At 71.8% G+C, this 53,108-nt stretch carries 58 protein-coding genes and 1 riboswitch (2 of these 59 cut by a window edge); of the genes, 33 read left to right on the forward strand and 25 right to left on the reverse strand.

All coding sequences use genetic code 11. The features are described from left to right. Positions 1-2,699, forward strand: the 3' portion of a protein-coding gene (gene addB / locus ACXJ1Y_RS16665) for a double-strand break repair protein AddB (RefSeq protein WP_463847288.1). It extends 451 nt beyond the left edge of the window; only the last 2,699 of its 3,150 coding nucleotides appear in the window; its start codon lies off the left edge, out of view; it ends in the stop codon at positions 2,697-2,699. A gap of 5 nt (positions 2,700-2,704) precedes the next feature. On the opposite strand, the gene ACXJ1Y_RS16670 is transcribed toward addB, so the two are convergent. Together ACXJ1Y_RS16670 and ACXJ1Y_RS16675 are read right to left on the reverse strand one after the other, a co-directional pair. After that, positions 2,705-3,016 carry a cupin domain-containing protein gene (locus ACXJ1Y_RS16670; protein WP_463847289.1) on the reverse strand — a complete coding sequence of 104 codons (312 nt, stop codon included), beginning with the start codon at positions 3,014-3,016 and terminating at the stop codon, positions 2,705-2,707. Then, positions 3,016-3,453 carry a gamma-butyrobetaine hydroxylase family protein gene (locus tag ACXJ1Y_RS16675; protein WP_463847290.1) on the reverse strand — a complete coding sequence of 146 codons (438 nt, stop codon included), beginning with the start codon at positions 3,451-3,453 and terminating at the stop codon, positions 3,016-3,018. Before ACXJ1Y_RS16675 ends, ACXJ1Y_RS16670 begins: the two co-directional genes overlap by 1 nt. Before the next feature lie 82 nt (positions 3,454-3,535). Here ACXJ1Y_RS16675 and moaA point away from each other — a divergent pair, with 82 nt between their 5' ends. Then, positions 3,536-4,582, forward strand: a complete 1,047-nt coding sequence (moaA, locus tag ACXJ1Y_RS16680) for a GTP 3',8-cyclase MoaA (protein ID WP_463847291.1) — start codon at positions 3,536-3,538, stop codon at positions 4,580-4,582. Between the two features lie 51 nt (positions 4,583-4,633). Here moaA and ssb read toward each other — a convergent pair whose 3' ends face one another. Further along, the gene (ssb, locus tag ACXJ1Y_RS16685) at positions 4,634-5,197 is read right to left on the reverse strand and encodes a single-stranded DNA-binding protein (protein ID WP_463847292.1); all 564 of its coding nucleotides are present in this window, start codon (positions 5,195-5,197) and stop codon (positions 4,634-4,636) included. A gap of 253 nt (positions 5,198-5,450) precedes the next feature. Here ssb and ACXJ1Y_RS16690 point away from each other — a divergent pair, with 253 nt between their 5' ends. Beyond that, positions 5,451-6,638, forward strand: a complete 1,188-nt coding sequence (locus ACXJ1Y_RS16690) for an alpha/beta hydrolase family protein (protein ID WP_463847293.1) — start codon at positions 5,451-5,453, stop codon at positions 6,636-6,638. 7 nt (positions 6,639-6,645) lie between these two features. Here ACXJ1Y_RS16690 and ACXJ1Y_RS16695 read toward each other — a convergent pair whose 3' ends face one another. Both ACXJ1Y_RS16695 and ACXJ1Y_RS16700 read right to left on the reverse strand, forming a co-directional pair. Next, a complete protein-coding gene (locus ACXJ1Y_RS16695; RefSeq protein WP_342162189.1) occupies positions 6,646-6,876 on the reverse strand; it encodes a hypothetical protein in 231 nt (76 codons plus the stop codon). A 25-nt stretch (positions 6,877-6,901) separates the two neighbouring features. Then, the gene (locus ACXJ1Y_RS16700) at positions 6,902-7,534 is read right to left on the reverse strand and encodes an MSMEG_1061 family FMN-dependent PPOX-type flavoprotein (protein ID WP_463847294.1); all 633 of its coding nucleotides are present in this window, start codon (positions 7,532-7,534) and stop codon (positions 6,902-6,904) included. 138 nt (positions 7,535-7,672) lie between these two features. Here ACXJ1Y_RS16700 and ACXJ1Y_RS16705 point away from each other — a divergent pair, with 138 nt between their 5' ends. The 4 genes from ACXJ1Y_RS16705 (at position 7,673) to ACXJ1Y_RS16720 (ending at position 10,954) form a co-directional block, all read left to right on the forward strand. After that, positions 7,673-8,278 (forward strand): NnrU family protein, encoded by a 606-nt coding sequence (locus tag ACXJ1Y_RS16705; protein WP_463847295.1) that lies wholly within the window; start codon positions 7,673-7,675, stop codon positions 8,276-8,278. Between the two features lie 183 nt (positions 8,279-8,461). Beyond that, entirely contained in the window at positions 8,462-9,172 is a 711-nt protein-coding gene (locus ACXJ1Y_RS16710; RefSeq protein ID WP_463847296.1) for a tetratricopeptide repeat protein, read from the forward strand. A 25-nt stretch (positions 9,173-9,197) separates the two neighbouring features. After that, positions 9,198-10,547: a ribosome biogenesis GTPase Der gene (gene der, locus ACXJ1Y_RS16715; RefSeq protein ID WP_463847297.1), complete on the forward strand. Its 1,350-nt coding sequence runs from the start codon at positions 9,198-9,200 to the stop codon at positions 10,545-10,547. A gap of 113 nt (positions 10,548-10,660) precedes the next feature. After that, entirely contained in the window at positions 10,661-10,954 is a 294-nt protein-coding gene (locus tag ACXJ1Y_RS16720) for a PsiF family protein (protein ID WP_342162193.1), read from the forward strand. Positions 10,955-10,961: 7 nt separating this feature from the next. Here the strand turns inward: ACXJ1Y_RS16720 and ACXJ1Y_RS16725 are convergent, their stop codons facing one another. Next, the gene (locus tag ACXJ1Y_RS16725) at positions 10,962-13,706 is read right to left on the reverse strand and encodes a hybrid sensor histidine kinase/response regulator (protein ID WP_463847298.1); all 2,745 of its coding nucleotides are present in this window, start codon (positions 13,704-13,706) and stop codon (positions 10,962-10,964) included. 513 nt (positions 13,707-14,219) lie between these two features. Here ACXJ1Y_RS16725 and ACXJ1Y_RS16730 point away from each other — a divergent pair. Genes ACXJ1Y_RS16730 through ACXJ1Y_RS16740 form a run of 3 tightly spaced genes read left to right on the forward strand, consistent with a single transcriptional unit; the run spans position 14,220 to position 16,037 of the window. Continuing rightward, the gene (locus ACXJ1Y_RS16730; protein WP_463847299.1) at positions 14,220-15,284 is read left to right on the forward strand and encodes an HD-GYP domain-containing protein; all 1,065 of its coding nucleotides are present in this window, start codon (positions 14,220-14,222) and stop codon (positions 15,282-15,284) included. Then, entirely contained in the window at positions 15,281-15,667 is a 387-nt protein-coding gene (locus ACXJ1Y_RS16735; RefSeq protein ID WP_463847300.1) for a PilZ domain-containing protein, read from the forward strand. The genes ACXJ1Y_RS16730 and ACXJ1Y_RS16735 overlap by 4 nt, the downstream gene beginning before the upstream one ends. A gap of 49 nt (positions 15,668-15,716) precedes the next feature. Continuing rightward, complete coding sequence (locus ACXJ1Y_RS16740) at positions 15,717-16,037, forward strand: winged helix-turn-helix domain-containing protein (RefSeq protein ID WP_463847301.1); 321 nt, start codon at positions 15,717-15,719, stop codon at positions 16,035-16,037. On the opposite strand, the gene ACXJ1Y_RS16745 is transcribed toward ACXJ1Y_RS16740, so the two are convergent. Together ACXJ1Y_RS16745 and ACXJ1Y_RS16750 are read right to left on the reverse strand one after the other, a co-directional pair. Beyond that, positions 16,034-17,152 carry a carboxylate-amine ligase gene (locus ACXJ1Y_RS16745; RefSeq protein ID WP_463847302.1) on the reverse strand — a complete coding sequence of 373 codons (1,119 nt, stop codon included), beginning with the start codon at positions 17,150-17,152 and terminating at the stop codon, positions 16,034-16,036. The genes ACXJ1Y_RS16740 and ACXJ1Y_RS16745 overlap by 4 nt on opposite strands. Then, a complete protein-coding gene (locus ACXJ1Y_RS16750; RefSeq protein ID WP_463847303.1) occupies positions 17,149-17,559 on the reverse strand; it encodes a dihydrofolate reductase family protein in 411 nt (136 codons plus the stop codon). Before ACXJ1Y_RS16750 ends, ACXJ1Y_RS16745 begins: the two co-directional genes overlap by 4 nt. Positions 17,560-17,774: 215 nt before the next feature. Between ACXJ1Y_RS16750 and ACXJ1Y_RS16755 the strand changes: the two genes are divergently transcribed. Beyond that, positions 17,775-19,466: a methyl-accepting chemotaxis protein gene (locus ACXJ1Y_RS16755; RefSeq protein ID WP_463847304.1), complete on the forward strand. Its 1,692-nt coding sequence runs from the start codon at positions 17,775-17,777 to the stop codon at positions 19,464-19,466. 18 nt (positions 19,467-19,484) lie between these two features. On the opposite strand, the gene ACXJ1Y_RS16760 is transcribed toward ACXJ1Y_RS16755, so the two are convergent. From ACXJ1Y_RS16760 to ACXJ1Y_RS16770, 3 genes are all read right to left on the reverse strand, one after another. After that, positions 19,485-20,228 (reverse strand): SDR family NAD(P)-dependent oxidoreductase, encoded by a 744-nt coding sequence (locus ACXJ1Y_RS16760; protein WP_463847305.1) that lies wholly within the window; start codon positions 20,226-20,228, stop codon positions 19,485-19,487. Between the two features lie 5 nt (positions 20,229-20,233). After that, positions 20,234-21,721 carry an amidophosphoribosyltransferase gene (purF, locus tag ACXJ1Y_RS16765; RefSeq protein WP_463847306.1) on the reverse strand — a complete coding sequence of 496 codons (1,488 nt, stop codon included), beginning with the start codon at positions 21,719-21,721 and terminating at the stop codon, positions 20,234-20,236. Between the two features lie 138 nt (positions 21,722-21,859). Next, on the reverse strand, positions 21,860-22,456 hold the full coding sequence (locus ACXJ1Y_RS16770) for a CvpA family protein (protein ID WP_243956128.1): 597 nt from the start codon (positions 22,454-22,456) through the stop codon (positions 21,860-21,862). Positions 22,457-22,706: 250 nt separating this feature from the next. Here ACXJ1Y_RS16770 and alr point away from each other — a divergent pair, with 250 nt between their 5' ends. Both alr and radA read left to right on the forward strand, forming a co-directional pair. After that, a complete protein-coding gene (alr, locus tag ACXJ1Y_RS16775) occupies positions 22,707-23,804 on the forward strand; it encodes an alanine racemase (RefSeq protein WP_463847307.1) in 1,098 nt (365 codons plus the stop codon). Positions 23,805-23,825: 21 nt separating this feature from the next. Further along, positions 23,826-25,256 carry a DNA repair protein RadA gene (radA, locus tag ACXJ1Y_RS16780; RefSeq protein ID WP_463847308.1) on the forward strand — a complete coding sequence of 477 codons (1,431 nt, stop codon included), beginning with the start codon at positions 23,826-23,828 and terminating at the stop codon, positions 25,254-25,256. A gap of 2 nt (positions 25,257-25,258) precedes the next feature. Here the strand turns inward: radA and ACXJ1Y_RS16785 are convergent, their stop codons facing one another. Then, positions 25,259-25,492 (reverse strand): hypothetical protein, encoded by a 234-nt coding sequence (locus tag ACXJ1Y_RS16785; protein WP_463847309.1) that lies wholly within the window; start codon positions 25,490-25,492, stop codon positions 25,259-25,261. A 122-nt stretch (positions 25,493-25,614) separates the two neighbouring features. Between ACXJ1Y_RS16785 and ACXJ1Y_RS16790 the strand changes: the two genes are divergently transcribed. Both ACXJ1Y_RS16790 and ACXJ1Y_RS16795 read left to right on the forward strand, forming a co-directional pair. Next, positions 25,615-27,504, forward strand: coding sequence for a chloride channel protein (locus ACXJ1Y_RS16790; RefSeq protein ID WP_463847310.1), 1,890 nt, complete (start codon positions 25,615-25,617; stop codon positions 27,502-27,504). Positions 27,505-27,578: 74 nt separating this feature from the next. After that, positions 27,579-28,652, forward strand: coding sequence for a tartrate dehydrogenase (locus ACXJ1Y_RS16795; RefSeq protein WP_463847311.1), 1,074 nt, complete (start codon positions 27,579-27,581; stop codon positions 28,650-28,652). Between the two features lie 165 nt (positions 28,653-28,817). Here the strand turns inward: ACXJ1Y_RS16795 and dxs are convergent, their stop codons facing one another. From dxs to ACXJ1Y_RS16815, 4 genes are all read right to left on the reverse strand, one after another. Then, entirely contained in the window at positions 28,818-30,776 is a 1,959-nt protein-coding gene (gene dxs / locus ACXJ1Y_RS16800) for a 1-deoxy-D-xylulose-5-phosphate synthase (RefSeq protein ID WP_463847312.1), read from the reverse strand. A gap of 77 nt (positions 30,777-30,853) precedes the next feature. Next, positions 30,854-31,114: an exodeoxyribonuclease VII small subunit gene (locus ACXJ1Y_RS16805; protein ID WP_463847313.1), complete on the reverse strand. Its 261-nt coding sequence runs from the start codon at positions 31,112-31,114 to the stop codon at positions 30,854-30,856. A gap of 134 nt (positions 31,115-31,248) precedes the next feature. After that, complete coding sequence (locus ACXJ1Y_RS16810) at positions 31,249-31,761, reverse strand: tyrosine phosphatase family protein (protein WP_463847314.1); 513 nt, start codon at positions 31,759-31,761, stop codon at positions 31,249-31,251. 74 nt (positions 31,762-31,835) lie between these two features. Further along, positions 31,836-32,060, reverse strand: a complete 225-nt coding sequence (locus ACXJ1Y_RS16815) for a hypothetical protein (RefSeq protein ID WP_243957119.1) — start codon at positions 32,058-32,060, stop codon at positions 31,836-31,838. Positions 32,061-32,329: 269 nt separating this feature from the next. On the opposite strand from ACXJ1Y_RS16815, the gene ACXJ1Y_RS16820 reads away from it, so the two are divergent. From ACXJ1Y_RS16820 to ACXJ1Y_RS16830, 3 genes are all read left to right on the forward strand, one after another. Beyond that, positions 32,330-32,887 (forward strand): metallophosphoesterase, encoded by a 558-nt coding sequence (locus ACXJ1Y_RS16820; protein WP_463847315.1) that lies wholly within the window; start codon positions 32,330-32,332, stop codon positions 32,885-32,887. A 409-nt stretch (positions 32,888-33,296) separates the two neighbouring features. Beyond that, positions 33,297-33,533 (forward strand): hypothetical protein, encoded by a 237-nt coding sequence (locus ACXJ1Y_RS16825; protein ID WP_463847316.1) that lies wholly within the window; start codon positions 33,297-33,299, stop codon positions 33,531-33,533. A 151-nt stretch (positions 33,534-33,684) separates the two neighbouring features. Beyond that, positions 33,685-34,383 carry a 50S ribosomal protein L25/general stress protein Ctc gene (locus ACXJ1Y_RS16830; RefSeq protein WP_463847317.1) on the forward strand — a complete coding sequence of 233 codons (699 nt, stop codon included), beginning with the start codon at positions 33,685-33,687 and terminating at the stop codon, positions 34,381-34,383. Positions 34,384-34,444: 61 nt separating this feature from the next. Here the strand turns inward: ACXJ1Y_RS16830 and pdxH are convergent, their stop codons facing one another. Next, positions 34,445-35,044, reverse strand: coding sequence for a pyridoxamine 5'-phosphate oxidase (gene pdxH / locus ACXJ1Y_RS16835; RefSeq protein ID WP_463847318.1), 600 nt, complete (start codon positions 35,042-35,044; stop codon positions 34,445-34,447). A 128-nt stretch (positions 35,045-35,172) separates the two neighbouring features. On the opposite strand from pdxH, the gene ACXJ1Y_RS16840 reads away from it, so the two are divergent. Further along, positions 35,173-35,697 (forward strand): RT0821/Lpp0805 family surface protein, encoded by a 525-nt coding sequence (locus tag ACXJ1Y_RS16840; protein ID WP_463847319.1) that lies wholly within the window; start codon positions 35,173-35,175, stop codon positions 35,695-35,697. Positions 35,698-35,739: 42 nt separating this feature from the next. On the opposite strand, the gene ACXJ1Y_RS16845 is transcribed toward ACXJ1Y_RS16840, so the two are convergent. Together ACXJ1Y_RS16845 and ACXJ1Y_RS16850 are read right to left on the reverse strand one after the other, a co-directional pair. Further along, entirely contained in the window at positions 35,740-36,045 is a 306-nt protein-coding gene (locus tag ACXJ1Y_RS16845) for a hypothetical protein (RefSeq protein ID WP_463847320.1), read from the reverse strand. After that, positions 36,042-36,953, reverse strand: coding sequence for a C40 family peptidase (locus ACXJ1Y_RS16850; RefSeq protein WP_463847321.1), 912 nt, complete (start codon positions 36,951-36,953; stop codon positions 36,042-36,044). Before ACXJ1Y_RS16850 ends, ACXJ1Y_RS16845 begins: the two co-directional genes overlap by 4 nt. A gap of 254 nt (positions 36,954-37,207) precedes the next feature. Between ACXJ1Y_RS16850 and ACXJ1Y_RS16855 the strand changes: the two genes are divergently transcribed. Beyond that, complete coding sequence (locus ACXJ1Y_RS16855) at positions 37,208-37,540, forward strand: hypothetical protein (RefSeq protein ID WP_463847322.1); 333 nt, start codon at positions 37,208-37,210, stop codon at positions 37,538-37,540. Between the two features lie 6 nt (positions 37,541-37,546). Here ACXJ1Y_RS16855 and ACXJ1Y_RS16860 read toward each other — a convergent pair whose 3' ends face one another. Next, a complete protein-coding gene (locus tag ACXJ1Y_RS16860) occupies positions 37,547-38,269 on the reverse strand; it encodes an MgtC/SapB family protein (protein ID WP_463847323.1) in 723 nt (240 codons plus the stop codon). A gap of 202 nt (positions 38,270-38,471) precedes the next feature. Here ACXJ1Y_RS16860 and ACXJ1Y_RS16865 point away from each other — a divergent pair, with 202 nt between their 5' ends. The 9 genes from ACXJ1Y_RS16865 (at position 38,472) to crcB (ending at position 46,258) form a co-directional block, all read left to right on the forward strand. Then, complete coding sequence (locus ACXJ1Y_RS16865) at positions 38,472-39,476, forward strand: AAA family ATPase (protein WP_463847324.1); 1,005 nt, start codon at positions 38,472-38,474, stop codon at positions 39,474-39,476. A gap of 71 nt (positions 39,477-39,547) precedes the next feature. Continuing rightward, the gene (locus ACXJ1Y_RS16870; RefSeq protein ID WP_463850141.1) at positions 39,548-40,402 is read left to right on the forward strand and encodes a DUF58 domain-containing protein; all 855 of its coding nucleotides are present in this window, start codon (positions 39,548-39,550) and stop codon (positions 40,400-40,402) included. An 18-nt stretch (positions 40,403-40,420) separates the two neighbouring features. Then, the gene (locus tag ACXJ1Y_RS16875) at positions 40,421-40,885 is read left to right on the forward strand and encodes a DUF4381 family protein (RefSeq protein WP_463847325.1); all 465 of its coding nucleotides are present in this window, start codon (positions 40,421-40,423) and stop codon (positions 40,883-40,885) included. Then, positions 40,885-41,892 (forward strand): VWA domain-containing protein, encoded by a 1,008-nt coding sequence (locus tag ACXJ1Y_RS16880; protein ID WP_463850142.1) that lies wholly within the window; start codon positions 40,885-40,887, stop codon positions 41,890-41,892. Before ACXJ1Y_RS16875 ends, ACXJ1Y_RS16880 begins: the two co-directional genes overlap by 1 nt. Beyond that, the gene (locus ACXJ1Y_RS16885) at positions 41,889-42,815 is read left to right on the forward strand and encodes a vWA domain-containing protein (protein WP_463847326.1); all 927 of its coding nucleotides are present in this window, start codon (positions 41,889-41,891) and stop codon (positions 42,813-42,815) included. The genes ACXJ1Y_RS16880 and ACXJ1Y_RS16885 overlap by 4 nt, the downstream gene beginning before the upstream one ends. Next, the gene (locus ACXJ1Y_RS16890; protein WP_463847327.1) at positions 42,815-43,720 is read left to right on the forward strand and encodes a tetratricopeptide repeat protein; all 906 of its coding nucleotides are present in this window, start codon (positions 42,815-42,817) and stop codon (positions 43,718-43,720) included. Before ACXJ1Y_RS16885 ends, ACXJ1Y_RS16890 begins: the two co-directional genes overlap by 1 nt. Continuing rightward, on the forward strand, positions 43,714-45,003 hold the full coding sequence (locus ACXJ1Y_RS16895) for a hypothetical protein (RefSeq protein WP_463847328.1): 1,290 nt from the start codon (positions 43,714-43,716) through the stop codon (positions 45,001-45,003). The genes ACXJ1Y_RS16890 and ACXJ1Y_RS16895 overlap by 7 nt, the downstream gene beginning before the upstream one ends. Before the next feature lie 162 nt (positions 45,004-45,165). Further along, complete coding sequence (locus ACXJ1Y_RS16900; protein ID WP_463847329.1) at positions 45,166-45,678, forward strand: hypothetical protein; 513 nt, start codon at positions 45,166-45,168, stop codon at positions 45,676-45,678. 41 nt (positions 45,679-45,719) lie between these two features. Continuing rightward, positions 45,720-45,795, forward strand: a riboswitch (Fluoride riboswitch). A 73-nt stretch (positions 45,796-45,868) separates the two neighbouring features. After that, positions 45,869-46,258, forward strand: a complete 390-nt coding sequence (gene crcB, locus ACXJ1Y_RS16905) for a fluoride efflux transporter CrcB (RefSeq protein WP_463847330.1) — start codon at positions 45,869-45,871, stop codon at positions 46,256-46,258. A 54-nt stretch (positions 46,259-46,312) separates the two neighbouring features. Here crcB and ACXJ1Y_RS16910 read toward each other — a convergent pair whose 3' ends face one another. Then, a complete protein-coding gene (locus ACXJ1Y_RS16910) occupies positions 46,313-47,143 on the reverse strand; it encodes a pyruvate, water dikinase regulatory protein (protein ID WP_463847331.1) in 831 nt (276 codons plus the stop codon). A 424-nt stretch (positions 47,144-47,567) separates the two neighbouring features. Between ACXJ1Y_RS16910 and ACXJ1Y_RS16915 the strand changes: the two genes are divergently transcribed. Genes ACXJ1Y_RS16915 through ACXJ1Y_RS16925 form a run of 3 tightly spaced genes read left to right on the forward strand, consistent with a single transcriptional unit; the run spans position 47,568 to position 49,508 of the window. Further along, the gene (locus ACXJ1Y_RS16915) at positions 47,568-48,692 is read left to right on the forward strand and encodes a uroporphyrinogen decarboxylase (RefSeq protein WP_463847332.1); all 1,125 of its coding nucleotides are present in this window, start codon (positions 47,568-47,570) and stop codon (positions 48,690-48,692) included. 4 nt (positions 48,693-48,696) lie between these two features. Further along, positions 48,697-49,128 carry a protoporphyrinogen oxidase HemJ gene (hemJ, locus tag ACXJ1Y_RS16920; RefSeq protein ID WP_463847333.1) on the forward strand — a complete coding sequence of 144 codons (432 nt, stop codon included), beginning with the start codon at positions 48,697-48,699 and terminating at the stop codon, positions 49,126-49,128. 35 nt (positions 49,129-49,163) lie between these two features. Further along, positions 49,164-49,508 carry a lysozyme inhibitor LprI family protein gene (locus ACXJ1Y_RS16925; protein ID WP_463847334.1) on the forward strand — a complete coding sequence of 115 codons (345 nt, stop codon included), beginning with the start codon at positions 49,164-49,166 and terminating at the stop codon, positions 49,506-49,508. 22 nt (positions 49,509-49,530) lie between these two features. Here the strand turns inward: ACXJ1Y_RS16925 and ACXJ1Y_RS16930 are convergent, their stop codons facing one another. From ACXJ1Y_RS16930 to ACXJ1Y_RS16945, 4 genes are read right to left on the reverse strand one after another with little or no spacing between them, the layout of a single operon-like run. Further along, the gene (locus ACXJ1Y_RS16930; RefSeq protein WP_463847335.1) at positions 49,531-49,935 is read right to left on the reverse strand and encodes a type II toxin-antitoxin system VapC family toxin; all 405 of its coding nucleotides are present in this window, start codon (positions 49,933-49,935) and stop codon (positions 49,531-49,533) included. Next, positions 49,935-50,192, reverse strand: coding sequence for a type II toxin-antitoxin system VapB family antitoxin (locus ACXJ1Y_RS16935; protein WP_463847336.1), 258 nt, complete (start codon positions 50,190-50,192; stop codon positions 49,935-49,937). Before ACXJ1Y_RS16935 ends, ACXJ1Y_RS16930 begins: the two co-directional genes overlap by 1 nt. Positions 50,193-50,252: 60 nt before the next feature. After that, positions 50,253-51,227, reverse strand: coding sequence for an ATP phosphoribosyltransferase (gene hisG, locus ACXJ1Y_RS16940; RefSeq protein ID WP_463847337.1), 975 nt, complete (start codon positions 51,225-51,227; stop codon positions 50,253-50,255). Continuing rightward, positions 51,224-52,363, reverse strand: coding sequence for an ATP phosphoribosyltransferase regulatory subunit (locus tag ACXJ1Y_RS16945; RefSeq protein WP_463847338.1), 1,140 nt, complete (start codon positions 52,361-52,363; stop codon positions 51,224-51,226). The genes hisG and ACXJ1Y_RS16945 overlap by 4 nt, the downstream gene beginning before the upstream one ends. A gap of 253 nt (positions 52,364-52,616) precedes the next feature. On the opposite strand from ACXJ1Y_RS16945, the gene ACXJ1Y_RS16950 reads away from it, so the two are divergent. Beyond that, on the forward strand, positions 52,617-53,108 hold the 5' portion of the coding sequence (locus ACXJ1Y_RS16950) for an SDR family NAD(P)-dependent oxidoreductase (RefSeq protein WP_463847339.1). 231 nt of this gene lie beyond the right edge of the window; the window shows 492 of its 723 coding nt (coding positions 1-492); it begins with the start codon at positions 52,617-52,619; its stop codon lies beyond the right edge, outside the window.

Raw genomic sequence — 53,108 nt, forward strand, 5'->3', positions numbered from 1 at the left:
AAGGGCTGATGGACGCGCTCACCGTCGAGGGCCTGCCCTGGTCGGAGATCGCCGGGGCGGTGGAGGCGGAGTATTCCCGCTATTTCGGCCTGACCCTCGACTTCGTGAAGATCGCCGCCGAGAACTGGCCGAAGCTCCTCGACGCGCGCGAACTCGCCGACCCCGTCGCCCGCGCCCGCTCCCTGATCCTCGCGGAGGGCGAACGCCTCGCCAAGGCGCCGGACGATCCGGTGATCGTCGCGGGCTCCCTCGGCTCGGTGCCCGCCACCGCCAAGCTCATCACCGCCGTGGCGAGGCTGCCGCGCGGCGCGGTGGTGCTGCCGGGGCTCGATCTCGACCTCGACGAGGCCGGCTGGGACGGGATCGAGACCGGCGAGGGCTTCAGCCGCACCATCGCCCACGGCCATCCGCAGGCGATCCTGCACCGGCTGCTCGGGCCGGGCGGCCTCGCCATGAACCGGACGGAGATCGTCGCGCTCGGCACCCCCGACGCCGCCGGGACGGCCCGCGCCCGGATGCTGTCCCAGGCGCTCCGGCCCGCCGACACCACCGATGCGTGGTCGACCCTCGACCCCGCCGAGCGCCAGGCCACCGCGCGGCTCGGCCTCGACGGGCTCGCCCTGGTGGAGGCCGCCGACGAGCGCGAGGAGGCGCTGGTCGCCGCGCTGGCGCTGCGCGAGACCCTGGAGACGCCCGGCGCGACGGCCTTCCTCGTCACCCCCGACCGGGGGCTCGCGGGCCGGGTCGCCGTCGAGCTGCTGCGCTGGGGGATCGTCGCGGAGGATTCCGCCGGGCTGGCCCTGGCCGCCGCCCCGGCCGGGCGCCTCGCCCGCCTCGCGGCGGAATTCGCCGCCGACCTCGCCCGCCAGCAGGCCGACAGCCTCCCCGCCCGGCTCATCGCCCTGCTGTCGCACCCGATGGTGCGCCTCGGCCTCGGCCGCGAGGATCTGGTGCGCGGTGCCGCCGCCCTGGAGATCGGCCTGCTGCGCGGCCCCGCCCCCGCCCCGACCCTGGCGGGCCTGCGCCGGGCGCTCGCCGCGCGGCGGACGGGGGAGGACCCGGACCGCCGCCCGCCCCGGGCCGAGCGGCGCCTGACGGAGATCGATTGGGAGCTGGCCGCCTCGATCCTCGACCAACTGGACCTCGCCTTCGCCGAGTTTCCCGGCCCGGAGGGCGCGGGGGCGTGCGACCTCGTCGCCGTGGCCGCCGGGCACCGCACCGCCTGCGAGGCCCTGCTCGCCGGCCCGGAGGGCGCAGAGGAGGCGGAGGCCGAGGCCTCGCTCGCCTGCCTCGACACCCTGTTCGACGACCTCGACATGGCCGAGCCCGGCGGGATGGAGGGCGACTTCGCCGACTATCCAAGCTTCTTCACCACCCTGACGCGGGAGCGGAAGGTCGGCTGCGCCGGGCCCTCGCCGCATCCGCGCCTGCGTATCCTCGGGCTGATCGAGGCCCGCCTGCTCCAGGCCGACCGCATCGTGGTCGGCGGCCTGGACGAGGGCGTCTGGCCGGTGCGCACCGTGACCGACGCCTTCCTCAACCGCCCGATGCGCGAGCGGATCGGCCTCGACCCGCCGGAGCGGCGGATCGGCCAGATGGCCCACGATTTCACCGAGGCCCTGGGCTGCCACGACGTGGTGATCACCCGCGCCCTCAAGCGCGACGGTTCGCCCACCGTCCCCTCGCGGCTGATCCAGCGGATGCGCGCCTTCGCGGGCGAGGAGGCCTGGGGCACGGCGCTGAACGCCGGGCGGCGCCTGTCGGGGCTCGCCGCCGCCCTCGATGCCGCGCCGGCCCAGCCGCGCCTGAAGCGCCCCGCGCCCAAGCCCGACCCGGCCCTGTTCCCGCGCAGCCTCAGCGTCACCGAGATCGAGACCCTGGTGCGCGACCCCTACGCGATCTTCGCGCGGCACGTCCTCGGCCTCGATCCGCTGGAACCGCTGGCCGCGCTTCCCGGCGCGGGCGAGCGCGGCACCCTGGTCCACCGCATCTTTTCGGAGTTCGCCACCGCGTATCCGCAGGCGCTGCCCCGCCAAGCGGATGAACGGCTCTACCAGATCGCGGCGGATGCGTTCTCCCGGATCAATGACGCCTATCCGAGCCTCTACGCGGAATGGTGGCCGCGCTACGCCCGCATGGCCCTGTCCTACCTGCCCTGGGAGACCGAGCGGCGGCCGGGCCTCACCCGCGTCCATGCCGAGATGTTCGGCCGCTGGACCATTCCGCTGGGCCGCGAGACCTTCACCCTGCGGGCCCGCGCCGACCGGATCGAGCTCCGGCCGGACGGCACCGCCTGCATCGTGGACTTCAAGACCGGCACCGTGCCGAGCGCGAAGGAGATCTTCACCGGCTTCTCGCCGCAGCTGACGCTGGAGGCGGCGATGCTGATGCACGGCGCGTTCAAGGACCTGCCGCGCACCGCGCAGACGCCGGACCTGCTCTACGTCCACGCCTCGGGCGGGCGGAAGGCCTTCGTGCCGATCCCCGTGAAGCCGCCGCGCGGCGACGAGCGCAGCGTCGAGGCGATCGTCGCCGAGCACACGCAGCGCCTGCGCGGCCTGATCGCCCGCTTCCTCACCGGGGAGGCGGCCTTCACCGCCCGCCCCTACCCGCAATACGCCAAGGGCACGGGGGCCTACGACCACCTCGCGCGGGTCAAGGAATGGTCGCTGGGCGGCGAGGGCGGCGAGGAGGAGTAGGGCCTCTAAAGGGCGCCGGGCCGCTTCAGCTCGATCTCGATGAAGGCGATCGGATGATCCGCGCCGTTCATCACATCGTGCCGGATGCCGGCCGGGCGGGTGTAGGTGTCCCCGGCCTTCAGGGCGGTCTCGCTCACCGCCTGCCCGTCATGGACCCGCAGGATGCCGTCGGCGAGCATCACCACGACATAGGGCCAGCCGTGCTCGTGCCAGCCGGTGACGGCGCCGGGCGGGAAATCCCAGCGCGTGACGCGCACGGAGGCGTCGTCCTGCTGCACGGTCGGCACGGCAGGGATCGTGCAGGCGAAGCCCGGCATCAATGGCAGCCGCAGGAGCCCGAGCCGCAGCCGCCGGACTTGGCGGGTGCCACCGTGTCGCGGTCGAGCCCCCGCTCGGCGAGTTCGCCGAGATAGGTCTCCCACCGCCGCACGTAGTTGCGGCCGAGTTCGTGCAGATAGCCCCAGCCGTAGAGGCCGGTGTCATGCATGTCGTCGAAGGTGAGCTTCACCGCGTAGTTGCCGACCGGCTCCACGCCGAGGATCGCGACGTTGCGCTTGCCGCCGAGCACCTTCCGCTCGGCGGGGGAATGGCCCTGCACCTCGGCGGACGGACTCGACACCCGCAGGTATTCGGCCGGCAGGGCGAAGCGCGTGCCGTCCTCGAAGGCGACGTTGAGGATCCGCTTGTCCGGGGACAGGCGAAGCTCGGTCGGCCAGAAATCCTGGCCTTGGTCCTGGGTCTGGACAGGGGTCACGGGTCACACCGTTGCGGCAATCGGGGGTTGCGCTCACTGGGCACGCTTGCCCGGGAGCGTTCCGGCCATCATATCCCTTGCAATGGCCGATGACATCTCCCTCCCTTCGACGGTCCTGCCGGCCGGCGCGAGGCCCGCGCCGCTGATCGACCCGTTCCAGCGGGCGATCACATACCTGCGCATCTCGGTGACGGATCGCTGCGACCTGCGCTGCGCCTATTGCATGTCCGAGAACATGCAGTTCCTGCCCAAGCGCGACCTCCTGAGCCTGGAAGAACTCGACCGGCTCTGCGGCGTGTTCATCGCGCGCGGCGTCCGCAAGCTGCGCATCACCGGGGGCGAGCCCCTGGTGCGCCGCGACATCATGCACCTGTTCCGGCGGCTCTCGCGCCATCTCGACACAGGCGCGCTCCAGGAGCTGACCCTGACCACCAACGGCACCCAACTCGCGCGCTTCGCGCCCGAACTGGCGGCCCTCGGGGTGAAGCGCGTCAACGTCTCCCTCGACACCCTGGATGCGGCCAAGTTCAAGGACATCACCCGCCGGGGCGACCTGCCGGTGGTGCTCGGCGGCATCGAGGCCGCGCGCAAGGCCGGGATGCAGGTGAAGATCAACGCCGTCGCGCTGCGCGACGTCAACGGCGACGAGATCCCCGACATGATCGCCTGGGCCCACGGCCTCGGGATGGACATGACGCTGATCGAGGTGATGCCACTCGGCGAGATCGAGGCCGACCGCACCGACCAGTTCCTGCCGCTCTCGGTGGCGCGCCAGCGCCTGGAAAGCCGCTACACCCTCACGCCGCTGCCCGACCGCACGGGGGGCCCGGCCCGCTACGTGCGCGTGGAGGAGACCGGCGGACGGCTCGGCTTCATCACGCCCCTGACTCACAATTTCTGCGAGAGCTGCAACCGGGTACGCCTGACCTGCACCGGCCAGCTCTATCTCTGCCTCGGGCAGGAGGATTCGGCGGATCTGCGCGCCGTGCTCCGCGCCACGCAGGACGATGCCGTGCTGGCCCGGGCGGTGGAGGAGGCGATCTCGCGCAAGCCCAAGGGCCACGACTTCGTCATCGAGCGCCAGCGCCCGGCCGCCGTGCCCCGGCACATGAGCGTGACGGGGGGGTAGCGGAGCATCCCCTCTCCCCGCATGACGGGGAGAGGGAAAGAGGGGTCGCCCCTAGAACGGGATGTCGTCGTCGAGGTCGTAGCCGCCCCGGCCGCCGCCGGCGCCGCCGGAGGAGGACGGAGCCGGGCGACGCTCGCCGCCCTGGGCGCGGCCACCGCCGAAATCGCCACCCCGGCCACCGCCACCGCCGCCACCGAAATCGCCGCCACGGCTGATCTGGCCGCCGCCTTCCTCCTCGGACGCGAACTCGCCGCCGCCACCGCCGCGCCCGTCGAGAATCGTCAGCTCCCCGCGGAAGCGCTGCAGCACCACCTCGGTCGTGTACTTCTCGACACCCGACTGGTCGGTCCACTTCCGGGTCTGAAGCTGGCCCTCGATATAGACCTTCGAGCCCTTGCGCAGGTACTGCTCGGCTACCCGCGACAGGTTATCGTTATAGATCACCACCGAGTGCCACTCGGTCTTCTCCTTGCGCTCGCCGGAGGCCTTGTCCTTCCACGATTCCGAGGTTGCGATCCGCAGGTTGCAGACCGGATCGCCCGAACCGAGGCGACGGATCTCGGGATCGCGCCCGAGATTGCCCACCAGGATCACCTTGTTGACGCTGCCCGCCATCGATCTCTCCTTGCGTTCCGCATCTCACGGGGCTGCACTTGCCGCCTACACATGCGCCCGTCTCCGCCCGTCGGCAATGCCGGCCGGACGGGAGCCCACAGACACGTGAGGCCACCCACAAGTTCTATCTTTGTTCTAACCGCTCGACAATCCCTGGTTGCGAAAACACTCCTAGACCTTCACATTTCCTCAGCATCCTCCGGGGTATAAGGTGCTGCTGCGCGGCCGCGCATCGTGCCATCTGGTGGGGATCATGGTCGTCGTCATACGCGTTCTGGCTCTGCTGGCCCTCTCGTGGGGCGCGGCCTTCGCCGCCGAGCCCGTGCGCATCGCCTCCGGCGTCCGCTACGAGCCGATCGGCCGCTGGGACGTGGACCGGCTGAACCACATCCTCACGACCGACACCCCCGCCTTCGCCGGCATCCCCGTCACCTACACGCCGGCCAGGAACGCGGTGACACTCTATCGCGTGACCTACCCGTCGGTGATCCCCGAGCGCGGGAACAGGCCGACGGTGGCGACGGGCCTCGTCGCGGTGCCCGAGGCCGGCGGGGCGCGCCTGCCGATCGTGTCGTACCAGCACGGCACGGTCTACGGGAAACGGCAGGTGCCCTCCTTCCCGGAGGAATCGCCGGAGACGCAGTTGATGCTCGCCCAGTTCGCCGGGCAGGGCTACGTGCTGATCGGCGCCGACTATTTTGGGCTCGGCCTCTCGGAGGAGCCCGAGGGCTACATGGTCAAGGCGAGCCACCAGCAGGCGACCTACGACATGCTGATGGCCGCCCGCGCGGTGCTGGCCGACCTCAAGGTCGCCACCGGCGACCTGTATCTCGGCGGCTGGTCGCAGGGCGGCTTCGTCACCCTGGCGATGCTGGAGAAGCTCGAAGCGGCGGGGGTGCCGGTGAAGGCCACCGCCACCGCGAGCACCCCGGCCGACGTCTTCGTGGCCCTGAGCGGCTTCCTCGACTATCCGCGCAAGAACGACGCGACCTGGGTGCCGACCCTGTTCATCCTGTCGGCCTTCTCCTTCGAGAACTATTACGGCGTGCCGGGGCTGGCCCGCTCGCTCCTCACCGACGAGGTCTACGACCTCGCCAAGCGCGCCTACGAGCGCCTGCCCGTCGACACGAGCGCGGTGCCGACCGACCTGCGCAAGGTGGTGAAGCCGGCCTATTACGACCCGCGCTTCTTCGCGGACTCGGCCTATGGCCGCCTCGCGGCGCAGACGCAGTGCTACCGCTGGGTGGTGAAGACGCCCGTTCGCACCTTCTACGGCGAGGCGGACGAGGCGATCCGCACCGAACTCGGGCAATTGCCGATGCTCTACCAGAAGTCCCTCGGCAACGACCGGGTGGAGGCGGTCTCCACCGGCCCCACCAGCCACCGGGGCAACTTCGCCAAGGCCGTTCCCCTCTGGAAGGACTGGTTCGACGGGCGGTGAGCGCCGCTCACTCCTCGCGGAGGATGCGCAGGGAGCGCACGGTCAACTCGTCGATCTCCAGCGAGCCGATCCGCGCCCGTCCGATGGACAGGCGGCCGATGGCGAAGGCGCCGAACACCACCACCCCGAGGGCGAGCGCTCCCATCGCATAGGCCCCCGCCGCCCCGGCGCCGAGGGTGTGAGCCCCCGTCGCGCTGGTGCCGCGGGCGCGGTTGGCGGGCGGTCTCGGGTCGGCCATGGCATTCCTCGCTCCGGTGGCGGGCTCAGTATAGCCGGTTCACGTAGGCTTCGGCGATGGAGGCTTCCGCCTCCTCGACGGGCAGCGCCCGCGTCTGGTCGGCGAGGATGCGGCCGAGGCTCGGGAAAGCGTCGCGCGGGACGTGCTGGCCCGGATCCCACAGGCGGGAGCGGATCAGCGCCTTGCCGCAATGGAACAGGGACTCCCTGACCCGGACGACGAGCCCGGTCTCGGGGATCTTGCCCTGCGCGACGGCGGATTCCAGCAGCGCCGGATCGCGGGTGATCTCGGCCGCGCCGTTCACCCGCAGGGTCTCGGAGATGCCCGGCACGAAGAAGATCAACCCGACATTCGGGTTGGTGAGGATGTTCACGAAGGAATCGACCCGGTTGTTGCCCCGCCGGTCGGGGATCACCAGCGTGCGGGCATCGGGGGCGGCCACGAAGCCGGGGGCGTCGCCCCGGGGGCTGGCATCGACGTCGCCCGTCCCGTCGGCGCTGGCGAGCACGAGGAAGGGCGACAGGGCGATGAAGCGCAGGGCGTAGGCGTCGAGATGGTCCAGGACCTTCTCGGCGGCGAGCGCCCGCACCGGCCCGATTCCGGCGCGCAGGGCCGCCTCGTCGCGGATCACCGAATCGTCGGGGCTGTCATTCGCCATGGGATCTCCTCCGGGCATGGACGCCCGCATGTCCCGTGCCGAAGGTCAAGCCGGAGCGGGCTGCGTCCGGGCGGCGCCTGGACAAGCGCCCCGAACTTCGCTTGAGAACCGGTACCGTTCGTTTGTCCACGAGGCCCCATGCTCCTCCTCATCCTCGGCCTCGTGCTGTTCCTCGGCACCCACGCCTTCTCCATGCTGCGCGCCCGCCGGGCGAGCGTCGTCGGCCAGATCGGCGAGAACCGCTACAAGCTCGGCTACATGGCGCTCTCGCTGCTGGGCCTGGTCCTGATCGGCGTCGGCTTCCACGATTACCGGCTGCAGGGCATGATCCCCGTCTGGGATCCGCCGGTCTGGACGCGCCACCTCGCGCTCACGCTGGTGCTGCTGGCCTTCATCAGCCTCGCGGCGACCTACATCCCGAGCCATATCCGCGCGAAGGCGAAGCACCCGATGCTGCTCGCCGTGAAGATCTGGGCCACCGCCCACCTCCTCGCCAACGGCGACCTCGGCTCGATCCTGCTGTTCGGCGGCTTCCTGGCCTGGGCGGTCTCGGCCCGCATCAGCATCAAGCGGCGCGAGCGGGCGGCGGGCGTGCCGGCCGGGGGCCGCGCCGCCGTCGCCGTGCCGGCCGGCTGGCGCAACGACGTGCTGGTGGTGCTGATCGGCACCGCCGCGTGGTTCGTCTTCGCCCGCTACCTCCACTACCCGGTGATCGGCGTGCCGGTCTGGCCGGGGAGCATGTGAGGGCTCAGAACGGAGTGGCGGTTCGGCAACGGCGGACGCGGCCGTCCCTACGGACGGGGCATGGGTCGCCGAAGGTCGCCAAAGGTCGCCAAGTCCGCGGTCGCCAAGTCCGCGCCCCTGTGTTAGGCGCACGGCCTTCGAGGATCGCGAGGTGGTCCGGCGCCCGCCGCCGGCCGGGATACGATGGCCGAGAACAACGAATTCATCCGCGAGGTCGATGAGGAGTACCGCCGCGAGCGGATCCTCACGATCTGGCGCCGCTACAGCGGCGTGATCATCGCGCTCGCGGTGCTGCTGGTCGTGGGCGTCGCCGGGTGGCGCTACTGGCAGACGCAGCAGCAGGCGGCGGCCGAGGCGGCCTCCGTGCGCTTCGACGCGGCCAACCGCCTCGCCCGCGACGGCAAGGCCGAGGAGGCCGACAAGGCCTTCATTGCCCTGGAACAGGACGGCACGGCGGGCTACCGCCTCCTCTCCCGCTTCCGCGCCGCCTCCGAGACCGCCAAGGCCGACCCGGCCAAGGCCGCCACCGCATACGATTCGCTCGCGGGCGACGCCTCCCTCGGCGACGGCCTGCGCGACCTCGCCCGGCTGCGCGCCGCGCTGATCCGCATGGACGGCCCGAACCCCGATCCGGCGCTCGCCAACCTGCAGAGCCTCGCCGCCGGCAGCCCCTATCGCCACACGGCACGGGAGATGCTGGGCCTCGCCGCCCTGAAGAAGGGCGAGTACGAGGAGGCGAGCCGGTGGTTCGACCAGATCGTCGCCGATCCCGACACGCCGCGCTCCCTGCGCGAGCGCATCGAGGTCTACGCGGCCATCGTCGCGGGCGGCCCCGTCACCCAGACGGAGGCCAAGCCCGAACCCGCCGCGCCGCCGCCGCCCATCACCCGCTGACCCCGACACACGAGAGACTGACCCGATGGATATGCCGACCGTCGCGATCGTCGGCCGGCCGAATGTCGGCAAGTCGACGCTCTTCAACCGCCTCGTGGGCAAGAAGCTCGCCCTCGTGGACGACCGCCCCGGCGTGACCCGCGACCGGCGCGAGGGCGACGTCGCCTTCGGCGGCCTGATCTTCCGGGTCATCGACACCGCCGGCCTCGAGGAATCGGACGACGACACCCTCACCGGCCGGATGCGGATGCAGACCGAGGCGGCGATCCTCGCCGCCGACGTGGTGCTGTTCGTCATCGACGCCCGCGCCGGGGTGCTGCCGGCCGACCATTCCTTCGCCGAACTCACCCGCCGGGCGGGCTGCCCGGTCATCCTCATCGCCAACAAGGCCGAGGGCGGGGCCGGGATGTCGGGCGCCTACGAGGCGTTCTCCCTCGGGCTCGGCGACCCGATCCCCTTCTCCGCCGAGCACGGCGAGGGATTGGGCGAGTTGCACAACGCCCTGATCGAGGCCCTACCGAAGTCCGACGAGGACGAGGAGGAGGACGAGGACGGCCCCGGCGGACGGTCGCTGCGCGTCGCCATCGTCGGGCGGCCCAATGCCGGCAAGTCGACGCTGATCAACAACATGGTCGGCGAGGAGCGGCTGCTGGTCGGCCCCGAGGCCGGGATCACCCGCGATTCGATCTCCCTCGACTGGGAGTGGCGGGGCCGGCGGATCAAGCTGCACGACACCGCCGGCATGCGCCGCCGCGCCCGCATCGACGACAAGCTGGAGAAGCTCGCCGTCTCGGACGGGTTACGCGCCGTGCGCTTCGCCGAAGTGGTGGTGGTGCTCCTCGACGCGACGATCCCCTTCGAGAAGCAGGACCTCACCATCGTCGACCTCGTGGAGAGCGAGGGCCGCTCCCTGGTGATCGGCCTCAACAAGTGGGACCTCGTGGCCGACCAGCCGGGCCTCCTCAAGCAACTGCGCGAGGATTGCACCCGCCTGCTGCCGCAGGTGCGGGGCGTGTCGGTGGTGCCGCTCTCGGGGCTCGCCGGCGAAGGCGTCGACAAGCTGATGCAGGCGGTGGTGAATGCCGCCGAGGTCTGGGACCGGCGCGTGTCCACCTCCAAGATCAACGACTGGCTGAACGAGGCGACCTCGCGCAACCCGCCCCCGGCGGTGTCGGGCCGGCGGATCAAGATCCGCTACGCCACGCAGGTGAAGAGCCGCCCGCCGCATTTCGCGCTGTTCGGCAACCAGCTCGACGCGCTGCCGAAATCCTACACCCGCTACCTCGTGAACGCCCTGCGCGAGGCCTTCGACCTGCCGGGCACGCCGATCCGCCTGAGCCTGCGCACCTCGCAGAACCCGTTCGACAAGAGCTGAGCCGGGCCGTCACCGTTCGTTACAGGGCGGAGACGAATCCGCCATCCGGCGGATGCATGTCCGGCGCGTCATGGCGCTCCCGGCCCAGAAGGGCCGCCATCCGGGAGCAGCCCATGAGACCCCTCCTCCGTTCGTGCCTCGCCGCCGCGACCCTCGCCGGCCTGTCCGGTGCGAGCCTCGCGCAGGAGGCCGCGCCGCCGCCCGCCTCGGCGCGGGCGCAATGCCGCGCGCAGGTCGACAGCCGGAGCCTGACGGGGCCGGAGCGCAAGGCGGCGATGCGGGATTGCATGAAGCCCCAGCGCGACGCCTGCCGGGAACAGGCCATCGCCAAGGCCCTGCCGAAGGGGCCGGACCGCAAGGCGTTCATGCACCAGTGCCTCGGCGGCGCCGTGGCGGCGGCGCACTGAGCCGGCTTCAGCCCTCGATCAGGCTGCGGATGCGCACCGCCAGGGTGTCGAGGGAGAAGGGCTTGGTCAGCACCTGCGTGCCGGGGGCGAGGTGGCCGTGGTTGAGGGCCGCGTTCTCGGCATAGCCGGTGATGAACAGCACCTTCAGGTCCGGGCGGCTCAGCCGTCCGGCATCGGCCATCTGCCGCCCGTTCATCCCGCCGGGCAGGCCGACATCGGTGACGAGGAGGTCGATCCGCGCCTCCGATTGCAGCACCGTCAGGCCGGACGGGCCATCCGCCGCCTCGATGGCGGCGTAGCCGAGGTCGCCCAGCACCTCGGCGACCAGCATCCGCACGGTCGGCTCGTCATCGACCACCAGCACCGTCTCGCCGGCCTTCGCCTGCGCCGCCTCCACCTGCTTGGGGATCTCGTCCGGCTCCTCGGCCTCTCCGAGATGGCGGGGCAGGTAGAGGCAGACCCTCGTGCCCTGCCCGACCTCGGAATAGATCCGCGCCTGCCCGCCCGACTGGCGGACGAAGCCGTAGATCATCGACAGGCCGAGCCCCGTGCCCTCGCCCAGGGGCTTCGTGGTGAAGAACGGGTCGAAGGCCTTGGCGACGACGGAAGGCGCCATGCCGGTGCCGTCGTCCGAGACGCAGAGCGACACGTACTGGCCGGGCTCAACGTCGCGCTCGGCGGCGGCGCGGGGATCGAGCCAGCGGTTGCAGGTCTCGATCACGATGCGCCCGCCCTCCGGCATGGCGTCGCGGGCGTTGATGCAGAGGTTGAGGAGGGCGTTCTCCAGCTGGCTCGGATCGACCAGCGTCGGCCAGAGCCCGCCGGCCGCCACCACCTCCACCGCGACGGAGGGCCCGACCGTGCGGCGGACCAGATCCTCCATCCCCGCCACGAGGCGGTTCACGTCGGTGGGCTTCGGGTCCAGCGTCTGGCGGCGGGAGAAGGCGAGCAGCCGGTGCGTCAGGGCCGCCGCGCGCTTGGCCGCCCCCTGCGCCGTGCCGATGTAGCGGTCGAGTTCGCCCGTGCGGCCCTGGAGCAGGCGGGTCTGCATCATCTCCAGGGAGCCGACGATGCCGGCGAGCATGTTGTTGAAGTCGTGGGCGAGGCCGCCGGTGAGCTGGCCCACCGCCTCCATCTTCTGCGCCTGCCGCAGGGCCTCCTCGGTGCGGGCCAGGGCCTCGGCGCGCTCGCGCTCGGCGGTGATGTCGCGGCCGACGGCGTTGATCAGGCCCTCGCTCGGCCGCGTCGACCACGCGATCCAGCGGTAGCCGCCGTCGCGGGCCCGGTAGCGGTTGTCGAACCGGGCATGCGACAGCCCGCGCGACAGGTCGCGGGCGCCCTCCCGGATGCGCGCCGTGTCCTCGGGATGGACGAGGTCGAACAGGTTGCGGCCGACGAGTTCGTCCTCGCGCCAGCCCAGGATCTCCGTCCAGGCCGGGTTCACGGCGGTGACGATGCCCTCGAAGGTGCAGCGGAGCATCAGGTCGCGGGAGAGCTGCCACAGGGCGTTGCGGTCGGCGGTGCGCTCGGCCACCAGCCGCTCCAGGGCCACCGCCCGGCGCTTGCCCTCGTCGATGTCGGCATTGGTGCCGACCCAGCACGCGATCGCCCCGGCCGCGTCTCGGATCGGCTCGGCGCGGACGAGGAACCAGCGGAAATCCCCGTCCGCCCGGCGCAGGCGCATTTCGTGCTGATAGACGGTGCCCGTGGCGAGGGCGTGGGACCAGTCCGCCGCCGCCTCCGGAAGGTCCTCCGGGTGGACGGCCTGACGCCACCCGTCCAGCCCCTCGAGCTGGCCGGGCGCGAGGCCGGTGTAATCGTAGGTCTGCGCGTTGAACCATGTGAGCGTCCCGTCCGGGCGGCCCGACCAGACATGGTTCGGGATCGCCTCGGCCAGGATGCGGAACTGCTCGTCGCTCTCGCGCAGGCGCGCCTCGGCGCGCTTGCGCTCGGTGATGTCGCGGAACAGCACCGAGACCTGCCGTCGGCAGGCCGGCTCCACCCGCGCCGCCGAGACCTCGATGTGCCGCCCGACCGTGACGAAGGCCCGCTCGAACCGGATCGGCACCCCGTCGCGCAGCACCCCGCCATAGAGGTCGAGCCAGCCCTCGGCCTCGTCCGGCGCGATCTCGCGCAGGCGCTTGCCGACGATGTCGGGGATGCCGGTATGCCGCTGGTAGCCGGAATTGGCGACGACGTGGACGTAGTCGCTCAGGGGGCCGTCCGGCCCGTCGATGAACTCGATGATGCAGAACCCGTCGTCCACCGCCTCGAACAGGGCGCGGTAGCGCTGCTCGCTCTCGGCCAGGGCGTCGCGGACGGCGCGCTTCTCGGTGATGTCGCGGGCGATCCCCTGGAACAGCACGGGGCGGCCGTCGGCGTCGCGCTCGATCTCGCCCTTGCGGGCGATCCAGCGGACCTCCCCGGTGTCGGGGCGGCGGATGCGGTACTCCACGTCCTTCGGCGGCTCGCCGCTGCGGCGGCTCTCGGCGGTGGAGACGAGATGCCTGTCCTGGGCCAGGACCAGGCTCTCGAAGGCCTCGGCCGGGTAACTCTCCCGCTCCGGCATCCCGTAGAGCCGGCAGAAATGCGGGGTCGGGTAGAGGATCCCGTCCGCAATGCCCACCGAGAACAGGCCGATGCCCACGGCCTCCTGCGTCCGCAGCAGCCGCGCCTCGGCGACGCGCAGGGCGGCCTCCGCCTCCAGGGCGGGAGAGCGGCGCGGGAGCCTTTCTGAGGTGAGCCTGTCCATGGGGTTACGCAGCCGCAAACACGCTCGAGTCCTACCTCACAAGCCTTACCGAATCAGGCTTGGCCGGTGCGGGGCGCCCCGGCCCGCGACACCGATGGCACCGGGGACGCCGGTCGGCGGGAGAACTCGCCTTTTGGTTGTACGTGGGGCCATTTTTTGACGAGGCCGCGCAATTCGGCGTTCCTTTTGATCCATGTAATTGTCGCACCCGTGCGAATGAATCACCGTCACGGTGCCGGACTTGTCCGGCCGGTCCCGCCGGCTTTGGCATCCCCCCGTTCATGGTCGGTGGGGCCGTTCCCTCCGGGGGGCGCCATCGCCCCCCCGCGTGGACGTTTTCGAGCCATTGTCTTTATAACTTTAAGTTGTAGAACCATCGCCCATACGTTGCGCGGATTGGCTTCATTCCCGCGAAAGTAGAGATTGGTTAGGACTTAGGGTGGCATTGTCAGTCGACTTCCGGCGGGGGGATCGGAATCATGCCATTCGTCGGGCGTCTGAGCGCCGGCCGCCATGTCTGAACTACTGCTGATCAGCGACGACCTTCGTCATTCCGAGCGCCTCGCCCGGGACCTCGACGATCCAGGCTCCTGCCACCTGCACGATCTCTACGACGCGGAGCCGCCCTCCGGGCGCCCGTCCCTCATCGTCAGCGACGTGAAGGACCTGACCTCCGACGCGCTGGTGCGCCTGCGCCGCTGCCTCGACGCGGTGCACGCCCAGGGCGTGCCGCATATCCTCCTCGTCCACGGCCACGCCGCACGCGCCGAGGTCCAGGCGCGGCTGCTCGGGGCCGAGACCCTTTCCGCGGCCAAGGCCCTGCGCCTTCTGCCGATCCGGGTGCGCGACCGCGCCGGGCCGTTTCCCCCCAAGCCCGCCTCGGCGCTCGCGCGCCGCCATGCGAGCGAGGCCGGGCGCTACCTCGACGCGGTGTTCTTCTCCGGCGAGGCGATGACGCCCGACCTCGCCGACACCGGCACCGAACTCGTCGCGCAGGCGATCCACGAGACCGGCATCGCGGACTGGGTCCGGGCGGTGCAGCGCTTCGACGACGTGACCCACCAGCACATCCTGCTGGTGGCGGGGCTCTCGGCCGCCTTCGCCTACGCCCTGGGGCTGAACGCCGCCGACCGGCACCATCTCGCCAAGGCGGCGCTGCTGCACGATGTCGGCAAGACGCGGATTCCCGCCGCCATCCTCAACAAGCCGGGGCGCCTCGACCCGGACGAACTGCAGGTGATGCGCACGCACGCGGCCATCGGCCATGCGATGCTTGCGAATTCCGGCTTCGACGCGGCGACGCTCGCCGTCGTCCGCTCCCACCACGAGATGCTCGACGGCTCCGGCTACCCGGACGGCCTGCGCGACCGGGAGATCCCCGACCGCGTGCGCCTCGTGACCATCAGCGACATCTACGCCGCCCTGATCGAGCGGCGCCCCTACAAGTCCGCCATGTCCGAAGCGGCGGCCCTCGCGATCATCGAGTCGATGGCGGGCCGGCTGGACGCGGATCTCGTGCGCGCCTTCCGGCCGGTGGCGGACGCATTCGACGCGGCGGCCATGGGGGCGACGGCATGACAAACGCCAGCGACTTGGACCTCATGTTCCGCGACGTGCGCCGCGAGGAGCGCAAGGAGACCAACTGGATCGCCAAGATCCGCCTGTTCGACGGGCAGGAGATCGCGACCTCGGTGAAGGACATCTCGGCCTCCGGGGCGCGGCTCGCGGTGCCGGAGGGCATGGAGCTTCCCGAACGCTTCATGTTCCGGGTGATCGGGCGTGACTTCGTCTGCGCGGTGAAGGTGGCGTGGCGGCGCGGCTCGCATGTGGGCGTGCAGATCGAGCGGGTCGGCAAGCTGGAGGCGAAGGCGGTCAAGCAGCCCGAGCCGGAGGCCGCCGTGCCCGACACGAGCGGGGGCGCCATCCGGGGCCTGCGCGGCAGCCGGATCTCGGCGTTCTGACCGCACCGCCCCGGCGTGCTAGGGCCGGATCGCGACGGCGGACGGGACCATGGCGCGGCTCAGCATTCGGATCGACATCCGGCCGGATTTCCGGATCGGGCCGGGGAAGGTGGCGCTCCTGGAGAGGATCGCCGAGCACGGTTCGATCGCGGCGGCCGGGCGGGCGCTCGGCATGTCCTACCGCCGGGCCTGGCTCCTCGTGGAGGCCATGAACACCGGCTTCGGCCGCCCCGTGGTGGAGGCGCAGACCGGCGGTCGCGCCGGGGGCGGCGCCCGGCTCTCGGACCTCGGCGCCGACATCGTGGCCCGCTACCGCGCCATCGAGCGGGCGGCCGAGACCGCCGCCGCGCCCTTCCTCGGTGGGCTCTAGACCACCGCTCCGGCGATCCAGTCCACCGCCGCCATCAGGGCGGCACGCTCGTCCCGGCCGGCGGCGCGGGCCGCCTCGTAGGCCGCGATCTGCGCGTCGGCGCTGGTGCCCTCCGCGACGAGGGCGCGGGCGCGGGCCACCTCCCGCTCGCAGCCGAGCGCCTTGGCGTCCTCCGCGATCAGGGCGAGCACCGCCTCCAGGGCGTCGGCGAAGGGAATCGCGTCGCCCCGCGCCTCGTCGATCAGTTCGGCGCGGATGCCGTCGCGCTGGGCGCGCCACAGGTTCTCGCCGGCGATCGCCCGCGACACGCCGTCGAGCCCGGCATTGAGGTCGGGCCGGCGCACGCAGAGCCGCACGAGGCAGCGGAACAGGGCGGCGAGGCAGAAGGAATCGTCGAGCCGCGTGCAGGCATCCGCGATGCGCAGTTCCAGCGTCGGGAACTTGATCGAGGGCCGCAGCGACCACCACAGATAGCTCGCATCCGCGATGGCGCCCGCGCGGGTCAGGATCGCCACGAGGCGGTCATGGGCAGCGGCGTCCTCGAAGATCTCGGGGAAGCCGGTGCGGGGCATCTCTCCGAACACGCAGAGTCGGTAGGCGCGCATCCCCGTCGCCTCCCCCTGCCAGAAGGGCGAGGAGGCCGAGAGCGCGAGCAGCAGCGGCTGGAACGGCAGGAGCCGGTTCATCAGGTCGATCCGCGCGTCGGGATCGGGCACCTCGACATGGACGTGCATGCCGCAGATCAGCGCCCGGCGGGCGGCCATGCCGAGATCCGACAGGATGTCCCGATAGCGCTCGCCGTCCGAGGCGGTCTGGCTCCGGCGCCGGGCGAGGGGCTGGGTGCCGCAGGAGAGGAGCGCGAGCCCGTGATCGGCCGCGATTGCCTTCAGCCGGGCGCGCTGGCCGCCGAGATTCGCCCGCGCCTCGTCCATCGCCGTCAGCGGCGGGGTGCACAACTCGATCTGCGCCGCGACCAGTTCCCGCCCGGTCTCGGGCAGGCCCGCCGCCGCCTCGGCGTGGAAGGCCGCGAGGTCGCCCTGCGGCGTGTCGCGGGTGGCGGCATCGGCGAGGAAGTATTCCTCCTCGATGCCGAAGCCGTAGGGATGGTCGCTCATGTCTGCCTCAGGGCGCCGCCGACGAGCCAGGCGGGATCGAACCAGCGGTCGGCCTCGCCGTCATAGGGCAGACGGGTGATGTCCCAGTTCTGGATGTAGCGCGCATAGACGTTCCACACCGCGATGCCGCCGCCGACGAAGATCCGCCGTCCGGGATAGCGCGCGAGGACCGCCTCGGGATCCTCGTGCGAGCGGATCACGTCGATGGTGCGGTCGCGGAAGGCGAACTCGGGCACCGCCTCGATGGTCTTCGGGCCGGCGATGAGCACGTGGCCCTGCGTCTCGGCGAAGAACCGCGTCACGTCCTCGACGTAGAGCGGATCGGTGTTGCCCTCCCAGGGCAGGCGCCCGTTCAGGCCGAGCTGGCCCCGCTGCCCGATGGCGCACATCGCCCGCACGTCGATCATTCGGTTCCTCCCGCCCCCGATGTTCCATAGCCGGCCCGAGCCCGCCTGGCCAAGCGGAACGGGCCAAACGGGACGCCGTTCCTCCTTCGCGTCATGGCGAGCGGAAATATAAGTACAAGTTTTCCGGCGCCTATAGTGAAGAACGCAGCGTTAACATTTGAGAATGTAAATGGTGTCGCCTTAGGCCGAATGTAGTTTCAGTCCGGGTCTTCGTCATGCGCTCGTTCAACGATCTGAAGCTCATCGCCAAACTGGCCCTGCCGGCGGGGCTCGTCCTGCTGATGGCGGCGGGGCTCCTGCTCATGGCCCGCTCCGGCCTCGACACCCTGCGCGGGGCCACGGACGAGATCGTCGACGGCCAGGTGAACCGGGTCGTCGCCGCCCTGCGCATGGCGGACGCCCTCAACGCGGCGACCATCGCGCAGAAGGGCGTGATCGTGGAGGGCAGCGGCGACGTGCTGCAAGCCCTCGCCGACAAGCACAAGGAGGCCGAGACGCGGGCGGGCCGGGAGGCCGAGCGCTTGGTCTCCCTCGCCGCCGACGCGGCGCAGCGGGGGCAGGACGAGGCCGCCCGCGAGGCCGTGAAGGGCTACCTCGCCTTCTCCGACAAGGTCGTCACCAACGCCAAGCAGGGCATGACCGACATCGCCTTCGCCATGTCCACGCAGGACGAGGCGGCCCTGCGCGCCAAGGCGCTCGCCGCCGTCGAGGCGCGGGTGACGCAGACGCTGGGCGACCTCTCGGCCGCGCGGGAGGCCGCCGCCGGGGTCGCCGCCGCCACGAAGGACCGGCTGACCTGGCTCGCGGGGCTCGGCCTCGCCGCCGCCTTCGCCCTCCTCGCGGCGATCGCGGTCTACGGCATCGCCCGCCCCCTCGCGCGGATGGCGGGGGCGATGAACGACCTCGCCGCCGGGAATCTCGGGGTGACGGTGGTCGGCACGGAGCGCCGGGACGAGGTCGGCCTGCTCGCCCGCGCCCTGCAGGTGTTCAAGGACGACGCCGCCACGGCCCGCCGCCTGTCCGCCTCCGAGGCGTCGCGCAGCGAGGCCGCCGCCCGGCGCGGGGCCGCCCTCGACGGCCTCGCCCTGTCCTTCGAGGAGCGGGTCTCGGGCCTGACCCGCGCCCTCGCCTCGGCCTCGGCGGAGATGGAGGCCGCCGCCCGCTCCATGGCCGAGACCGCGCAGGACGGGACGGGCCGCACCGTCGCGGCGGGCGGGATCGCCCGGGACACCTCCGCCAGCGTCCAGACGGCGGCGGCGGCGAGCGAGGAGATGACCGCCTCGATCCACGAGATCCTGGAGCAGGTGACGCATTCCTCGGCGATGGCCGGGCGGGCCGTGGCGGATGCCGCGCGCACCGATGCCACCGTGCAGCAGCTCTCCGCCGCCGCCCTGCGCATCGGCGAGGTGGTGCAGATGATCTCGGCCATCGCCGGCCAGACCAACCTGCTCGCCCTGAACGCGACCATCGAGGCCGCCCGCGCCGGGGAGGCCGGACGGGGCTTCGCGGTGGTGGCCGCCGAGGTGAAGGAACTCGCCGGCCAGACGGCGCGGGCCACCGAGGAGATCGGCGTGCAGGTCGGCCAGATCCAGGCGGCGACGGAGGCCGCGGTCGGCGACATCCGCCGCATCGGCGCGGCCATCGGCGAGATGTCGGAGCGGGTCGGGGGCGTGGCCGCCGCCATGGAGCAGCAGGGCAGCGCCACCGGGGAGATCGCCCGCAGCGTCGCCCACGCGGCGGATGGCACGGCGCAGGTGAGCGCCACCCTGGCGGACCTGCGCCAGGGCAGCGAGCGCACCGGCCGGGAGGCCGCGAAGGTCCTCCAGGCGGCCCGCGCCCTGTCCGAGCAGTCCGAGCGCCTCACGGGCGAGGTCGGCGACTTCCTGGCGGAGGTGAAGGCGGCGTGAGGGCGTCGCCCTCCCCGCTCACTCCGGCGCGCGGGGCGTCAGCAGCCGGTCCTGCCTGAAATCGTAGATCAGGCCGGTCTCCCGCCAGTCCGGCGAGGCGAGGCGCACGAAATGCGGGGCCAGATCCTCCGGCGTGGGAAGGGTCTGCGGGTCCTCCCCCGGCATGGCCGAGCGGCGCATCCGGGTGCGGAGCGCCCCGGGGCTCACCAGCATGGCGCGGATCGCCGTCGATTCGGTCTCGGCGGCGTAGCTGCGCACCAGCGCTTCGAGGGCCGCCTTCGTCACCGCGTAGGGCCCCCAATAGGCCCGGCAGGAATGCGCCGCCCCCGACGTCACGAAGATCGCCCGCCCGGCATCCGACATGCGCAGCAGCGGATCCAGCGAGCGGATCAGCCGCCAGTTGGCGGTGACGTTGATGTCGAGCGTGCTCGCCCAGATCTTCGGATCGATATGGCCGAGCGGCATCAGCACGCCGAGCACGCCCGCATTGCCGACCAAGATGTCGAGCTTGCCCCAGCGCTCGTGGATCGCCCCGCCGAGGCGGTCGATGGCGTCGAAATCCTTGAGGTCGAGGGGCACCAGGGTGGCGCTGCCGCCGAACCGGCGGATCTCGTCGTCGAGCTCTTCCAGCGCGCCCTGGGTGCGGGCCACCGCCACGACGTGAGCCCCCGCTTCCGCGAGGGCCAGGGCGGCGGCGCGGCCGATGCCGCGCGAGGCGCCGGTGACGACGGCGACGCGGCCGTCGAGGGAGTGGGCAGCCATCGGGATCAATCCGCCTCGGCGAGCATCGCCATCTGCCGGGGGCTGGCGATCGCCAGATCGGTCAGCCCCGTCGGATAGTCGCCGGTGAAGCAATGGTCGGTGTATTGCGGGCAGGCGCCGCGCCGCTCCGTCTCGCCCATCGCCCGGTAGAGACCGGGGATCGAGAGGAAGGCGAGCGAATCCGCGCCGATATATTCCCGCATCCCTTCGAGGTCGTGGGTGGCGGCGAGCAGCTTCTCCCGCTCCGGCGTGTCGATGCCGTAGTAATCGGGATGGGTGATCGGCGGCGAGGCGATACGGAAATGCACCTCCGCCGCGCCGGCCTCGCGCATCATGCGCACGATCTTCACCGAGGTCGTGCCGCGCACCAGGCTGTCGTCCACCAGCACGATGCGCTTGCCGGCGATGGCCGCGCGGTTGGCCGAGTGCTTCATGCGCACGCCGAGTTCGCGCACCGACTGGGTCGGCTGGATGAAGGTGCGCCCGACGTAATGGTTGCGGATGATCCCCATCTCGAAGGGGATACCCGTCTCCTGGCTGTAGCCGAGGGCCGCCGGCACGCCGGAATCCGGCACCGGTACCACCACGTCCGCCTCGGCGCGGGATTCGCGGGCGAGTTCGTGGCCGATGGCCTTGCGCACCGCGTAGACGCTCTTGCCGTTCACGATGGAATCCGGCCGGGCGAAGTAGATGTACTCGAAGATGCAGGGCCGCATCGGCTGCGCCGGGGCGAAGCGGATCGACTCGATCCCCTCCTCCGAGATCACGACGATCTCGCCGTTCTCGATGTCGCGGACGTAGCGGGCGCCGATGATGTCCAGCGCGCAGGTCTCGGAGGCGAGCATGTAGCGCCCGTCGAGTTCGCCGAGCACCAGGGGGCGGATGCCCAGCGGGTCGCGGGCGCCGATGAGCTTCTTATTGGTGAGCGCCACCAGGGCGTAGGCGCCCTGGATCGCCTGCAACGCGTCGATGAAGCGCTCGATGATGCGGGGTTTGCGCGAGCGGGCGGCGAGGTGGAGGATCACCTCCGTGTCCGAGGTCGATTGCGTGATCGCCCCGTCGCGCACGAGGTCGCGGCGGATCGAGAGGGCGTTGGTCAGGTTGCCGTTATGGGCCACCGCGAGACCGCCGCCCGCCAGTTCGGCGAAGAGCGGCTGGACGTTGCGCAGGATCGTCCCGCCCGTGGTCGAGTAGCGGACGTGGCCGATGGCCGAGCGGCCCTTCAGGCGCTCGATGGTCGCCGCGTCCGAGAACGAATCGCCGACGAGGCCGGGCCGCCGCTCCGAATGGAAGACCTTCCCGTCGAAGGCGACGATGCCCGCCGCCTCCTGGCCCCGGTGCTGCAGGGCGTGAAGCCCCAGCGCGACGATGGCCGAGGCGTCCGGGTGGCCGAAGATGCCGAAGATCCCGCATTCCTCGCGCAGCGTATCGCCGTCGAGGTCGAACCGCGCGGTATCGAAATCCTCGGAGGCGTCGACGGGGGCTCGCGACATGATCGGGCTCGGTCACTTCCTGGGGGCGACGGACTCAAGGCAGCCCGCGTCACGCCGCCGTCATGTAATCGCTCCCGCCCCGCAGGCCAACGGCGTCGGCCGCAGGGCAGCGGCCCGCGCCGCTCAGCGCTCGATCCGTCAGCGCTTGGGCGCAGTCTCGGTCCGCTTCTGGACGGTCGCGTCGTCGGCGGGCGCATCGGCCGCCTCGTTCGGCGGGCTGACGGGCTTGGGCTTCTTGAACTGCTTGAGGAAGCCTTCCGGGTTCTCCGGCAGCTGCGCCACCAGCGCGTCGCCGGATTTCTCCAGCATCGGCCGGGAGCGGGCCTGCGCCGCCCAATCCGGCACCTTGCCCTGGACCAGCCAGGACAGGAACACCCAGCCGATCACGCAGATCAGGAAGCCCCGCGCCGCGCCGAACAGGAAGCCGAGGGAGCGGTCCACCGCGCCGATGCGCGAATCGAGCACCACGTCGGAGATCTTCACGGTGATGATCGACACGATGATGAGCGTGACGAGGAAGATCGCCGCGATGGAGCCCACGAGGGCGACCGTGTCGCTGCTCACGTGCTGCTTCACGGTGGGCAGGAGCATCGGGAAGAACGACCACGCCGCCGCCGCCGCGACGACCCAGGCGACGATCGCCAGGACCTCGCGCGTCACGCCACGGACGGCCGCCAGGAGCGCGGACACGGCAACGATGCCAAGGACCACGAGATCGAGGACTGTGAACGGCATCGCCTCACTTCAGGAACGCACGGGAAGCGCCGACGAGGCCCGTGCGGCTCTCCCGACCACTCCCTCAGTATATCTTGCCGAACCTCGGCCGTCACCGGGGGGCGGCGGACGGGCCGGGCCGTGTATCACCCTTGCATCAGACGGCGCCAGTGCCCCCGTGCTCGCCGGAGCGGCATCGCGGGTTCCGTCGTTGCCGAGCGGGGGGCTGTGGCTCTACCTCCTTGGTGACTTGTGGAACGGGAGAGGTGGCGTGGCGGTGTCGCGGGCAAGCAGCGAGGTGCATGGCGGCCGGCTGACGGTCGATCTCTCCGCGCTCGCCGCCAACTGGCGGCGCCTCGCCGCCCTGGCGCCGGGGGCCGAGTGCGGCGCGGTGATCAAGGCCGACGCCTACGGCACCGGCATCGACCGCGCCGGGCCCGCCCTGTGGGAGGCCGGGTGCCGCAGCTTCTTCGTGGCCCATCTCTCGGAAGGCCTCGTCGCCCGCGCCGCCCTGCCGGAGGCCGCGCTCTACGTGCTGAACGGCCTGCCGCCGGGCGCATCGCCGGCCTTCGCTGAGGCGCGCCTGCGCCCCGTCCTCGGGAGCCTGGAGGAACTGTCCGAATGGGCCGCCTTCTCGCGGGGGCGTCACCTCGCGGCGCTCCATGTCGACACGGGCATGAACCGGCTCGGCCTGTCGGTGCCCGAGGCCCTGGCGCTCGCCGGCGATCCCCGGATCGCGGCGGCCGGCATCGACCTCGTGATGAGCCACTTCGTCAGCGCCGAGCGGCCGGAGGATCCGGTGAACGCCCGCCAGATCGCCGATTTCCGCCGGGTGCGGGAGGCCCTGCCCACCCTGCGCGGGTCGCTCGCCAACTCCTCCGGCGTCTTCCTCGACGGCGCCCGGCACGACCTGCTGCGGCCGGGCTACGCCCTATTCGGCGGCAACCCGACCCCCGGCGCGCCGAACCCGATGGACCCGGTGGTGCGCCTCGACGCCGCCATCGTGCAGGTGCGGCAGGTCGAGACCGGCATGAGCGCCGGCTATAACGGCCGCTGGACGGCGCCCGGCCCCCGCCGCCTCGCGACCCTGTCGCTGGGCTACGCGGACGGCCTGCCCCGCGCCTTGAGCGGGCGCGGCCATGCGCTGGTGGATGGGGTCGCCTGCCCGATCCTCGGCCTCGTCTCCATGGACCTCATCATCCTCGACGTCACCGACGCCCCCGCCGCCCGCCGGGGGGCGCGGGCCGTGCTGATCGGCGATGGCCTCGACGTCGATGCCGTCGGCCGCGCCGCCGGCACCATCGGCTACGAGATCCTGACGAGCCTTGGTTCCCGTTATGTTCGGGTTTATGGTGGCAGGGCCGCGTAGGCGGACGAGTCCGGGACACCCATGGCCAAGATCCACCAGACCTTCGTCTGCCAGTCCTGCGGGGCGGTCTACAACCGCTGGCGCGGGCGCTGCGAGGCCTGCGATGGCTGGAACACGATCCAGGAGGAGACGGCCGGCGGCCCCGGCCAGTCCGGTCCCGCCGCGACCCGGCCCTCGCGCTCCCGGGGGCGGATCTTCCCCCTGGAGGGGCTGACCGGCGAGGCCAAGGAGGCGCCGCGCACCCCCTCCGGCATCGGCGAGCTCGACCGTGTGACCGGCGGCGGGTTCGTGCGCGGCTCGGTGATCCTGCTCGGCGGCGATCCCGGCATCGGCAAGTCGACCCTACTGATGCAGGCCGCCGCCGCCATGGCCCGGCAGGGGGCGGGCGTCGCCTACATCTCCGGCGAGGAGGCTGTCGGGCAGGTGCGCCTGCGGGCCGAGCGCCTCGGCCTCGCCAAGGCCGAGGTGCAGCTCGCGGCGCAGACCAACGTCGAGGACATCGTCGAGACCCTGAGCCAGGGGAAGCCTCCGGCGCTGGCGGTGATCGATTCGATCCAGACCATGTGGACCGAGACCGTCGAATCGGCCCCCGGCACGGTCACGCAGGTGCGCTCCTCCGCGCAGGCGCTGATCCGCTTCGCCAAGACCACGGGGACGGCGGTGATCCTCGTGGGCCACGTCACCAAGGACGGGCAGATCGCCGGCCCCCGCGTCGTGGAGCACATGGTCGATGCGGTCGCCTCCTTCGAGGGCGACCAGGGCCACCATTTCCGCATCCTGCGCGCCGTGAAGAACCGCTTCGGCCCCACCGACGAGATCGGCGTGTTCGAGATGACCGATGCCGGGCTCTCGGAGGTGCCGAACCCCTCCGCCCTGTTCCTCGCCGGCCGCGACCAGCAGGCGGCGGGCACCGCCGTCTTCGCCGGGATGGAGGGTACGCGGCCGCTCCTCGTGGAGATCCAGGCGCTGGTCGCGCCCTCCTCCCTCGGCATGCCCCGGCGGGCGGTGGTGGGCTGGGACCCGAACCGCCTTTCCATGGTGCTTGCGGTGCTGGAGGCCCATGCCGGCATCCGGCTCGGGAGCCACGACGTCTACCTCAACGTCGCGGGCGGCCTGCGCGTGGTGGAGCCGGCGGCCGACCTCGCAGTGGCCGCCGCCCTGGTCTCGTCCCTCTCCGGGGCGGTGCTGCCGGCCGAGACGGTGTATTTCGGCGAGATCGGCCTCTCGGGGGCGATCCGCCCGGTGGCCCAGGCGGGGGCACGGCTGAAGGAGGCCCAGAAGCTCGGCTTCGCCAAGGCCCTCATCCCGCAGGGGCGGGGCGAGGGCGAGAAGGTGCTTTCCGTCGAGACCCTGCGCCACATCGCCGACCTCGTGGCCGGGATCGGCGCGGGTTCCCCCCGGCGAGGCGGGCGCGGCCGGGCGCCCGCCCGCGAGTTCGAGGACGAGTACTGACCCTACGCGATGTAGGGCGTGTGCTTGTCGCCGCCCGTGGCACCGGCCCCGTCATGAGCGCCGGAATTGGCGGCGTTGGTCTCGTGCCGCTGGTCGCGCGGCATCTCGGGAAACTGCGTGAGCGGACGCCAGGGCGTCGGCGCCACGCCCAGCCGCAGGGCGCTCGGCAGGCGGAACAGCCAGACCGCCAGCACCATCCACGGAACGACGAAGAAGACGAAAGCGGCCAAACCCATTGCGTTCCCCTGTGAACACCCCTCCGGTCGTTCAATGCGGCCGTGGTTCCGAGGGATCCAATCCCGGATGAGATAAGCCCGCCCGGTGGACGCCCGCCCCCTCCCCTGCGTAAGAACCAGGGGTGAGCGCGCGACAGCCCTCCCCCGGCACGGCGTCCGAACCGGACACCGCGCCCCTGGCCGCGCGAGGCCGCGGAAAGCGGGTGCGCGCGCCCTTCGTCCAGGCCCCCGGCCAGCTGCGCGCCTTCGTCCGGCGCAGCGAGGGCGGCCTCGTCCTCCTCGCGACCTTCGTCGGCGCCGTCTCCGGCCTCGCGGTCTCGGGCATGACCCTGCTCACCCAGGCCTTGCGCGAACGACTCTACCAGCTCCCCGCCGGCAGCCGCCTGAGCGCCATGGAGACGGTGAACCCGATCCTGCTGCTCGTCGGCCCCTGCCTCGGGGGCATCGCGCTGGGGCTCCTCATCCTCCTGGTCAACTACGTGCGCGGCCCCCGCAAGCGCCCGGCCATCGACCCGATCGAGGCCAACGCCCTGCATGGCGGGCGCATGTCCCTGCGCGACAGCCTCTATCTCGGGTTGCAGAACATCATCTCGAACGGAAGCGGCGCCTCGGTCGGCCTGGAGGCCGGCTACACGCAGATCTGCTCCGGCGTCGCCTCGCGGCTCGGCATCGCCTTCGAGTTGCGGCGGGGCGACCTGCGCACCCTCGTCGGGTGCGGCGCGGCGGCGGCCATCGCGGCGGCCTTCGGCGCCCCGCTGACGGGGGCGTTCTACGCGTTCGAACTGATCATCGGCACCTATTCCATCGCCATGCTGACGCCGGTCGTCGTGGCTGCGCTCTGCGGCAGCCTGATCTCGCAGGCGATCCTCGGCACGCAGCCCCTCGTCGCCTTCGACAACATGCAGGCGGTGACGACCTCCCACGTCACCAGCCTGGAGATCGTGCCGAGCCTGATGCTCGGCCTGTTCTGCGCCGGGCTCGGCATCGCGGTGATGCGCGGCGTCACCCTGGTGGAGCAGATCGTCCAGGCCTCCGGCCTGCCGCGCGTGGCGGCCCCCGTCCTCGGCGGCCTCTGCGTCGGCGCGCTGGCGCTGGCGGGCACGCCGCAGGTGCTCTCCGGCGGCCACGGCGCCCTGCATGCGCATTTCCTGGAGGGCGCGCAGGGCTATACCGGCCTCGCGCTCGCCGGGCTGTTCGTGGCCAAGGCCCTGGCCTCGGCCATCTCCATCGGCTCGGGGTTTCGCGGCGGCCTGTTCTTCGCCTCCCTGTTCCTGGGCGCCATCGCGGGGAAGTTCTTCGCCGTGGCGGCACCGCTTCTCATTCCGGGCATGGCCGGCTTCGGCCTGACGCCGCTGGCCTACGCGGTGATCGGCATGAGCGCGCTCGCCGTCGCGGTGATCGGCGGCCCGCTCACCATGACCTTCCTGGCGCTGGAGGCCACGGGCAGCCTGCCCATCACCGGCCTCGTGCTGGCGGCGGTGATCGCCTCCTCGCTGACCGTCCGAAAGACCTTCGGCTATTCCTTCGCCACCTGGCGCTTCCACCTGCGCGGCGAGAGCATCCGCAGCGCCCACGACATCGGCTGGATCCGCTCCCTCACGGTCGGGCGGCTGATGCGGCGGGACGTGCGGCCGGTGCCCCTCGACACGCCGCTGGCGACCTTCCTGCGCGCCCATCCCCTCGGCTCGCCCTCGCGGGTGGTGGTGACGGACGGGAAGGACCGCTACGCCGGCATCGTCTCGGTGCCGGAGGCCCATGCGCTGGCCCGCGAGGCCGCCTCCGGCGAGCAGCCGGCCCTGGTCGACCTCCTGCGCTGCACCGACGACTTCCTGACACCGGAGATGAACGCCAAGGAGGCGGCGGCGGCCTTCGACCGGACGGAGAGCGAGGCGCTGGCCGTCCTCGATCCCGCGCGGACCGTGCTGGGGCTCCTCACCGAGAGCCACACGCTGAAGCGCTACAGCGAGGAACTGGACCGGCAGCGCCGGGCGATGGTCGGGGAATCGGTCTGAACGTCAGGCCGGCGGATTGACCCGGCGGCCCTTGTCCACACCTTGGGCCGCACAGAGACCACGCGGAGGAACCCATGGCAGAGCGCAGCTACCGCATCGCGGTGATCCCCGGCGACGGGATCGGCAAGGAGGTCGTGCCCGAGGGCGTGCGCGTGCTGGAGAAGGCCGCCAAGCGCCACGGCTTCTCTCTGACCCTCGACTGGTTCGATTTCGCGAGCTGCGACTATTACGAACAGCACGGCCGGATGATGCCGGAGGATTGGAAGTCGCGGATCGAGGGCCACGACGCGATCTATTTCGGCGCGGTGGGCATGCCCGACCGGGTGCCGGACCACATCTCCCTGTGGGGCTCGCTGATCCTGTTCCGGCGGGAATTCGACCAATACGCCAACCTGCGCCCGGTGCGGCTGATGCCGGGGGTGAAGTGCCCTCTCGCCGACCGGAAGCCCGGCGACATCGATTTCTGGGTGGTCCGCGAGAACACCGAGGGCGAGTACTCGAACGCGGGCGGGCGGATGTTCGTCGGCACCGACCGGGAATTCGCCCTGCAGGAGACGATCATGACGCGCCACGGCGTCGACCGGATCCTCAAGTTCGCCTTCGAGCTGGCCAAGACCCGGCCGCGCAAGCACGTCACCTCGGCCACCAAGTCCAACGGCATCTCGATCACCATGCCGTACTGGGACGAGCGGGTGCGGGCCATGGCGAGGTCCTACCCGGACGTGACCTGGGACCAGTACCACATCGACATCCTGACCGCGCATTTCGTGCTGAACCCGGACCGGTTCGACGTGGTCGTGGCCTCGAACCTGTTCGGGGACATCCTGTCCGACCTCGGCCCCGCCTGCACGGGCACGATCGGCATCGCGCCCTCGGGCAACATCAACCCGGAGCGGGTGCATCCGTCGGTGTTCGAGCCGGTCCACGGCTCGGCCCCCGACATCGCGGGCCAGGGCATCGCCAACCCGATCGGCCAGATCTGGTCCGGGGCGATGATGCTGGAGCACCTCGGCGAGCACGCGGCGGCCGCCGAGATCGTCACCGGCATCGAGCGGGTGCTGGCCGAGCGGACGCTTCGCACCCGCGACCTCGGCGGCAACGCGGACACGCAAGCCTGCGGGAAGGCCGTGGAGGAGGCGCTGGGGTAGGCAGCAGACTGCCACCCTCCACCTCATCCTGAGGTGCCCGCGCCAGCGGGCCTCGAAGGAGGGCTCCAGGGATCGCGATGCGGCTGGAGCCCTCGTTCGAGGGCTCCACTTCGCTCCGCCACCTCAGGATGAGGTCAGCGAGTGGGATCGGCGCTGAAGCGCCGCTCAGCGCGGCCGGCGGCGGACGCTGACGACGTTGTCGGAGAGGTCGGCCTTCTCGGCCTTGGCGGCGGGCAGCGTGTCGGTCACGACCTTGACGATGCTCGGGGCGTCGAGGCCCGCTTCGGCGTACATCTTCTCCGGCTTGTCGTGGTCCTGGTACGTGTCCGGCAGGGTGAGCGTCCGCACCCGCACCCGGCCCGCATCCAGCGCGCCCTTCTCCGCGAGGAGATGCAGCACCATCGCCCCGAACCCGCCCCGCGAGCCCTCCTCGATCGTCACCAGCACCTCGTGCCGCGACGCCAGATCCAGGATCAGCGCCTCGTCCAGCGGCTTGGCGAAGCGCGCATCCGCCACCGTGACCGCCACGCCCTGCTCGGCGAGCGTATCCGCCGCCTTCAGCGCCTCGGCGAGGCGCGTGCCAAGCGACAGGATCGCCACCCGGGCGTTCGCGTCCTCGCGGACCATCCGGCCCTTGCCGATGGGCAGGGCCTCGCCCCGCTCCGGCAATTCGATGCCGACACCCTCGCCGCGCGGATAGCGCAGGGCGGACGGGCCGCTGTCATGGGCGTGCAACGTCGCCACCATGTGCACCAGCTCGGCCTCGTCGGCCGCCGCCATCACCGTCATGTTCGGCAGGCAGCAGAGATAGGCGAGGTCGAAGGCGCCGGCATGGGTCGCGCCGTCCGCCCCGACGAGCCCCGCCCGGTCCATGCAGAACCGCACCGGCAGGTTCTGCAGGGCGATGTCGTGCACCACCTGGTCGTAGGCCCGCTGCAGGAAGGTCGAGTAGATCGCCACGAACGGCTTGTAGCCCTCGGTGGCCAGACCGCCCGCGAAGGTCACGGCATGCTGCTCGGCGATGCCCACGTCGAAGGTCTTGTCCGGGTGTGCTTTTCCAAAGAGGTCGATGCCGGTGCCGCCGGGCATCGCGGCGGTGATCGCCACCACCTTCGGGTCGGCGTCGGCCGCCTTGATCAGGCTCTCGCCGAACACCCGTGTGTAGGCCGGCGCGTTCGGCTTGGCCTTGGCCTGGACGCCCGACACCACGTCGAACTTCACCACACCATGGTAGCGGTCGGCCGACGCCTCGGCCGGGGCGTAGCCCTTGCCCTTGCGGGTGACGACATGCAGCAGGATCGGGCCGGTCTCGGTGTCGCGGACGTTCTTCAGCACCGGCAGCAGGTGGTCGAGGTTGTGGCCATCGACCGGGCCCACGTAGTGGAAGCCCATCTCCTCGAACATCGTGCCGCCGCCGACCACGAGGGAGCGGGCGTACTCTTCCGCCGCCGCCGCGCGCTGGTAGATCGCCTTCGGCAGCAGCTTGCCGAGTTGCTTGGCGGCATCGCGCAGGGTCCGGTAGGTGTCGCCCGAGGCGAGCCGCGCGAGATAGGCCGACATCGCGCCCACGGGGGGCGCGATGGACATGTCGTTGTCGTTGAGGATGACGATGAGGCGCGAATGCAGGGCGCCGGCATTGTTCATGGCCTCATAGGCCATGCCCGCCGACATCGAGCCGTCGCCGATCACCGCGATCATGTTGCGGCGCTTCGGATTCTGGCCCTTGGCCTTGGCGGCGGCGGCGTCGAGGTCGCGGCCCACCGCCATGCCGAGCGCGGCCGAGATCGAGGTGGAGGAATGCGCCGCGCCGAACGGGTCGTAGACGCTCTCGGAGCGCTTGGTGAAGCCGGACAGGCCCCCGCCCTGGCGCAGGGTGCGGATGCGGTCGCGGCGGCCGGTGAGGATCTTGTGCGGGTAGCACTGGTGGCCGACATCCCAGACGATGCGGTCGTCGGGGGTGTCGAAGACGTGGTGCAGGGCGACGGTGAGCTCGACGACGCCGAGCCCCGAGCCGAGATGGCCGCCGGTGATGGACACGGCGTCGATCATCTCGGCGCGCACGGCATCGGCCACGGATTGCAGCTCGCCTTCCGGCACCGTCCGCAGATCCGACGGCTCGTTCACACGATCCAGCAACGCTGATTGCTCAGGGGTGATCGCCACGGTCACAACCTCATTTCCCACGGGACCGACCCGAGACTTCACGACACATCGAGGGGCGCCACACCCTCCGCCCGCCCATCGGCGGTGAGGGTGATCCGCTGGATCCGCGCCTCGGCCTGCTTGAGCAGGGCTTCGCAGCGCCGCTTCAGTGCCTCGCCGCGTTCGTAGATCGCCACTGATTCGTCGAGCGGCACGTCGCCGCGCTCGAGCTTGCGCACGATCTCCTCAAGGTGCTCCAGGGCCACCTCGAACGGCAGGGCATCGATCGACGGGTCGGTCGCTGGTGTCTCTGCGGTCATCCCTGACTCATCCTTTGTCCGGTTCTAAGGCGGCTTGCGAAGCGGGGACAACCCGGCTCGTCCGAAACCGGGCCCGTCATCCGCCGCTTTTGCCCGGAACGGGCGCGTTTGCGCCACCCCTGTTTCGGGCCGTGTCAGTCCAGGGCGAGGACGAAGGGCGTGCCCTCGAAGGCGTCGGCGCCGCGCCCGATTCGCGCGATGGCGGCGACCATCCTTCCATTGCGCCCGAGCAGCCGGTCCGCGATCTCCACGAACAGCCGGTTGGGGGTGGCCGAAGGCGAGGCGGCGCGCAAGGCATCGGCGATGGCGCCCTCGTCCCGCTCCGGCGCCAGGGCGCAGGCGGCGATGTAGGCGGCGGCCGGCGAGCGGCTGATGCCGGCATAGCAATGGATCACCAGCGGCCGCTCCCGCGGCCACGCGCGGATGAAGGCGAGGAGCGCCGCCACATGCTCCTCGCCGGGCAGGACATGGCCCGCCTGAGGTGCGGCGATATCGCTCACGCCGATCCGCTCGTGGTGCTCGGGCGGAATCGCGGCCGGGCGCTCGACGGGCATCCCGACGGTGACGAGGGTGAGGAGATGGCTCGCTCCCGTCGCGAGGACGGTGTCGGGCAGGCGCGAGAGCGGGCAGACGTGCAGGGTCGGCATCGTCCGCCCGTGCGATGCGATCGTGTCCGATCGAGGGCGGAGGGTGTCGGGGCCAAGCCCCGACAGACGTCCGGTCAGGCCGCGTTGACGGCGAGCGCGTGCGGGTTGCCGGCGAGGCCGGCGCAGAGGTCGTCGATCTCGGTGAGATCCAGGGCGTCGCCGGTCTGGCCGGCGATGGTGTCGATCAGGTGGTCCTGGCGCGGGTCGAACGGATGACCCTGCATCCGGTAGAACTGGTAGTAGCGCAGAGCGGCGAGGACGGTGTCGCGTTCTCGGTCGGTTACGGTGAAGTTCTGCATGGGTCTTCGCTTCCCCTTGTGGCTTCAACGAACGCCTGGACCGGACCGCGACGCCGCGGACCAAGCTTGGCCATTGTAGCGCGCGTGTCACAAGCGGGACAGTTCTTGACAGATCGCACCGACGTGATTCGTTTTCGTTAGGATTTTCTGCCGTGGCGCTTTGTCTGCGGCGGCGGGACTGTGCGAGACTTTAAGCCGCTGTCTTTTTCGCCTTGCGGGCCGCGCCTCCGGCTCCACCTCGTCCGGGATGGAGCGAGCAGCCGGAGCCGATGGCGACCTACTTCACCGCCGACACCCATTTCGGCGATCCGCATGTCCTGCGGCATGCCCGCGCGCGTTTCGGCACGGTGGAGGCCCATGACGAGGCGCTGATCGCCGCCTGGAACGCGGTCGTCGGGCCGGAGGATACGGTCTGGCATCTCGGCGACTTCGCCGTGGAGGCGAGCCGCGCGCGCTGCGCGGAGGTGTTCTCGCGGCTACACGGGCTGAAGCACCTCGTGCGCGGCAACCACGATTCGAACCGCATCCTCGACCTGCCCTGGGCCGCGCCCCCCATGGAGAGCATGCGTCTCACCGTGACGGACGGGACCGGCCGCGACCGGCGCCTGTTCCTGTCGCATTACGCGCACCGCGCCTGGCCGGGCCTGTGGCGCGAGACGCTCCACCTCTTCGGCCACAGCCACGGCTGGCTCCCCGACACCAGCCGCTCCTGCGATGTCGGCATCGACGCCTGCGACGCGCGTCCGGTCGATCTCGACGCGATCCTCCTGCGCCTGCAAGCGGCGGAGCTGGTGCCGGAGGAACTGGCCCGGCACGGGATGCGGTGAGGACCGGCTTGCGGTCGGGCGGCAACGCTTTCATCATCGGCCCGTTCGACTCGATGGGGTTTCAGGGTGTGGCCGGTCGGCTCCGTATCCATCGCCATCACCGAGTATGGCTTCGGAAACACGGTGCTGGTCGAGATCGGGACGCCCATCGGTCGCCTGGAGGCGGTCGGGGAACTGGAGCAAATCGGCCGAACATTGTATTTTCGTCGGGCGCACGTTCAGGGGCTGCACCGGGGTGCCTTGGGGCGGGCGGGATTGAACGCAATCGGTGCGGAGATCCTGAGAGAGGCTGAGGCCGATGCGGTCGTCGTTGAAGGAGGCCCTCGAACGACCGGTGCGGGACCGAAGCGCGGGCGCAGGCCGCCGCCCTTCCGGTATCCCCGTTGAACTCGTGCTGCGGGCACCGGGTATGATCGAACAGCCCGTGAGCCTCGTGCGGGCGCTGGCGGGTTTCGGCCTGGACCTCGGTGAGGCGCACGACGTGCTCGACCGGCTCGCGGGTGGGCACAAGGTGCCGGTGACCCTGTACCTGACACCACAGAGCGAATCGCCCTTCGCCCTCCAAGGGTTCGGAGTCTGCGCGGACGCCCCGACCCGGGACGAGGCGATCGACCTGATCAGACGGCGGGGATTGGCGGCGGCCTGATCCACCGATTGCCTTCCGGCGCTCATTTGTGTATCGCCACTCCGCGCCCCCGAGACACCCTTGGAGGCAGGGGCGCGCCGGGAAGGCTTGAGCCGTCCGCTTCGGGCGGCTTTTTCGCGTTCCGGCTCCAGCTATCTGAAGGATCACGCCTATGAGCGCCATCAAGTCGCTTGAGGCCGTGGCACGCGACCGGGTCGGCAAGGGGGCCGCCCGGGCCGTTCGTCGCCAGGGCCAGATTCCCGCCGTCATCTACGGCGCGGGCCAGCCGCCGGTCTCCATCGCCATCGACCTCATCCGTGCCCGCACGCTGATCTATGCCGGCGGGTTCAAGACCACCGTGTTCGAGATCGCGGTCGGCGGCCGCAAGCTGCGCGCCATCCCGCGCGACTTCCAGCTCGATCCGGTCTCCGGCGTGCCGATGCACGTCGACTTCCTGCGGGTCGTCTCGGGCCAGACCGTGACGGTCGCCGTGCCGGTGCACTTCGTCAACGAGGACGCGGCGCCGGGCATCAAGCAGGGCGGCGGCACCCTCAACATCTCGCACCACACCCTCGAGCTCGACGTCGCCCCGGACCAGATCCCGGACGCCATCGAGGTCGACCTGACCGGCCGCGAGATCGGCGACGTGATCCACGTCTCCGACATCAAGATCCCGGCCGGCACCTACACCGGCGAATCGACCGATCCGGTCGCCAACATCGTCCCGCCGACGGTGCTGGGCGCCGAGGTCGAGGCCGAGGAGGCCGCGATCGCCGAGGCGCAGTCCGCCGAGGCCGCCGAGGAGAAGGCCGAGGCCGAGGCCGAGGCCGCCGAGGAAGAGGCCGAGAAGAAGGCCGAGTCCGAGGACTGATCCTCCGGACATCCCGCACACGAGAAAGCCCCGGCCGTCCGGCCGGGGCTTTTTTCATGCCTCACGGATAGAGGCGCGTGCCCCGCCAGCCCGCGCCGTCACGCACGAACCGCACCCGGTCGTGCAGGCGGAACTCGCCGTTCCGCCAGAACTCGATGCTGGTCGGCAGGATGCGGAAGCCGGTCCAGTGCGGCGGGCGCGGCACCGGCCCGTCGCCGACCCGCTCCGTCACGGCGGCGACGGCGTCCATCAGCGCCGTCCGGTCCGCGACGGGCCGCGATTGCTGGCTCGCGATGGCGCCGATGCGGCTTTCCCGGCGGCGGCTCGCGAAATAGGCGTCGGCCTCCGCATCGGTCACGCGCTCGACGGGGCCCCGCGCGCGGATCTGCCGGCCCAGGCTCTTCCAGTACAGGACCAGGGCGGCCTGCGGGTTCGCGGCCAGCTCCTCGCCCTTGGTCGATTGCGTGTTGGTGTAGAACACGAAGCCGCGCTCATCGAACGCCTTCAGCAGCACCACCCGCACGTCGGGCAGGCCGTCGCTGCCGGCCGTGGCCAGGGCCATGGCGTTCGGATCGTTCGGCTCGGCGGCCTCGGCCTCCTTCATCCAGGCCGCGAACAGAGTGACCGGATTCTCGGCGCGGGTGAAATCTTCCGGAATCACGGGAGCCGGGCCACCGATCGTTAACTCGTTCAAGGGAAGACTCCTGCCTGCCACGTCCGGGGCCTGAGGGGGCAACGGCGCGTCCGTCGAACGCAAAAGACCGCCGTTGAGTCAGGTATGATGGTCTGATGGTCTCGCGTCACTGTAAAGGTTTCCGGACCCTCGTTCCGGCGGGGGCTGCCCTGTGTCTGGGCGTCATCCTCGGGGGGTGCAGCCAGCCGCTGCTGCTGTTCCGGGGCACGCCCGAGCCGGCGGCGTCGACCGCCGTCGAGGAGCCCCTGACGACGGGCAGCATCGCGCCGCCCAAGACATTCGGGCCGGACCTCAACGGCGAGGATTGGCGGCGGGCGCAGGCCGCGCTGACGGTCGCCCTCGATCCGCAGGGCAACGGCCGCCCGGTGAAGTGGGACAATCCCGATTCCGGGATGCACGGCTCGGTGAACCCGACCGGCCTGCCCTACGTGGCGGACGACCGGATCTGCCGGAATTTCCTCGCTTCGGTCATCGGCTCGGAGAAGAGCCGCTTCGTGCGCGGAACGGGCTGCAAGCCCTCCGGCGGCGACTGGACCCTGCAGGCGATGCACAAGGCCGCCGCACCCGCCAGGGAGTCTGGCAAGGATCCCGGCAAGAATACGGACAAGGTGGGGGAATGAGGCGCGGGCGGCCCCGGTGAGCCGCCCGCGCCTCCGCCGATCTCAGTACGGGTAGCCGTAATACGACCGCATCCGCAGGCGGCCGGCCGGCTCGGGCTGCGGGCCGGGGGGCACCGCGTAGCGGGAGGCCTCATCCGGCGCGTAGGTCTGCAGGTAGGAATCGTAGCCCGGATCGCGGTAATTGCCGTTGTTGACGCCGGCCGAGCGGTCGTTGCCGCTGAGCGCCGCGTAGGGCGAGAGGCCGCTGCCCGCATCGCCGCCGCCACCGCCGCCGCGCGCGAGGGCCGCGCCGGGGAGGAGGGCGAGGAGGGCGCCGCCGAGGGCGAGGCCGAGTCGAGTGCCAGTCATTCCGGGTCTCCGGGTTTGCGAACTTGACGATTGAACGGGGCCGCCGGGGCGGCGGTTCCTGCCGCGAGCCGGCGGAGGGATGTCACGGGGCCGTAGCTGTTGGCCAGGATGCGCGCCCGCGCCTCCGCCAGGGGCTCCACCGCCACCGCCATGTGGTGGCCGTTGGCGTGGAGGAGGGAGGTGGCGTCGCGCATCATCCCGACATGGCCGCGCCAGAACACCAGATCCCCCCGTCGCAGCCCGTCGGGATCGTCGGGCAGGGCGGTGCCGAGGCCGCGCTCCTGCATGTCGGCGTCGCGGGGGCAGTCGCGGCCCGCGAGGTGCAGGCAGAGCTGCACCAGCCCGGAGCAGTCGAGCCCGAGGCTCGTGCGCCCGCCCCAGAGATAGGGCGTGCCGACGAGCCGCTCGGCGGTGCCGACGAAATCCGGGGCGGTGAAACCCGCCTCCCGGCAATGGGCGGCGAAGACGAAGCCGCCCGGCGTCGCGAGATAGTCGCCCTCCCGCCCGGTCGCGGTGAGGCGGGCGCCGAGGCCGAGATGGCCGAGCGGCGGCCGCTTCAGGTCCGGAGCCGGGTAGAGGAAGCTGCGCACAGCCGTGACCACATGGGTGGGCTCCGGGTCGGCCGGGCCGAGGCTGCCCAGCGGCAGGTAGCCGACATAGCCGTCGCGCGTCAGCTGGACGAAGGCATGCCCGTCCTCCTCCGCGTAGAAGGTGACGGCATCGCCCAGCACGGCCTCGGTCTCGGTGCCGGAGGCGTCCGAGGGCGTCCGCCGCAGGGGCGCGGAGGGGACGACGACCCGCCGCGCCTGCCCCGCGACGAAGCGCGCGGCCTCGACCTGCCCGCGCAGGGCGGCATCCGCCAGATGCGGCCGGGCGGGCGTGAGACGCGGATCGAACGGCATGGTCATGGGCGCAGGATAGGCCCTGCCGGGTTAATGCGAAACGCGGGCGTCGCCCGCCGGGCCGGCGGGCGCGAGCCCGGCGGGCACGGCCCGCCATCCATGCGGCATGCCGTCGCGCCGGGATGCCTCGAAAGAAGCCATCCGTCGATGCCATGGGCCGATCCCAGCGCGGGCGACCCATGCGATCACCATCGTTTGATGCACTGCACAACCAGCTTCGGGCGCGCTATGCTTGAGGCATGAAGACCGCGAGTCGTCCCGTGAAGAAGACACAGAAGAGCTTCGCCGACCTTCCGCCGATCCGGGTGCGCCGCGAGCCGCCGACGATCGTCGAGGCGGTGACCGCCGCCCAGGACCTGGCCGACGATGTCGAGCAGCAGGTGGAGATCGCCGCCGGGCTGATCGGCCTTCCCGCCGACGAGGTCCGGCCGCATGTGCTGGCCGCCAAGCGCGCCAAGCCGGAGCGGGTGCCCGAGCGCATCCTCAGCCACGCGAGCCCGAGCCGCGCGCCCCGCACGGTCATCGTCGAGCGCCGCGTCCGGCCGACGGTGGTGGTCGAGCGCCGCATCCGCCCGCTGACGCCGCCCCGCTGATCCGGTTCAGTCGCCCGTCGTCTGGCCGGTCCAGGTGGCGTGGCGGATGCCGGGGGCCTTCTCGAGTTCGGCCGTGACCGCGTCGAGCTCCGAGGCGTCGACGGCGCTGGCCGTCAGGGTGGCGATGACATCGACCGCGTCCTCGCCGCGCTCCTCGATCTCGATGGCGCTGACGGGGTAGTTCGCCGCCTCCAGCCGCTCGATCAGCAGGTCCTGCGCCGGCCCGGAGGCGCCCGGCGCCGTCGTCACCTGGACCTCGTAGGTGGCCTCCGTCTCCGACTCGCGGATCGGCAGGCGGTCGATGAGCTTCACGAGGGGGCGGAGCGCCGTGTTGCAGGCGAGCACCGTCACCGTGACGAAGGTCGCCTCCAGGGGCATGTCCGCCCCGGCGAAGGCGCCCACCGCCGCCGAGCACCAGAGCGTCGCGGCCGTGTTGAGGCCGCGCACGTTCATCCCCTCCTTCATGATCACGCCGGCGCCGAGGAAGCCGATGCCGGAGATCACGTAGGCCACGGTGCGGGTGCCGCCCTCGCCGCCGGTGAGGCGCATGCCGAGATCGACGAAGGCCGAGGCGCCCACCGCGACGAGCACCGCCGTGCGCAGGCCCGCCGTGCGCTGGCGATACTGTCGCTCGGCGCCGATGAAGGTGCCGAGGCAGAAGGCCACGAAGAGGCCGAGGGCGGATTTCACCGGCTCGGGGAGGTCGGCGTAGGCGAAGGCGGCATGCATGGCGGCCCGCTCATCCTCCCCGCCTGTGAAGAAACCGTGACACGATGCCCGCAAACGGCCCGGCCCACGCAGGATTGACGGGCACACGCCCGGCGGGCACACCCGAGACGGCTGCGAGAGAGCCCGTGCGCGACACGGGACCCGGCCGCGAGGAGACGTGCAGGATGCCGGATTGCGCCGACCTGTCGGGACCAATCCACTCATGAGCGGCGCGGCCCTCGCCGACCGTCCCTCGCCGGGAACCGATCCTTCCGGCCTGCACGGGCGGGTGCTCGCCCTGCGCGACGGGCTGGAGACCGGCCTGATCGGCGCCTCCGGCCTCGTGGAGCGGCTGCTCATCGGCCTCCTCACCGGGGGCCACCTGCTGATCGAGGGCGCCCCCGGCCTCGCCAAGACCCGCGCGGTGAAGCGCCTCGCGGAGGGGCTCGACGGCTCCTTCGCCCGCATCCAGTGCACCCCGGACCTGATGCCCGCCGACCTTACCGGCACCACCGTGTGGCGGCAGGACAGCGGGCATTTCGAATTCCTGCCCGGCCCGCTCTTCCACGCCCTGGTGCTGGTGGACGAGGTGAACCGCGCGCCCCCCAAGGTGCAGTCGGCGCTCCTCGAATCCATGGCCGAGGGGCAGGTGACGGTCTCCGGCGAGACCCACCGCCTGCACGACCCGTTCATGGTGGTGGCCACCCAGAACCCGATCGAGCACGCGGGCACCTTCCCCCTGCCCGAGGCGCAGCTCGACCGCTTCCTGCTGCACGTCGTGGTGGACATGCCCGACGCGGCCTCCGAGCGGGCGATCCTCGACCTCGTGGAGGGCGAGATCACCCACCGCATCGCGCCGATGCCGATCCGCCTGTCGATGGCGGACGTGCGCGCGGCCCGCGAGGCGGCGCTGGCCACCTACGTCTCCCCGGCGCTCAAGGACTATCTCGTGCGCCTCGTGGCGGCGACCCGCACCGACGAGGCCGCGCCGGACCTGCGCGGCGCCATCGAGCACCCGGCCTCGCCGCGCGGGACCCTCGCCCTGATGATGGCTGGCAAGGCGCGGGCGTGGCTGCGCGGGCGCGACCACGTGATCCCCGAGGACATCACCGAGCTGGCGCGGGACGCCCTGTCCCACCGGATCGGCCTGACCTGGCGGGCCTCCGCCGAGGGCAAGACCGCCCGGGGGCTGATCGACGACCTCGTACGGCGGGTGAAGGCCCTTTGAGCCGAGGCACGGCGGCACCGTCCCAAGATCCTGCCCAGGATCCCGTGATCCACCTCTCGGGCGAGGCGCTGATGGGGCTGCGCCACCTCGCCCGGCGGGGCGCGGCGCCCGTGACCCGCACGCTCGCCGGCCTGCCGGGGGGCATCGTCACCAGGCGGCGGGGCCGGGGCTCCGAGCCGGAGGACGTGCGCCTCTGGGCCGAGGGCGACGACCGCCGCCACATCGACCGCAACGCCACCGCCCGCACCGGGCAGTTGCACGTCCGCACCCATCACGACGAGCGCGACCGGGCGGTGATCCTGCTCGCGGATTTCCGGCCCTCCATGCTGTTCGGCACAAAGCGGACGCTCCGCTCCGTCGCGGCGGCCGAGGCGCTGGCCCTCCTCGGCTGGCGGATCGTCGCCGATGGCGGGCGCGTCGGCCTCGCCGTGGCGAGCGGGGCCGGGGAGCCCACCGTGCTGCGCCCGGCCGGGGGCGAGCGCGCCATGGCCTCCGTGACCGGCGCCCTCGCGGTGGCCCACGCCCAGGCGCTCGCAGCGGCGCGGGCGGAGGACCCGCCCCTCGAACCCCTGCTCGGCATCGCCGCGAGCCTCCTGCCGTCGGGCGGGCATCTCGTCATCGCCAGCGCCCTCGACGCCCCCGGCCCCGATTTCGAGCGCCTGCTCGGCCTCGTCTCCGAGCGGGTCTCGGTGCGCCTCCTCCTGGTGAGCGACGCCTTCGAGCGCGCTCGGCGGCCGGGCTTCTTCCCCTTCGCCCTCTCGGACGGGCGGCGGGGTTCGCTCCGGGCCGACGGCACCGGGGAGAGGATGCTCGACGCCCGCCTCGCGGAATACGCCGCGCGCGGCATCGCGGGCCTGCGCCTCGACGTGGAGGCGGGGCCGGAGGCCTACGCGCCGCTGATGGAGCGGCTCGATGCCGTGCTCTGAAACCGCGCGGGGCCGCCCGTGACCCCCGCCGACGCCCCTGCGACCCTCGACCAGTTGCGCGGCCTGCACCTGCCGGGCGGCGCGAGCGGCCCCGTGCCCGGGGAGATCCTGCTGGCGCTGGTCCTCGGCTTCGGCGCCGCCCTCCTCGTCGGGCTGCTGCGCATCCTCGTGAGCCGGGTCCGGGCCAGCGTCCGCCGGGCGGCGCTTGCCGACCTCGCCGGAAGCCGTACCCTCGCCCCGCCGGAAAGGATCCTCGCCCAGGCGCGGCTCCTGCGCCGCCTCGTGCGCACCCTCGACGGCGACGAGGCCGCCTCCGCCCACGGCGCCGCGTGGGCCGCGCGCCTCGACGGGCGCTTGCGCACCGACTTCTTCACCGCCGGCGCCGGGCGCGTGCTGGTGGACGGGCTCTACCGGCGCGAAGTGCCCGACCCCGCGCTCCTCGACGCGGAGCTGACCCGGCTGATCGGAAGGCTCAAGGCATGATGCCCGGCTGGCTCGCCGCCTTCGTCTCGGGCTTCGACCTCGCGGCCCCCTGGCTGCTCCTCGCCCTGCCGCTGCCGCTCCTCGCCGCGCGGCTCCTGCCCCGCGAGCGGGTCGAGGGCGGCGCCCTGCGCGTGCCCGGCACGCTGGCCACGAGCACGGGCACCGGCCACGAGGGCGCGGGGCGCGGCCGCCGCCGGGCCGCCCTGGTCTGGGGCCTGTGGATCTGCCTCGTCGCCGCCCTCAGCGGGCCGCGGGTGGTGATGCCCTCGGCCGCGCTGCCCGCCTCGGGGCGCGAGATCATGATCGCCATGGACCTGTCGGGCTCCATGGAGCGGCGCGACTTCTCCCTCGACGGCGAGACCGTGAGCCGGCTGGCGGCGGTGAAGCGCGTCGGCGCCGACTTCATCCGCCGCCGGGCGGGGGACCGGATCGGCCTCGTCCTGTTCGCGGATCAGGCCTACGTCGCCGCCGCGCTGACCTTCGACACCGCCTCCGTCGCCCGCGCCCTGGAGGAGGCGGCGATCGGCATTTCCGGCCGCTCCACCGGCATCGGCGACGGGCTCGGCTTGGCGCTGCGCCGCCTCGACCCCCGCGACGCGAACATCCCGGAGGGGCGCCCGGCCGCGACCAAGGCCGTGGTGCTGCTCTCGGACGGCGCCAACAACGCCGGCCAGACCGCGCCGAAGGACGTGGCCGACCTTGCCAAGGAGATCGGCGTGCGCGTCTACACGATCGCGCTCGGCCCCCGCGATCTCGCCGACGCCAACGGCGAGCAAGACGTGGTCGACAGCGAGACCCTGAAGACCATGGCCGAGACGAGCGGCGGGCGCTTCTTCCGGGTGAAGACCACGGACGACCTCGTCGCCGTGGCGCAGGCCATCGACACCCTGGAGGGCGGGCGCACCCCGCCCCCGCCGCTGCCCCTGCGCAAGGACCTGTGGGTGTGGCCGGGCGCCCTGGCGCTGGCCTTCGCCGTGGGGTTGCTCGCCGTGCGGAGGAGCGCATGACGCTCGCCGGCCTCACCCTCCTGCGGCCCTGGTGGCTCGCGGCGCTCCCCGTCGTCGTCGCCCTGGCCCTCTACGCCGTGCGCCGGGCGGCGCCGCTCGGCGATTGGGGCCGGGAGGTCGACCCCGCCCTGATGGCCTACCTCTCGCGCACCGGATCGGTGCTCGGCGGCAAGCGCGGCGCCAACCTCGCGGCGGGGCTCTGCGCGGCGGGCCTCGTCCTCGGCCTCGCCGGCCCGGCGGTGGAGCGCCGGGACACCGGCACGTTCCGCAACCTCGACGAGACGATCCTCGTCGTCGACCTCTCCCGCTCGGTCGCCGAGGGCGGCAACCTGCAGGGCGTGCGCGAGGCCGCCGCCTCCGTCGCGCAGGCCGCCGGCACGCGCCCCGTCGCCCTGGTGGTCTATGCCGGCGACGCCTACCTCGCCGCCTCCCCCACCACCGACCGGGACAGCCTCGGCACCACGCTCTTCTCCCTCGACGCCGACACGGTGCCCGACCGGGGCAGCCACCCGGAGCGCGGCCTCGCCCTCGCCAGCCGGACGCTCGCCGAGGCCAGCGTGATCGCCGCCGACGTGGTGCTGATCAGCGACGGCGACGGCATCGGCGAGGCCGCCCTGCGCGAGGCCGGGGCGATCCGCGCCCGGGGCTGGCGCCTCGACACCCTGTTCGTCCCCGCCACCAAAACCCTGCCGCCGGGCGTGCCGAACCCGGATCCCGGCCCGCTCCAGCGCCTCGCGGCGGCGGGCGGCGGCACCAGCGCCGAGATCCGTGCCGCGACCCCGGTGCTCGACGCGGTGGCAGCGCCCACCGCCCAGCATCTCGCGGCCGGCGGCTACGGCGTCGTCGCCTTCGCCGACCTCGGGCGTTGGCTGCTCGCCCTGGCGGCCCTGCCCGCCCTCCTGCTGTTCCGACGGAGCGCCTGATGCCGGTCGCCCTCGTGTCACCCCGGACCCTCGGCCTGCCGCAGGCGTGGCGGCGGAGTGCGCGGATCGGCGGGCTCGTCCTCGTCGGCCTGGGGATCGTGACCCTCGTCGCCCTGTCGCAGCCGCGCACCGGCTTCGGGCGCCTGCTGATGAGCGTCCACCTGCCCGGCCTCGCCGCGCGGGTGTTCGAGGACCCCGCATGGCGGGCCGCCGCCCTCTACGAGGCGGGCCGGCTGGACGAGGCCATCGCCCTGTTCCGCAACGGCGGGCGCCGGGCGAGCTACAACCTCGGCAACGCGCTCGCCCGCTCCGGCGACCTGCAGGGCGCCATCGCCGCCTACGACGAGGCCCTGCGCTTCAACCCCCGCGACGCGGACGCCCAGGCCAACCGATCGCTGATCGCCCGGATGCTGGAAGAGGCGATCGACCGCGGCCCCGGCGGCGGCATCGCCAACGGCACGGCGCAGTACGGCGCCCGCTACAACAAGTCCGCCCACCAGGACCCGAACGACGACGTCAACGCCTCGTCCAGCGGCGAGGGCCTCGCCGGCAACCGCGAAGCGAGCAGCAGCGCCTCGCTGCCCGGCAACAGCGCCGTCGCCCGGCGGGGGCGCTCCGAACAGGCCGCCATCGACTCGGCCGGCGGCAAGGCGCGCGGCTCGGTGGGCGACGCCGCCGGGCGCGGCCGCTCCGGCACCGGCCCCGCCATGGTCGCCGAGGCCCCCGAGCGCGAGGCCCGCCGGGTGACGAAGAGCTTCGAGGCGCACGAGATCCGCCCCGACCGCCTGTGGCTCCAGACCCTGCCCGACGATCCCGGCCGCTACCTCAAGCTCCGCCTCAAGGCCGAGCAGGCCCGCCGCGTCGAGGCCGGCACCGCCATGCCCGCCGGGAGCAACCCATGGTGATTTCTTGGCACTGGGGTCGCGGATTGCGGCGAGGGAAGATCGGGCTTCTCGCCGGGTTGCTGCTGGCCGGAATGTCGCTGCCCGCCCTCGCCGAGGTGGAGCCCGGCGACCTCACCCTCACCGTCACCCCCGAACTGAACGGCGGCGCGGCCCCCTACACCCGCGAGATGGTGCTCCTGAAGATCCACGGGGTCTACCGGCAGCCGATCCTGCTGGAGGAGGTGATCCAGCCGCCGCTCGCCAACTTCACCTGGACGCAGCTCGGCCGCGACCATTGGAGCAAGACCCGCCTCCCCGACGGCCAGACCGCCATCGCCTTCGACCGGACGGTGGCGATCTTCCCGCACCATGCGGGCGAGTTCACCCTCGAACCCTTCGTCCACCGGCTGACCATCAACGATGTCGGCGAGCGCAAGGTGGTGGACGTGCGCTCGCAGCCGATCCCCTTCACCGTCGCCGCCTGGACCGCCCCGACCGGCGGCCCCGACGCGAAGGAGCCCTGGTGGCTCCCCGCCCGCGACGTGAGCATCACCGATTCGTGGAGCCGCGACCCGGAGACGGTGAAGATCTACGAGACCGTCCGGCGGACGGTGGTGCTGGAGGCGCAGGGGATGCTCGCCGAGGGCCTGCCGCCCCGGCCGGTCATGCGCACGCGCGGCATCATCACCTTCGCCGGGCCGGTCGCCCGCGAGACCATCGTCACCCCCGCCGGCCCCGTCGCCCGCGCCACCTATGTCTGGGACGTGAAGCCCGGCGTGCCGGAGGTGATCCCCCTCGACGCCATCGCCATCCCGTGGTTCGACACGGTTTCGCGCACCATGCGCGAGGCCGAGATCCCCGCCCGCCAGATCGGCGGCGGCCTGCCCGACCGGGAGACCGACGGGGCCAAGGGCGCCGCCGCCTCCGCGCTGATCGCCGTGGCGGCGGGCGTGCTGGCCTTCGGCCTCGGCCTCGCCCTCCTCGGCTTCCGCCGGGAACGGGGGACGCTGCGCCTGCCTCCGACCCTCGCCCGCGACCTGCGCCGGGCCGCCCGATCCGGCGATGCCAACGCCGTCCGCGCCGCCGTGGCGGCGGGCGAGGCCGCGATGCCCGCCCTCGCCCGCCGCTGGCGGGAACGGCCCGAGACCCGCGAGGCTCTCGCCGCCCTCGACCGCGCCGTCTACGGCCCGACCGGGGGCGCGACGCCGGACCTCGTCGCCCTGGCCCGCGCCCTGACGAAGAGCGAGCCCGGCCGGGCCTTCGGCTCCGCCCCCGTGCTGAAGCCCCTCGACGGACCTGCATGATGTTGCCTGTTTTTCAGGCAGGCCGCGGCTTTGAGCAAAAGCTCAAGTCCTGAGCAAGCATCAATGTTTTGCACTATCTTGCGTCAACTGCATTCGCTCCGTAGACCGAACACCAACGGACGAAAAGTCCGCGTTTTCGCTGTCGCCCGGAGGACTAGACCGATGCCGCATACCACCGAAGTCAAGGACCGTTTCCGCACCCGCCTCGCCGCCGCCGATGCCCGCAGCAACGGCTTCCGGCAGAAGCTGCTGGATGACGGCACCCGCGCCCTTCAGCCGGTGATCGAGGTGCTGAACCTGATGGCCGAGGTGCTGAACGAGGAGCACAACGCCCATGGCTGCATCACCGGGACGGAGTTGCTGATCGACACCGACAATTTCGTCACCCTCTGCGCCAAGCTGCGCGGGGTCGACAGCGAGCAGAAGATCAAGATCAAGTACGGGCCCGAACTCGGCGGCAAGAACTATCTTTCTATCTCCGGCCTGCACCAGCGCTACAACGAGCGCCTCGTGCCGGGTTCGAGCGCCAGCGCACATATCGGCCGGGTGATCGGCAGCGACATCCATCTCGACGAGCATCGCGGCGCCGACCTCGCGGAGGTGGTCCGGGACGTGATCGAGGATTTCTACGTCGCGCAGATCGAGCAGCGCAGCCACTTCGCCGTCGCGGCGTAGGGTTCAGGCCCTTTCCCTCGTCCCGTCCCTGCGTTAACTCTCGGCGGGATGGGGATGGAGCTCCCCGACAACCGCCTTGCCGGATGACCGGCCAGGGCTGATGGCTCCTACCGCAAGGGCGGCTTCCGCCTGCGGTGGGGGCGTGCCCGCATCGCGGCCGGGCCGCCCGTCCAACCGGGACGGGACAGGCATGATCAACACCCTCATCGTTTTCCTCGGCGCCGGGATCGGCGGCGGGTTTCGGCATGGGCTCAACGTGGCGGTGGCGCGGACGCTGCCGGGCCTGGGCTTTCCCCTGGCGACGCTCCTCATCAACGTGCTGGGCTCGTTCCTGATGGGCGTGCTGGCCGAGGGCTTCGCCCTGCGCGGGGCGGCGGGCCACCCGGCCCGGCTGTTCCTGACGACGGGGGTGCTCGGCGGCTTCACCACCTTCTCGACCTTCTCCCTCGACGCGATCAGCCTCTACGAGCGCGGCGAGACGGCGGCGGCGGCCGGCTACGTGGTCGCCTCCGTCGCCGCCGGTCTTCTGGGGCTGATCGCCGGCATGGCCCTGGTGCGCGGCGTCCTGAGCGCGGCCTGACGGGGATCCCAAAGGGCGAGCCCTTTGGTGGGGTCCAGGGGCAAGGCCCCTGGCTCACTCCGCGATGAACTTCATCCGGTGATCGCGGTGTAGGTCGAGGATGGCGGCGGCCGTCTCCTCGATCGACCGGCGCGTCACGTCGATGGTCGGCCAGCGGTTCTTGATGAACAGCCGCCGCGAGGCGGTGATCTCGTCGGACACCGCCTCCCGGTCGACATACATCGAACTCTCGTCGGCGTTCAGGCTCGACAGCCGGTTCTGGCGGATCTGGATGATCCGCTCCGGCGAGGCGAATAGCCCGACGATCAGGGGCTTGCGCGCCGCCACGATGGCCGGCGGCATCGGCATGCCCGGCACGAGGGGGAGGTTCGTGGTCTTGAGGCCCCGGTTGGCCAGATAGATCGAGGTCGGCGTCTTCGAGGTGCGGCTGACGCCGAGCAGGATGACGTCCGCCTCCTCCAGATCCTCCGGCAGGTTGCCGTCGTCGTGGGCGAGGGTGAAGTTCATCGCGTCGATGCGCTTGAAGTACTCGGCGTTCAGCATGTGCTGGGCGCCGGGGCGCGCCGCCTTCTGCGTGCCGAGGTAGGATTGCAGCAGGTCGTGGACCGGCTGCAGCACCGACAGGCAGGGCGAACCCGACTCCCGCGCCGCCATCTCCAGCCGCTGGCCGAGGTCGCCCCCCACCAGGGTGTAGAGCACGAGGCCGGGCGCGGCGCGGATTTCCGAGATCACCCGCTCCAGCTGCGAGGCGGAGCGGACGAGGGGATAGACGTGCTCGATGGCCGAGACGCCCTCGTACTGCGCCGCCGCCGCGCGCCCGACATTGATGAGCGTCTCGCCGGTGGAATCCGACACGAGATGAAGGTGGAAGTAGCTGCGGCCCATACGCGGCGTCTCCGGCCGGTTCGGTTATCCAACGGCGACCGCCGGGGAGTCGATAAGTGTGGATAGGCAGGCCCGGTCGGCCGGTCCAGAGCAGAACCCCGTCCGGCTATCGACTCCTGCATACACAGGCCGTCAAATCGGGGCGGAATCCGCGCCCGGTTCGGGAAAAGCCGGACACGCAGGGTCCGGACCGGCTCACCACCCGGCGCAAAGCCTTGAGCGGGAACCCTCTTCCATCATCTTCGCGCAAATCCTTTAAAGCTCCGTTAACGGCGCCGAACCGGGGATCGGGTGTGGATACGGTTGCGCTCCCGCTCATCAGCCTCCAAGAGAAAAAACAGAGTCTAAGAATCTCTCTCTATCTTTATGAGAGGTCCCCTGGGGATCGTCGCGACCGGACCGGTTTGCGAGAAGGCGGGAGCGCATGACGGGTCAACCGGACAGGACGATGCTGAAGGTGCTCTCGGGCGAGGCGGTCTGGCCGCCTCCGGCCTGGATGATGCGCCAGGCCGGGCGCTATCTGCCGGAGTACCGGGCCACCCGGGCGACGGCGGGCTCCTTCCTCGACCTGTGCTACACGCCCGACTTCGCCGTGGAGGTGACGCTCCAGCCGATCCGCCGCTTCGGCTTCGACGCGGCGATCCTGTTCTCGGACATCCTCGTCGTGCCCCATGCCCTCGGGCAGGACGTGCGCTTCGTGGAGGGCGAGGGCCCGCGCCTCGATCCCCTGGGCGACCGCGCCGCCTTCGAGCGCCTGCGCGAGGCGGGCGACGGTTCGGTGATGACCCACCTCGCCCCCGTCTTCGAGACGGTGACGCGGCTGCGGGCCGAACTGCCGCCGGAGACGACGCTGCTCGGCTTCTGCGGCGCGCCGTGGACCGTGGCGAGCTACATGATCGGCGGCCGGGGCACCCCGGACCTCGCCCCCGCCCGGGCGCTCGCCGAGGGCGACACGGCGCTGGTGGACGAACTGATCGACCGCCTCGTCACGGTGCAGACCGACTACCTCGTGCGCCAGCTCGAGGCGGGGGCGGACGCCGTGCAGATTTTCGAATCCCATGCCGGCACCCTGCCCAAGGCGGTCCCCGCCTCCGCCGACGTGGTCGAGCCGGTGGGCGACGTCACCGAGAGCGCCCTGCCGGGCGGGGCGCCGCCGGACGCCCTCACCCGCTGGTCGCTCCGACCGATCGCCCGGATGATCGCGGGTGTCCGCGCCCGGGTGCCGGGTGCCAAGATCATCGTCTTCGCCCGGGGATCCGGCCTCGACGGCCATGCCCGCGTGGTGCCCGAGACCGGCGCCGACGCGGTGGGTGTCGATTGGGGCGTGGATCTGAAGGCCCTGCGGGGCCGCGTACCGGCCTCGACGGTCACGCAGGGGAACCTACACCCCGAAACGCTGATCGCGGGTGGCGCGGCCCTGGACGCGGCCGTGGACGGCATCCGCGAGGCCGTGCAGGGATCGCCCCACGTCTTCAACCTCGGCCACGGGATCACGCCGCAGACGCCGGTGGCCCATGTCGAGCGGATGCTCGCCCGGCTGAGGGGCTAGGGGCGTGCTCTACGACTGGATCAAGGCCGGGCACATCGTGAGCCTCATCGCCTGGATGGCGGCGATGCTCTACCTGCCCCGGCTGTTCGTCTACCATGCGAGCCTGCCGTTGGGCTCGGAGGCGCAATCGGCGACCTTCAAGATCATGGAGCGGCGCCTGCTCAAGGCGATCATGACGCCCGCCATGATCGCGACCTGGGTGTTCGGCCTGATCCTCGCCTGGATGAGCGGCTACTACGCCGCCCCCTGGCTGCAGGCGAAGTTCGCGCTGGTGGTGGCGATGTCGGGCATCCACGGGTGGCTCGCCCGGATGGTCAAGGACTTCGCCGCCGACCGGAACACCCGGGGCCACAAGTTCTACCGGGTGATCAACGAGGTGCCGACGCTGCTGATGATCGTCATCGTGGTGCTGGCGACGGTGAAGCCGGGCTTCTGACAGGGAGCCTCCGGCAGGCTCGGCCGTTATCGGCCATGCGCCGCACGACCTCCGCCCTCGCCGTCCTCCTCGTCCTCGCCGGCGGCTCCGCCGAAGCGGCGAGCTTTGCCTGCGACAAGGCCGAGGCCCCCGACGAGAAGGCGATCTGCGCCCATCTCCCCCTCAACGACCGGGACGTCGAGATGGCGACCCGGTTCGAGATCCTGAAGGCGGTGCTGCCGATGGGCGGCCAGTCGAAGCTGCGCGAGGACCAGGAGACCTGGCTCACCGAGCGCCGCACCTGCGCCGCCGACGTGGAATGCCTGCGCAACGCCTACGACGCGCGCCTCAAGGTACTGCGCGGTGTGCTGTCGGAATTCGCCAAGCAGGGGCCGCAGTAGATGGGAGAGCCCGAGGGGAGCCCTACTCCGCCAGGGCCGACTCGATGTCCGTGTGTGGGAAGTCGTTGCCCTTGAAGAGCAGCGTCGCGCCATAATGGCGGGCACAGGCATAGGCGAAGCAATCGCCGAAATTCAGCGATGCCCGGTGCCGGCCCTTGCCGTAGCGTTCGAACGCATCGAGCGCCCCGTCACCGACCTCGGGGGGAACGGCTATCACCACGATGCCGGCGAGGGCGAGATAATGGGTGATGGCCTCCCGCGCCTCCCCGAGGGGAAGGCCCAGGAGGCGGGCGACGGCGATCGTCGCCTCCCACACCGCCAGCGGCGACGTGATCCGCCGCTCCGCGCGCTTAAGCCCGGAAACGAGCCTCTTGGCGTCGTCCTCATCCGTGAGGATCGCCGTGAGCGCCGACGCATCCACGAACATCAGTCGCGCTCGTAGAGGCTGTCGATGAAGGCCTTGTCGGCGGGTTGGCCGGAGCCGGCGCGCGCCCGCAGGCGCCGCGTGAAGGCGAGCGTACGCTCCACGAGATCGGCCTCGCTCCCGGCGCGCGCACTCTCCTTGGTGCGGGCGATTTCGTTGAGCAGTGCCTGCCGGACGGCCTCGGTCTTGGTCGATCCCCTGAGCGACGTCAGCTCGTCGGCCAGGGCGTCGACCTGCGGATCCTTCACGTAGAGGGGCACGGACTCACCTCGAGGGATATCCCGAATGATCTTAGGGGATATCCCTCGATCCGTCCAACCTCACAACCGCGCCAGCAACCGTTCCGCCAGCGGGTTCTCGGCCGCGAAGGCGTAGTCGATCTTGCGGACGCTCACCGCCCGCGCGCCGGCCTGGACCAGGGCCTCGGCGAGGTCGAACACCGCCGCTTCGGGGCAGCGCAGGACGATCTCGCCGTCGGCACCCGTTGGGGCGCCGTAGGGCAATTCGGCTTCGTGCAGGCCCGCCAGGGTGGCGAGGTCGATGTCGCCCGCCTCCGGCATGCCGGCGCGGACCTCGCGGGTGGTGCGGGCCCGCTCCTCGGCGCTGATGCGGCCGAGGACGGCGCGCAGCGCCCCGCGCTGGGCCTCGCCCCAACGCGCCTTCAGGGAGGCGACGAGGTTCGCCTCCGAGCGCAGGATGATCCCGTCATCGAGGATCTTCAGGGCGTTCGCGGCGAGCGTCGCCCCCGTGGTGGTGATGTCCACGATGATCTCGGCCGAGCCCGCCGCCGGGGCGCCCTCGGTGGCGCCGAGGCTTTCCACGATCCGGTAATCGGCCACGCCGGTCTCGGCGAAGAACCGGCGGGTGAGGTTCACGTATTTCGTCGCGACGCGCAGCCGGCGGCCGTGGCGCACGCGCATGGTCGCGGCGACCTCGTCGAGGTCGGCCATCACCCGCACGTCGATCCAGGCCTGGGGCACGGCCACCACCACCGTGGCGTTGCCGAAGCCGAGCGGCGTCAGCAACTCCACCTGCCCGCGCACGTCGGGAAGGGTCTCGCGGATCAGGTCCTCGCCGGTCACGCCGAGATGGGCCGCGCCGGAGGCGAGCTGGCTCGCGATCTCCGAGGCCGAGAGGTAGCGGACCTCGACGCCGGGCACGCCGACGAGCTTGCCGCGATAATCCCGCGCCCCCGCCCCCTGCGCCAGCTTGAGGCCGGCGCGGGCGAAGAAGGCGTTGGCGTTCTCCTGCAGGCGCCCCTTGGAGGGCACCGCCAGCACGAGGGCATCGCTCATCGCCCGGCTCCCGTCGCGCGCTCGATCCAGAAGGTGCATCCCACGGCCGGCAGGGGCGCAGCGCTGCCGAGATGGGCGAGCAGGCCGTCGTAGCGCCCGCCGCCGACCAGCACCGGCCCGTCCCCCTCGGAAACCTCGAAGATGAAGCCGGTGTAATAGTCGAGGTTGCGGGCGAAGCCGCCCTGGAAGCGGAAGCTCTCGATGGGCAGCCCCCGCGCGGCGATGAAGCCGGTGCGCTCCTCAAACAGGTCGAGGGCGGCGTCCAGCGCCCCATGGCGCACGCCCGCATCGGCGACCAGCGCCCGCAGGTCCCGGGCGGCGGCGTCGGGATCGCCCGTCACCGCGCGGTAGCGGTCGAGGATCGCCCGGTTCTCGGCGTTGAGGCCGGCGCCGCCATTGGCCTGCGCCGTCGCCTTGCCGAGGAAGCGCTCGGCGATCTCGCCCGCGCTGCGCCCGCCCACCGCCGAGATGCCGGCGATGGCGAGCACGTCCTCCACGAAGGCGCGCACGCCCTGAGGGTCCTGGCCCTGGATGGCGGCGAGCAGCCCCGCGTGGCGGTCCTCGCCGGGGGCGCCCTCCGCCCCGTTGGTCACGGCGTCGAGGGAGCGCCCGGCGGCCAGCGCCCGGAGCGTGCGCCGCTTGGCGGCGGCCGGCACGGCGAGGCCGTCGAGGAGGGCCACCGTCAGCCCCATGTCGCCGAGGCGGACGGACGGGCTCGTCCGGCCGAGGAGGGCGAGCCCTTCGAGGGCGAGGCTCAGGACCTCGGCGTCGGCGGCCGGGGTGTCGGTGCGGCCGAACGATTCGATGCCGGCCTGGACGAATTCGGCGGGCTCCCCGGCGGTGAGCCGGAAGACCGGCCCGCCATAGCTGTAATCGGCGGCCTGCCCGTCGGCCCGCTGGCGGTGCAGGCGGCAGATGGGGATCGTGAATTCCGGCCGCAGGCACAGCTCGGCGCCACCGGCATCCTGCGTGACGAAGATCCGCCGCCGGATGTCCTCGCCGGACAATTCCAGGAACGGCTCGATCGGCTGCAGCACGGGGGGCGTCACGGGGGCGTAGCCGGCCGCCGCGAGATGGGCGATCAGCCGCGCCTGTGCTGGCTCAGCCGTTTCCGTGTCGGGCTCCGGTCGCGTCATGGTCATCCTCTTGCGGCCGCTCTGTAGCAACCGCCGCGCGGCTTGGCGACACGATGCGCGCAGCGAAGACGCGCGTGGTTATGCGCAGGGCCGTCCCGCGTCGAGCCCGGGGCCGGTTGAATCGCCGGCCCTGGATTTCCCGCGCCCGTCCGCCTAGACGTTGCAGTGCACCGGCGGGACCGGCCCCCCGGGATCCCCGCGCGACAGTGAGGCTCCGACAGTGGCCCTCTCCCCCAACGAACGTCGGCGCATCATGCTGCTCACGGGCGCCAGCCGAGGCATCGGCCACGCCACCGTGAAGCGGTTCTCCGCCGCCGGATGGCGCGTCATCACCTGTTCCCGCCACCCCTTCCCCGAGAATTGCCCGTGGGAAATGGGGCCGGAAGACCATCTCCAGGTTGACCTCTCCGACGCGGCCGACACGGTGCGCGCCGTCGAGGAGGTGCGCGGACGCCTCGCCGCCGAGGGCGGGGTGCTGCACGCGCTGGTCAACAATGCCGGCATCTCGCCCAAGGGCCCGGAAGGGGAGCGCCTCGGCGTCCTCTCCACCGGATTTCCCGACTGGCAGCGGGTGTTCCAGGTGAACTTCTTCGCCACGATCCTCCTGGCCCAGGGCCTGCGCGACGAACTCGCCAACGCCAGGGGCTCGGTGGTCAACGTCACCTCCATCGCCGGCTCGCGGGTCCACCCCTTCGCCGGTTCGGCCTACGGCACGTCGAAGGCGGCGCTCGCCGGCCTGACCCGC

The sequence above is a fragment of the Methylobacterium sp. TK26 genome, from assembly GCF_055361565.1.

Bases quoted from the DNA above. Each gene is read 5' to 3' on its own strand.
- ACXJ1Y_RS16670 (WP_463847289.1), bottom strand. From the start codon at position 3,016: ATGCCGGGCTTCGCCTGCACGATCCCTGCCGTGCCGACCGTGCAGCAG.
- moaA (WP_463847291.1), top strand. From the start codon at position 3,536: ATGGCCGATGACATCTCCCTCCCTTCGACGGTCCTGCCGGCCGGCGCG.
- ssb (WP_463847292.1), bottom strand. From the start codon at position 5,197: ATGGCGGGCAGCGTCAACAAGGTGATCCTGGTGGGCAATCTCGGGCGC.
- ACXJ1Y_RS16690 (WP_463847293.1), top strand. From the start codon at position 5,451: ATGGTCGTCGTCATACGCGTTCTGGCTCTGCTGGCCCTCTCGTGGGGC.
- ACXJ1Y_RS16695 (WP_342162189.1), bottom strand. From the start codon at position 6,876: ATGGCCGACCCGAGACCGCCCGCCAACCGCGCCCGCGGCACCAGCGCG.
- ACXJ1Y_RS16700 (WP_463847294.1), bottom strand. From the start codon at position 7,534: ATGGCGAATGACAGCCCCGACGATTCGGTGATCCGCGACGAGGCGGCC.
- ACXJ1Y_RS16705 (WP_463847295.1), top strand. From the start codon at position 7,673: ATGCTCCTCCTCATCCTCGGCCTCGTGCTGTTCCTCGGCACCCACGCC.
- ACXJ1Y_RS16710 (WP_463847296.1), top strand. From the start codon at position 8,462: ATGGCCGAGAACAACGAATTCATCCGCGAGGTCGATGAGGAGTACCGC.
- der (WP_463847297.1), top strand. From the start codon at position 9,198: ATGGATATGCCGACCGTCGCGATCGTCGGCCGGCCGAATGTCGGCAAG.
- ACXJ1Y_RS16720 (WP_342162193.1), top strand. From the start codon at position 10,661: ATGAGACCCCTCCTCCGTTCGTGCCTCGCCGCCGCGACCCTCGCCGGC.
- ACXJ1Y_RS16725 (WP_463847298.1), bottom strand. From the start codon at position 13,706: ATGGACAGGCTCACCTCAGAAAGGCTCCCGCGCCGCTCTCCCGCCCTG.
- ACXJ1Y_RS16730 (WP_463847299.1), top strand. From the start codon at position 14,220: ATGTCTGAACTACTGCTGATCAGCGACGACCTTCGTCATTCCGAGCGC.
- ACXJ1Y_RS16735 (WP_463847300.1), top strand. From the start codon at position 15,281: ATGACAAACGCCAGCGACTTGGACCTCATGTTCCGCGACGTGCGCCGC.
- ACXJ1Y_RS16740 (WP_463847301.1), top strand. From the start codon at position 15,717: ATGGCGCGGCTCAGCATTCGGATCGACATCCGGCCGGATTTCCGGATC.
- ACXJ1Y_RS16745 (WP_463847302.1), bottom strand. From the start codon at position 17,152: ATGAGCGACCATCCCTACGGCTTCGGCATCGAGGAGGAATACTTCCTC.
- ACXJ1Y_RS16750 (WP_463847303.1), bottom strand. From the start codon at position 17,559: ATGATCGACGTGCGGGCGATGTGCGCCATCGGGCAGCGGGGCCAGCTC.
- ACXJ1Y_RS16755 (WP_463847304.1), top strand. From the start codon at position 17,775: ATGCGCTCGTTCAACGATCTGAAGCTCATCGCCAAACTGGCCCTGCCG.
- ACXJ1Y_RS16760 (WP_463847305.1), bottom strand. From the start codon at position 20,228: ATGGCTGCCCACTCCCTCGACGGCCGCGTCGCCGTCGTCACCGGCGCC.
- purF (WP_463847306.1), bottom strand. From the start codon at position 21,721: ATGTCGCGAGCCCCCGTCGACGCCTCCGAGGATTTCGATACCGCGCGG.
- ACXJ1Y_RS16770 (WP_243956128.1), bottom strand. From the start codon at position 22,456: ATGCCGTTCACAGTCCTCGATCTCGTGGTCCTTGGCATCGTTGCCGTG.
- radA (WP_463847308.1), top strand. From the start codon at position 23,826: ATGGCCAAGATCCACCAGACCTTCGTCTGCCAGTCCTGCGGGGCGGTC.
- ACXJ1Y_RS16785 (WP_463847309.1), bottom strand. From the start codon at position 25,492: ATGGGTTTGGCCGCTTTCGTCTTCTTCGTCGTTCCGTGGATGGTGCTG.
- ACXJ1Y_RS16795 (WP_463847311.1), top strand. From the start codon at position 27,579: ATGGCAGAGCGCAGCTACCGCATCGCGGTGATCCCCGGCGACGGGATC.
- ACXJ1Y_RS16805 (WP_463847313.1), bottom strand. From the start codon at position 31,114: ATGACCGCAGAGACACCAGCGACCGACCCGTCGATCGATGCCCTGCCG.
- ACXJ1Y_RS16810 (WP_463847314.1), bottom strand. From the start codon at position 31,761: ATGCCGACCCTGCACGTCTGCCCGCTCTCGCGCCTGCCCGACACCGTC.
- ACXJ1Y_RS16815 (WP_243957119.1), bottom strand. From the start codon at position 32,060: ATGCAGAACTTCACCGTAACCGACCGAGAACGCGACACCGTCCTCGCC.
- ACXJ1Y_RS16820 (WP_463847315.1), top strand. From the start codon at position 32,330: ATGGCGACCTACTTCACCGCCGACACCCATTTCGGCGATCCGCATGTC.
- ACXJ1Y_RS16825 (WP_463847316.1), top strand. From the start codon at position 33,297: ATGATCGAACAGCCCGTGAGCCTCGTGCGGGCGCTGGCGGGTTTCGGC.
- ACXJ1Y_RS16830 (WP_463847317.1), top strand. From the start codon at position 33,685: ATGAGCGCCATCAAGTCGCTTGAGGCCGTGGCACGCGACCGGGTCGGC.
- ACXJ1Y_RS16840 (WP_463847319.1), top strand. From the start codon at position 35,173: ATGGTCTCGCGTCACTGTAAAGGTTTCCGGACCCTCGTTCCGGCGGGG.
- ACXJ1Y_RS16845 (WP_463847320.1), bottom strand. From the start codon at position 36,045: ATGACTGGCACTCGACTCGGCCTCGCCCTCGGCGGCGCCCTCCTCGCC.
- ACXJ1Y_RS16850 (WP_463847321.1), bottom strand. From the start codon at position 36,953: ATGACCATGCCGTTCGATCCGCGTCTCACGCCCGCCCGGCCGCATCTG.
- ACXJ1Y_RS16860 (WP_463847323.1), bottom strand. From the start codon at position 38,269: ATGCATGCCGCCTTCGCCTACGCCGACCTCCCCGAGCCGGTGAAATCC.
- ACXJ1Y_RS16865 (WP_463847324.1), top strand. From the start codon at position 38,472: ATGAGCGGCGCGGCCCTCGCCGACCGTCCCTCGCCGGGAACCGATCCT.
- ACXJ1Y_RS16870 (WP_463850141.1), top strand. From the start codon at position 39,548: ATGGGGCTGCGCCACCTCGCCCGGCGGGGCGCGGCGCCCGTGACCCGC.
- ACXJ1Y_RS16880 (WP_463850142.1), top strand. From the start codon at position 40,885: ATGCCCGGCTGGCTCGCCGCCTTCGTCTCGGGCTTCGACCTCGCGGCC.
- ACXJ1Y_RS16885 (WP_463847326.1), top strand. From the start codon at position 41,889: ATGACGCTCGCCGGCCTCACCCTCCTGCGGCCCTGGTGGCTCGCGGCG.
- ACXJ1Y_RS16890 (WP_463847327.1), top strand. From the start codon at position 42,815: ATGCCGGTCGCCCTCGTGTCACCCCGGACCCTCGGCCTGCCGCAGGCG.
- ACXJ1Y_RS16895 (WP_463847328.1), top strand. From the start codon at position 43,714: ATGGTGATTTCTTGGCACTGGGGTCGCGGATTGCGGCGAGGGAAGATC.
- ACXJ1Y_RS16900 (WP_463847329.1), top strand. From the start codon at position 45,166: ATGCCGCATACCACCGAAGTCAAGGACCGTTTCCGCACCCGCCTCGCC.
- crcB (WP_463847330.1), top strand. From the start codon at position 45,869: ATGATCAACACCCTCATCGTTTTCCTCGGCGCCGGGATCGGCGGCGGG.
- ACXJ1Y_RS16910 (WP_463847331.1), bottom strand. From the start codon at position 47,143: ATGGGCCGCAGCTACTTCCACCTTCATCTCGTGTCGGATTCCACCGGC.
- ACXJ1Y_RS16915 (WP_463847332.1), top strand. From the start codon at position 47,568: ATGACGGGTCAACCGGACAGGACGATGCTGAAGGTGCTCTCGGGCGAG.
- ACXJ1Y_RS16925 (WP_463847334.1), top strand. From the start codon at position 49,164: ATGCGCCGCACGACCTCCGCCCTCGCCGTCCTCCTCGTCCTCGCCGGC.
- ACXJ1Y_RS16930 (WP_463847335.1), bottom strand. From the start codon at position 49,935: ATGTTCGTGGATGCGTCGGCGCTCACGGCGATCCTCACGGATGAGGAC.
- hisG (WP_463847337.1), bottom strand. From the start codon at position 51,227: ATGAGCGATGCCCTCGTGCTGGCGGTGCCCTCCAAGGGGCGCCTGCAG.
- ACXJ1Y_RS16945 (WP_463847338.1), bottom strand. From the start codon at position 52,363: ATGACGCGACCGGAGCCCGACACGGAAACGGCTGAGCCAGCACAGGCG.